Origin of the sequence: Kineococcus auxinigenes (assembly GCF_050871525.1) — a bacterium.
Lineage (GTDB): Bacteria > Actinomycetota > Actinomycetes > Actinomycetales > Kineococcaceae > Kineococcus.
Window position 1 is genome coordinate 1 of sequence record NZ_JBKBCT010000031.1, and the last position, 42,208, is coordinate 42,208.

The 42,208-nt window shown below is 75.7% G+C and carries 46 protein-coding genes; 22 read left to right on the plus strand and 24 right to left on the minus strand.

Annotated elements, in window-relative coordinates:
• Positions 1-128: 128 nt before the first annotated feature.
• Positions 129-476 (minus strand): primosomal protein, encoded by a 348-nt coding sequence (locus ACRYR9_RS10400; RefSeq protein WP_432494464.1) that lies wholly within the window; start codon positions 474-476, stop codon positions 129-131.
• Positions 477-566: 90 nt separating this feature from the next.
• On the opposite strand from ACRYR9_RS10400, the gene ACRYR9_RS10405 reads away from it, so the two are divergent.
• The 3 genes from ACRYR9_RS10405 (at position 567) to ACRYR9_RS10415 (ending at position 2,555) form a co-directional block, all read left to right on the plus strand.
• Positions 567-791: a DUF5703 family protein gene (locus ACRYR9_RS10405; RefSeq protein ID WP_432494466.1), complete on the plus strand. Its 225-nt coding sequence runs from the start codon at positions 567-569 to the stop codon at positions 789-791.
• A gap of 161 nt (positions 792-952) precedes the next feature.
• Positions 953-2,092 carry an LLM class flavin-dependent oxidoreductase gene (locus ACRYR9_RS10410; protein ID WP_432494560.1) on the plus strand — a complete coding sequence of 380 codons (1,140 nt, stop codon included), beginning with the start codon at positions 953-955 and terminating at the stop codon, positions 2,090-2,092.
• Entirely contained in the window at positions 2,085-2,555 is a 471-nt protein-coding gene (locus tag ACRYR9_RS10415; protein WP_432494468.1) for a MarR family winged helix-turn-helix transcriptional regulator, read from the plus strand. Before ACRYR9_RS10410 ends, ACRYR9_RS10415 begins: the two co-directional genes overlap by 8 nt.
• A 9-nt stretch (positions 2,556-2,564) precedes the next feature.
• Here the strand turns inward: ACRYR9_RS10415 and cynS are convergent, their stop codons facing one another.
• The 5 genes from cynS to ACRYR9_RS10440 form a co-directional block, all read right to left on the minus strand.
• Positions 2,565-3,017, minus strand: coding sequence for a cyanase (gene cynS, locus ACRYR9_RS10420; protein ID WP_432509203.1), 453 nt, complete (start codon positions 3,015-3,017; stop codon positions 2,565-2,567).
• A gap of 44 nt (positions 3,018-3,061) precedes the next feature.
• The gene (locus tag ACRYR9_RS10425) at positions 3,062-3,916 is read right to left on the minus strand and encodes a formate/nitrite transporter family protein (RefSeq protein WP_432494470.1); all 855 of its coding nucleotides are present in this window, start codon (positions 3,914-3,916) and stop codon (positions 3,062-3,064) included.
• Between the two features lie 151 nt (positions 3,917-4,067).
• On the minus strand, positions 4,068-4,487 hold the full coding sequence (locus ACRYR9_RS10430; protein ID WP_432494472.1) for a hypothetical protein: 420 nt from the start codon (positions 4,485-4,487) through the stop codon (positions 4,068-4,070).
• Between the two features lie 10 nt (positions 4,488-4,497).
• Positions 4,498-6,357: an ABC transporter ATP-binding protein gene (locus tag ACRYR9_RS10435; RefSeq protein WP_432494474.1), complete on the minus strand. Its 1,860-nt coding sequence runs from the start codon at positions 6,355-6,357 to the stop codon at positions 4,498-4,500.
• An 88-nt stretch (positions 6,358-6,445) separates the two neighbouring features.
• Positions 6,446-7,294: an aldo/keto reductase gene (locus tag ACRYR9_RS10440; RefSeq protein ID WP_432494476.1), complete on the minus strand. Its 849-nt coding sequence runs from the start codon at positions 7,292-7,294 to the stop codon at positions 6,446-6,448.
• A gap of 115 nt (positions 7,295-7,409) precedes the next feature.
• On the opposite strand from ACRYR9_RS10440, the gene ACRYR9_RS10445 reads away from it, so the two are divergent.
• Positions 7,410-7,874, plus strand: a complete 465-nt coding sequence (locus ACRYR9_RS10445; protein WP_432494478.1) for a PPOX class F420-dependent oxidoreductase — start codon at positions 7,410-7,412, stop codon at positions 7,872-7,874.
• A 45-nt stretch (positions 7,875-7,919) separates the two neighbouring features.
• Here ACRYR9_RS10445 and ACRYR9_RS10450 read toward each other — a convergent pair whose 3' ends face one another.
• Both ACRYR9_RS10450 and ACRYR9_RS10455 read right to left on the minus strand, forming a co-directional pair.
• The gene (locus tag ACRYR9_RS10450) at positions 7,920-8,090 is read right to left on the minus strand and encodes a DUF1059 domain-containing protein (RefSeq protein ID WP_432494480.1); all 171 of its coding nucleotides are present in this window, start codon (positions 8,088-8,090) and stop codon (positions 7,920-7,922) included.
• Positions 8,087-9,292, minus strand: coding sequence for an EAL domain-containing protein (locus ACRYR9_RS10455; RefSeq protein ID WP_432494482.1), 1,206 nt, complete (start codon positions 9,290-9,292; stop codon positions 8,087-8,089). Before ACRYR9_RS10455 ends, ACRYR9_RS10450 begins: the two co-directional genes overlap by 4 nt.
• Positions 9,293-9,446: 154 nt before the next feature.
• On the opposite strand from ACRYR9_RS10455, the gene ACRYR9_RS10460 reads away from it, so the two are divergent.
• Positions 9,447-10,670 carry a lytic transglycosylase domain-containing protein gene (locus ACRYR9_RS10460; protein WP_432494484.1) on the plus strand — a complete coding sequence of 408 codons (1,224 nt, stop codon included), beginning with the start codon at positions 9,447-9,449 and terminating at the stop codon, positions 10,668-10,670.
• A 16-nt stretch (positions 10,671-10,686) separates the two neighbouring features.
• Here the strand turns inward: ACRYR9_RS10460 and ACRYR9_RS10465 are convergent, their stop codons facing one another.
• Both ACRYR9_RS10465 and ACRYR9_RS10470 read right to left on the minus strand, forming a co-directional pair.
• The gene (locus ACRYR9_RS10465; protein ID WP_432494486.1) at positions 10,687-11,439 is read right to left on the minus strand and encodes an anti-sigma factor family protein; all 753 of its coding nucleotides are present in this window, start codon (positions 11,437-11,439) and stop codon (positions 10,687-10,689) included.
• Positions 11,436-11,945 (minus strand): sigma-70 family RNA polymerase sigma factor, encoded by a 510-nt coding sequence (locus ACRYR9_RS10470; RefSeq protein ID WP_432494488.1) that lies wholly within the window; start codon positions 11,943-11,945, stop codon positions 11,436-11,438. Before ACRYR9_RS10470 ends, ACRYR9_RS10465 begins: the two co-directional genes overlap by 4 nt.
• Positions 11,946-12,091: 146 nt before the next feature.
• Here ACRYR9_RS10470 and ACRYR9_RS10475 point away from each other — a divergent pair, with 146 nt between their 5' ends.
• Both ACRYR9_RS10475 and ACRYR9_RS10480 read left to right on the plus strand, forming a co-directional pair.
• Positions 12,092-12,820 carry a phosphotransferase gene (locus tag ACRYR9_RS10475; RefSeq protein ID WP_432494490.1) on the plus strand — a complete coding sequence of 243 codons (729 nt, stop codon included), beginning with the start codon at positions 12,092-12,094 and terminating at the stop codon, positions 12,818-12,820.
• A gap of 21 nt (positions 12,821-12,841) precedes the next feature.
• Entirely contained in the window at positions 12,842-13,600 is a 759-nt protein-coding gene (locus tag ACRYR9_RS10480) for a pyridoxal 5'-phosphate synthase (RefSeq protein ID WP_432494492.1), read from the plus strand.
• A gap of 34 nt (positions 13,601-13,634) precedes the next feature.
• Here ACRYR9_RS10480 and ACRYR9_RS10485 read toward each other — a convergent pair whose 3' ends face one another.
• Positions 13,635-14,453: an ABC transporter ATP-binding protein gene (locus ACRYR9_RS10485; protein ID WP_432494494.1), complete on the minus strand. Its 819-nt coding sequence runs from the start codon at positions 14,451-14,453 to the stop codon at positions 13,635-13,637.
• 69 nt (positions 14,454-14,522) lie between these two features.
• Between ACRYR9_RS10485 and ACRYR9_RS10490 the strand changes: the two genes are divergently transcribed.
• A complete protein-coding gene (locus ACRYR9_RS10490; RefSeq protein WP_432494496.1) occupies positions 14,523-15,323 on the plus strand; it encodes a hypothetical protein in 801 nt (266 codons plus the stop codon).
• Positions 15,324-15,376: 53 nt separating this feature from the next.
• Here the strand turns inward: ACRYR9_RS10490 and ACRYR9_RS10495 are convergent, their stop codons facing one another.
• From ACRYR9_RS10495 to glgA, 3 genes are read right to left on the minus strand one after another with little or no spacing between them, the layout of a single operon-like run.
• On the minus strand, positions 15,377-15,919 hold the full coding sequence (locus ACRYR9_RS10495) for an isoprenylcysteine carboxyl methyltransferase family protein (protein WP_432494498.1): 543 nt from the start codon (positions 15,917-15,919) through the stop codon (positions 15,377-15,379).
• Entirely contained in the window at positions 15,916-17,004 is a 1,089-nt protein-coding gene (locus tag ACRYR9_RS10500) for a type III polyketide synthase (protein WP_432494500.1), read from the minus strand. The genes ACRYR9_RS10495 and ACRYR9_RS10500 overlap by 4 nt, the downstream gene beginning before the upstream one ends.
• Positions 17,005-17,018: 14 nt before the next feature.
• Positions 17,019-18,209, minus strand: a complete 1,191-nt coding sequence (glgA, locus tag ACRYR9_RS10505) for a glycogen synthase (protein ID WP_432494502.1) — start codon at positions 18,207-18,209, stop codon at positions 17,019-17,021.
• Between the two features lie 122 nt (positions 18,210-18,331).
• Between glgA and glgC the strand changes: the two genes are divergently transcribed.
• From glgC to serB, 3 genes are all read left to right on the plus strand, one after another.
• The gene (glgC, locus tag ACRYR9_RS10510; protein ID WP_432494504.1) at positions 18,332-19,570 is read left to right on the plus strand and encodes a glucose-1-phosphate adenylyltransferase; all 1,239 of its coding nucleotides are present in this window, start codon (positions 18,332-18,334) and stop codon (positions 19,568-19,570) included.
• Positions 19,571-19,692: 122 nt separating this feature from the next.
• Positions 19,693-20,520 carry an LLM class F420-dependent oxidoreductase gene (locus ACRYR9_RS10515; protein ID WP_432494506.1) on the plus strand — a complete coding sequence of 276 codons (828 nt, stop codon included), beginning with the start codon at positions 19,693-19,695 and terminating at the stop codon, positions 20,518-20,520.
• A 66-nt stretch (positions 20,521-20,586) separates the two neighbouring features.
• Complete coding sequence (gene serB / locus ACRYR9_RS10520; protein WP_432494508.1) at positions 20,587-21,834, plus strand: phosphoserine phosphatase SerB; 1,248 nt, start codon at positions 20,587-20,589, stop codon at positions 21,832-21,834.
• A gap of 185 nt (positions 21,835-22,019) precedes the next feature.
• On the opposite strand, the gene fabI is transcribed toward serB, so the two are convergent.
• The gene (gene fabI / locus ACRYR9_RS10525) at positions 22,020-22,787 is read right to left on the minus strand and encodes an enoyl-ACP reductase FabI (protein ID WP_432498103.1); all 768 of its coding nucleotides are present in this window, start codon (positions 22,785-22,787) and stop codon (positions 22,020-22,022) included.
• A 70-nt stretch (positions 22,788-22,857) separates the two neighbouring features.
• On the minus strand, positions 22,858-23,613 hold the full coding sequence (fabG, locus tag ACRYR9_RS10530) for a 3-oxoacyl-ACP reductase FabG (protein ID WP_432498105.1): 756 nt from the start codon (positions 23,611-23,613) through the stop codon (positions 22,858-22,860).
• 102 nt (positions 23,614-23,715) lie between these two features.
• On the opposite strand from fabG, the gene ACRYR9_RS10535 reads away from it, so the two are divergent.
• The 4 genes from ACRYR9_RS10535 to ACRYR9_RS10550 all read left to right on the plus strand — a co-directional run bounded on the left by ACRYR9_RS10535 (position 23,716) and on the right by ACRYR9_RS10550 (position 26,339).
• A complete protein-coding gene (locus ACRYR9_RS10535) occupies positions 23,716-24,108 on the plus strand; it encodes a DUF3099 domain-containing protein (protein ID WP_432498108.1) in 393 nt (130 codons plus the stop codon).
• Positions 24,109-24,194: 86 nt separating this feature from the next.
• Positions 24,195-24,464 carry a hypothetical protein gene (locus ACRYR9_RS10540; protein WP_432498110.1) on the plus strand — a complete coding sequence of 90 codons (270 nt, stop codon included), beginning with the start codon at positions 24,195-24,197 and terminating at the stop codon, positions 24,462-24,464.
• Positions 24,461-25,507 carry an SURF1 family cytochrome oxidase biogenesis protein gene (locus ACRYR9_RS10545; protein ID WP_432498112.1) on the plus strand — a complete coding sequence of 349 codons (1,047 nt, stop codon included), beginning with the start codon at positions 24,461-24,463 and terminating at the stop codon, positions 25,505-25,507. The genes ACRYR9_RS10540 and ACRYR9_RS10545 overlap by 4 nt, the downstream gene beginning before the upstream one ends.
• Before the next feature lie 79 nt (positions 25,508-25,586).
• Positions 25,587-26,339 carry an SDR family oxidoreductase gene (locus ACRYR9_RS10550; RefSeq protein ID WP_432498114.1) on the plus strand — a complete coding sequence of 251 codons (753 nt, stop codon included), beginning with the start codon at positions 25,587-25,589 and terminating at the stop codon, positions 26,337-26,339.
• A 30-nt stretch (positions 26,340-26,369) separates the two neighbouring features.
• Here ACRYR9_RS10550 and ACRYR9_RS10555 read toward each other — a convergent pair whose 3' ends face one another.
• Both ACRYR9_RS10555 and ACRYR9_RS10560 read right to left on the minus strand, forming a co-directional pair.
• Positions 26,370-26,648, minus strand: a complete 279-nt coding sequence (locus ACRYR9_RS10555) for a helix-turn-helix domain-containing protein (protein ID WP_432498138.1) — start codon at positions 26,646-26,648, stop codon at positions 26,370-26,372.
• Positions 26,649-26,731: 83 nt separating this feature from the next.
• Positions 26,732-28,330, minus strand: coding sequence for an ABC-F family ATP-binding cassette domain-containing protein (locus ACRYR9_RS10560; RefSeq protein ID WP_432498116.1), 1,599 nt, complete (start codon positions 28,328-28,330; stop codon positions 26,732-26,734).
• A 143-nt stretch (positions 28,331-28,473) separates the two neighbouring features.
• Between ACRYR9_RS10560 and ACRYR9_RS10565 the strand changes: the two genes are divergently transcribed.
• Genes ACRYR9_RS10565 through ACRYR9_RS10575 form a run of 3 tightly spaced genes read left to right on the plus strand, consistent with a single transcriptional unit; the run spans position 28,474 to position 30,590 of the window.
• Positions 28,474-29,103, plus strand: coding sequence for a biotin transporter BioY (locus tag ACRYR9_RS10565; RefSeq protein WP_432498119.1), 630 nt, complete (start codon positions 28,474-28,476; stop codon positions 29,101-29,103).
• 54 nt (positions 29,104-29,157) lie between these two features.
• Positions 29,158-29,829: an energy-coupling factor ABC transporter ATP-binding protein gene (locus ACRYR9_RS10570; protein ID WP_432498121.1), complete on the plus strand. Its 672-nt coding sequence runs from the start codon at positions 29,158-29,160 to the stop codon at positions 29,827-29,829.
• Complete coding sequence (locus tag ACRYR9_RS10575; protein ID WP_432498123.1) at positions 29,826-30,590, plus strand: CbiQ family ECF transporter T component; 765 nt, start codon at positions 29,826-29,828, stop codon at positions 30,588-30,590. The genes ACRYR9_RS10570 and ACRYR9_RS10575 overlap by 4 nt, the downstream gene beginning before the upstream one ends.
• Positions 30,591-30,613: 23 nt before the next feature.
• Here ACRYR9_RS10575 and ACRYR9_RS10580 read toward each other — a convergent pair whose 3' ends face one another.
• Genes ACRYR9_RS10580 through ACRYR9_RS10600 form a run of 5 tightly spaced genes read right to left on the minus strand, consistent with a single transcriptional unit; the run spans position 30,614 to position 35,246 of the window.
• Positions 30,614-31,000 carry a metal-sulfur cluster assembly factor gene (locus ACRYR9_RS10580; RefSeq protein WP_432498126.1) on the minus strand — a complete coding sequence of 129 codons (387 nt, stop codon included), beginning with the start codon at positions 30,998-31,000 and terminating at the stop codon, positions 30,614-30,616.
• 16 nt (positions 31,001-31,016) lie between these two features.
• Positions 31,017-31,775 (minus strand): Fe-S cluster assembly ATPase SufC, encoded by a 759-nt coding sequence (sufC, locus tag ACRYR9_RS10585; RefSeq protein ID WP_432498128.1) that lies wholly within the window; start codon positions 31,773-31,775, stop codon positions 31,017-31,019.
• Positions 31,775-33,001 (minus strand): Fe-S cluster assembly protein SufD, encoded by a 1,227-nt coding sequence (gene sufD / locus ACRYR9_RS10590; protein ID WP_432498130.1) that lies wholly within the window; start codon positions 32,999-33,001, stop codon positions 31,775-31,777. The genes sufC and sufD overlap by 1 nt, the downstream gene beginning before the upstream one ends.
• The gene (gene sufB, locus ACRYR9_RS10595; RefSeq protein WP_432498141.1) at positions 33,001-34,380 is read right to left on the minus strand and encodes a Fe-S cluster assembly protein SufB; all 1,380 of its coding nucleotides are present in this window, start codon (positions 34,378-34,380) and stop codon (positions 33,001-33,003) included. Before sufB ends, sufD begins: the two co-directional genes overlap by 1 nt.
• 59 nt (positions 34,381-34,439) lie before the next feature.
• Positions 34,440-35,246 (minus strand): helix-turn-helix transcriptional regulator, encoded by an 807-nt coding sequence (locus tag ACRYR9_RS10600; RefSeq protein ID WP_432498144.1) that lies wholly within the window; start codon positions 35,244-35,246, stop codon positions 34,440-34,442.
• A 116-nt stretch (positions 35,247-35,362) separates the two neighbouring features.
• On the opposite strand from ACRYR9_RS10600, the gene ACRYR9_RS10605 reads away from it, so the two are divergent.
• From ACRYR9_RS10605 to ACRYR9_RS10615, 3 genes are all read left to right on the plus strand, one after another.
• Positions 35,363-36,319 carry an ABC transporter ATP-binding protein gene (locus ACRYR9_RS10605; RefSeq protein WP_432498133.1) on the plus strand — a complete coding sequence of 319 codons (957 nt, stop codon included), beginning with the start codon at positions 35,363-35,365 and terminating at the stop codon, positions 36,317-36,319.
• An 11-nt stretch (positions 36,320-36,330) separates the two neighbouring features.
• A complete protein-coding gene (locus ACRYR9_RS10610; RefSeq protein ID WP_432498135.1) occupies positions 36,331-37,131 on the plus strand; it encodes an ABC transporter permease in 801 nt (266 codons plus the stop codon).
• Positions 37,132-37,219: 88 nt separating this feature from the next.
• The gene (locus tag ACRYR9_RS10615; protein WP_432498146.1) at positions 37,220-38,107 is read left to right on the plus strand and encodes a COX15/CtaA family protein; all 888 of its coding nucleotides are present in this window, start codon (positions 37,220-37,222) and stop codon (positions 38,105-38,107) included.
• Positions 38,108-38,596: 489 nt separating this feature from the next.
• Here the strand turns inward: ACRYR9_RS10615 and ACRYR9_RS10620 are convergent, their stop codons facing one another.
• A complete protein-coding gene (locus ACRYR9_RS10620) occupies positions 38,597-39,619 on the minus strand; it encodes a heme o synthase (protein WP_432499079.1) in 1,023 nt (340 codons plus the stop codon).
• 383 nt (positions 39,620-40,002) lie between these two features.
• On the opposite strand from ACRYR9_RS10620, the gene tkt reads away from it, so the two are divergent.
• Entirely contained in the window at positions 40,003-42,096 is a 2,094-nt protein-coding gene (tkt, locus tag ACRYR9_RS10625) for a transketolase (protein WP_432499076.1), read from the plus strand.
• Positions 42,097-42,208 lie beyond the last annotated feature (112 nt).

Sequence of the window (42,208 nt, forward strand, 5' to 3'; positions counted from 1 at the left end):
CCCCCCCCCCCGCCCCCCCCCCCCCCCCCCCCCCCCCCCCCCCCCCCCCCCCCCCCCCCCCCCCCCCCCCCCCCCCCCCCCCCCCCCCCCCCCCCCCCCCCCCCCCCCCCCCCCCCCCCCGCGCGGGCTCAGCGGCCGGTGCCGGACGCCCCGTCGTCCTCGTCGTCGTCCTGCTCGTCGTCGTCCTCGTCCTCGTCGTCCTCGTCGTCCTCGAGGTCGTCGTCGTCCTCGTCGTCGTCCTCGTCCTCGTCACCGTCCTCGCGCTCGTCCTCGACGTCGTCGTAGAGGACGAAGGGCGTGACCTCGTCGTAGGCGTCGTAGATCGTCTCCTCGTACACCTCGAAGGCGTCGGCGACGCGCTGGTAGGCGTGGGCCACCGCGGGGTCGGCCTCCCCGCGCCGGTCGGCGGCGGCGGCGAGGTGGTTCTCCAGGGCTTCGACGAGACGCGCGAGGGCGGCGCGCGGATCGGGCGTCATGTGCCGACCGTAGCGGAGAGGACCGGCGCGTGACGCGGGTGCGGCGGGAAGATCGCGCGCACCGGTCGGCGGGGGTGGACAATGGGGGCGATGGCCGCTGACACCAGGACCGCCGGGCGCCGCCCGGGCGGCGAGCAGTACGAGTACCGGGTCCTCACCCTGCCCCGGGAGACCAGCAGCGCCCAGGCGCGCCAGCTGCTGACCGAGCAGGCCGAGTACGGGCACTGGGAGCTGGCCCGGGTGCGCCTGTACCTCGGGGGCGCCCGGCGCGTGTGGTTGCGCCGGAAGATCATCCGCGTCGCCCGCACCGGCTGAGACCCACCCCTCCCCTCCCCCGCCCCTCCCTTCGGTGATCATGCACTGTTGAACGCTCCACCGCGCACGAGCACCACGAAGCCGGGCAGGGAACACGGCGCAGGCCGCGTGCGTTCGAGCAGGTACATGCAGATGCATGAACCAGGCGAGGAGCGGTGACCATGCAGTTCGGGATCTTCAGCGTCGGCGACGTCACGCCCGACCCCACCACGGGCCGGACCCCCACCGAGGCCGAGCGCATCCGCGCGATGACGACCATCGCCGAGCACGCCGAGCAGGCGGGTCTGGACGTCTTCGCCACCGGCGAGCACCACAACCGCCCCTTCGTGCCCTCCTCCCCCACGACGCTGCTGGGCTACGTCGCCGGGCGCACCAGCCGCATCACCCTGTCGACGTCCACGACGCTCATCACCACGAACGACCCGGTGAAGATCGCCGAGGACTACGCGATGCTGCAGCACCTGTCCGGCGGGCGCACCGACCTCATGCTCGGCCGCGGCAACACCGCTCCGGTCTACCCCTGGTTCGGGCAGGACATCGGCAAGAGCGTGGAGCTGACGGTGGAGAACTACCAGCTGCTGCGCAGGCTGTGGGACGAGGACGTCGTGACGTGGGAGGGGCGCTTCCGCACCCCGCTGCAGTCCTTCACCTCCACCCCGCGCCCCCTGGACGGCGTGGCGCCCTTCGTGTGGCACGGCTCCATCCGCACCCCCGAGGTCGCCGAGATCGCCGCGTACTTCGGCGACGGCTACTTCGCCAACAACATCTTCTGGCCCAAGGAGCACTACGTCCGGCTGATCCAGCTCTACCGGGAGCGCTACGCCCACTACGGGCACGGCGCGCCCGAGCAGGCGATCGTCGGCCTGGGTGGGCAGGTCTACATGGCGCGCAACAGCCAGGACGCGGTGCGCGAGTTCCGCCCCTACTTCGACAACGCCCCCGTCTACGGGCACGGGCCCTCCCTGGAGGACTTCACCGCCCAGACCCCGCTGACCGTGGGCACCCCCGAGCAGGTGGTGGAGAAGACCCTGACGTTCCAGGAGTTCTTCGGCGACTACCAGCGCCAGCTGTTCCTCATCGACCACGCCGGCCTGCCCCTGGCGACGGTCCTGCGGCAGATCGACCTGCTCGGCGAGCAGGTCGTGCCGGTGCTGCGCCGCGAGTTCGAGGCGCGCCGGCCCGCGCACGTGCCCAGCGACCCGCCCACCCACGCGAGCCGGGTCGCCGCGCGCGACGCCGCCCTGGCCGCAGCCGCCGCCGAGGTCCCGAGCGGGGTCACGAGCGGGGCCGCGGGTGCCTGACGACCCCGCCGGCACCGCCGACCGCGGCCCGGGGCGCACCCGGGCCGCGGTCGAGGCGTGGGAGGCGGTGTTCCGACTGCAGGCCACCCTGCTGCGCCGCTTCACCGCCGACGACGTGTGGGGCGGGCTGAGCGTGCGCGAGTACGACGTGCTGCACACGCTGACGCGCTGCCCCGGCCACCGCGCCCGCCTGGGCGAGCTCAGCGAGCAGGTCTACCTGCCGCAGCCGTCGCTGAGCCGCCTGGTGGACCGCCTCGAGCACCAGGGACTGCTGGCCCGCGAGGCCGACCCCGCCGACCGGCGCGGCGTCGTGGTCGCCCTCACCGAGACCGGTGCGCAGCGGCAGCGGGAGGTCGGCGGCCGGCACGCCGCGTCCATCGCCCGCCACCTGGGCCACGTGGACACCGGAGAGCTGGGCGAGCTGGCCCGCCTGGCGGCACGGGCCCTGCCCCCGGACGCCTGAGCGTGCAGCTCACCAGCGGTAGTCGAGGAACTTCCCGTCGAAGGTGACCACGACGCGGTCGCCGTCCGGGTCGGCCCGACGGGCGATGTCGACCTTGAAGTTGATGGCACTCATGATGCCGTCGCCGAACTCCTCGTGGATCAGCTCCTTCAGCGCCGGGCCGTACACCGACAGCGCCTCGTGGAAGCGGTAGATCGTCGGGTCCGACACCAGCGCGGGGTCGCTGCCGCGGTACGGCTGGTCCTGGAGCGCGGTGACGACCGCTTCGTCCAGGTCCAGCAGCTTCCCGACGAGTCCCGCCTGCTCGGCGGTCACCGGGTGCTGGCCGAGCAGCGCGGCGGTCGTCCACACCAGCGGGGCGCCGAGCTGCTCTGCGATCTGCGCCCAGGTCAGGCCGGCGCGCACCCGGGCGGCGCGCACGGCCGCTGCCGCCTCGGCCTTCGTCGTCACAGGGATCGTCACAGGGATCACGGGGTCCTCCGTCGTCTCGGGTCGTCGCCGCGGCGTCAGCGGGTGGGGGCCGGGACCTCGTCGCGCACGCCGACCTGGGCCGGCACGGTGCGCGTGCGCCCGGTGCGCGCGTGCGTGGTGTACAGGGCCAGGCCCACGAACGTCAGGCCGCCGACGAGGTTGCCGAGGACGGTGGGGATCTCGTTCCACACCAGGTAGTCGCCCAGGGAGAACTCCCCGCCCAGCAGCAGGCCGGTGGGGAACAGGAACATGTTGACGACCGAGTGCTCGAAGCCCATGTAGAAGAACACGATGATGGGCATCCACATGGCGATGACCTTGCCGGAGACGCTGGTGGACATCATCGCGCCGACCACACCGGTGGAGACCATCCAGTTGCACAGCAGACCCCGCACGAACAGCGTGAGCATCCCGGCGGCACCGTGCTCGGCGTAGCCGAGGGTGCGGGCCTCGCCGATCTCCCCCAAGCGGTGGCCGACCTCGCTCGGTTCCACGGAGAAGCCGAACGTCACCACGATCGACATCATCAGCGCGACCGTCAGCGCACCGGCCAGGTTGCCGGTGAACACCAGGCCCCAGTTGCGCAGCATCGAGCCCCAGGTGACACCGGGGCGCTTGTCGATCAGGGCCAGCGGCACGAGCGTGAACACGCCCGTCAGCAGGTCGAAGCCGAGCAGGTAGAGGATGCAGAAACCGACCGGGAACAGCAGCGCGCCGACCAGGGCGTCGCCGGTCTGCACGGTGACGGTGACGGCGAACGCGGCCGCCAGGGCGAGGATCGCGCCGGCCATGTAGGCGCGCACGAGGGTGTCGCGCGTCGACATCAGGACCTTGGACTGCCCGGCGTCGATCATCTTCGTGACGAAGTCGGGGGGGCTCACGTAGGACACGGCGCTCGCTCCGGAGGGTCGGCGGGCCGCGGACGGGCGGTCCGCGGGTGGGCTCGGGCGCCAGCGTGGACGGCTCGTGTTTCCCCGCGGTCAGCCCCGCGTGTCGGGCGCGTCACATCTCGCGCACGGCGTCCGGGCGGGCTGTGAGGGGTCAGGCGGGAACCGCACCGGCGGCGCCCGCCAGCCCCAGCAGCGCACCGGCCAGGCGCACCCCGTCGGCGCGCCGCAGCCGCCGCAGCAGGGCGGGGCGCGGGCCCTCTCGACCCAGGCGCGCGTGGACGGGGGCGGCCACCAGGGCCGTGCTCAGCCCGGCCAGGGCGCTGCCGGCGGCGGCGAGCACGAGCCAGCCGGTCAGCGGCCGCACCAGCAGCACCCACGCCCAGGTCGCCAGGACGCTCGCGTAGACCACCGCCACCACGGGTGCGATCCGCCGCGAGTGGGCGGCGTGCACGCGCGCCCACCCCGGTGCGGCGGCAGCCGCCGCGAGCGCCGGGTAGACCACGGCGGTCACGACCGCCTGGAAGCCGGCGTGCAGCGCGGCACCGGCCAGCAGGGCGCTCAGCGGGTCCACGGGGCGGTGCTCACGCCCCCGCGAACTGGGTGTCGTACAGGTGGGCGTAGCGCCCGCGCAGGGCGATCAGCTCGGCGTGGGTGCCGCGCTCGACGACCCGCCCGGCCTCCAGCACGAGGATCTGGTCGGCGCCGCGCACCGTGGACAGGCGGTGGGCGATGACCAGTGCGGTGCGCCCGGCGAGCGCCTCGTCCAGCGCGGCCTGCACCGCGGCCTCGGAGGCGGAGTCCAGGGAGGCGGTGGCCTCGTCCAGGACGACCACGCGCGGCTGGGCCAGCAGCAGCCGGGCGATGGTCAGGCGCTGGCGCTCGCCGCCGGAGAAGCGGTAGCCGCGCTCGCCGACCACGGTGTCCAGGCCCTCCGGCAGCGAGGCGACGAGCTCGCCGAGGCGGGCGCGCTCCAGCGCGGCCAGCAGCTCGGCGTCGCCGGCGCCGGGGCGGGCCAGTTGCAGGTTGGCCCGCAGCGACTCGTGGAAGAGGTGCCCGTCCTGGGTGACCACGCCCACGGCCTGGCGGATCGAGGCCGCGCTCGTCTCGCGCACGTCGACGCCGCCCAGGCGCACCGCCCCGCCGGTGACGTCGTACAGGCGCGCCAGCAGTTGCGCGAGGGTGGACTTGCCCGCGCCGGAGGAGCCGACCAGGGCCAGGACCTGGCCGGGCTCGATGCGGAAGGAGGTGTCGTGCACCACGGGCACGCCGCCGCGCGCGTCGAGGACGGCCACGTCCTCCAGGGAGGCCAGGGAGACCTCGGAAGCGGCCGGGTAGGCGAAGTCGACGTGGTCGAACTCCACGGTCAGCGGCCCGGTCGGCAGCGGGCGCGGGTGCTCGGGGTCGCGCACCAGCGGCACCAGGTCCAGGACCTCGAAGACGCGCTCGAAGCTGACCAGGGCGCTCATGACGTCCACCCGGGCACCGGCCAGGGCCGTCAGCGGGGCGTACAGCCGGGTCAGCAGCAGCGCCAGGGTGACGATGCTGCCGGCGTCCAGGGCCCCGCCGATGGCGATGAGCCCGCCGACGCCGTAGACCAGCGCCAGGGCCAGCGCGGAGGCCAGCGTCAGGGCGGTGACGAACACCGCGTTGAGCACCGCGGTGCGCACCCCGATGTCGCGCACGCGCCGGGCGGCCAGCGCGAAGGCGCGCGACTCCTGCTCGGGGCGGCCGAACAGCTTCACCAGGGTGGCGCCGGGGGCGGAGAAGCGTTCGGTGGACTGGTTCGTCATGGCCGCGTTCAGCTGGGCGGCGTCGCGCGAGAGGGCGGCCAGGCGCCGGCCCATGCGCCGCGCGGGCACGAGGAACACCGGCAGCAGCAGCAGGGCCAGCACCGTCACGCGCCAGGAGGTGCTCATCATCACCGCGGCGGTCAGCACCACCGCCACCGCGTTGCCCACGACACCGGACAGGGTGCCGGAGAACGCCCGCTGCGCGCCGAGCACGTCGCTGTTCAGGCGGCTGACCAGGGCGCCGGTGCGGGTGCGGTTGAAGAAGGCCACGGGCATGCGCTGCACGTGGTCGAACACGCGGGTGCGCAGGTCCAGGATGAGGTCCTCGCCCAGCGTGGCCGACAGCCAGCGCACCCACAGACCCAGGCCTGCCTCGGCCAGGGCGACCAGCGCGATGAGCAGCGCCAGCACCACCACGGTGCGGCGCTCGCCCGCGGTGACGGCCTCCACCGCACGCCCGGCCAGCACCGGGGACGCCACCGCCAGCACCGCCGTGAGCACGCTGCCGACGACGAACACCGCCAGGCGCGCACGCCGCTCGCGGGCGAGGTCCAGGACCCGGCGCACCGTGGCGCGCGAGACGGGGCGCTGCTGCTGCTCCGCGCTGGTGGCCCGCCACAGCGAGTGCCACGCGGCCGACTCCATCGACACCCCGGCAGGCTAGGCGACGGGGCCGACACGGGCCCGCCGCGCGCGGCGCCCCGGGGCACCGGTGCGCCGCGCGCGGCGGGGCGGACCCTCAGGCGGGGGCGCCGACGTTCATCTGGTCCGGGTGGGAGCCGACGCGGCCGTCGGGGCGGTCCAGGCCGGCGATCTGGGCGACGTCGGCGTCGGAGAGCTCGAAGTCGAAGACGTCGATGTTCTCGCGGATGCGCTGCGGCGTGACCGACTTGGGGATCACCAGGTTGCCCAGCTGCACGTGCCAGCGCAGCACCACCTGGGCGGGGGTCTTGCCGTGGGCGCGCGCCAGCGCGGTGATGGCCGGGTCGTCGATGACGCCCTTGCCGGAGGACAGCGGGCTGTACGCCTCGGTGACGACGCCGTGCTGCGCGTCGGCGGCGCGCAGCTCGGCCTGCTGCAGGAACGGGTGCAGCTCGACCTGGTTGACGGCCGGGACCACGCTCGTCTCGTCCAGCAGCCGGCGCAGGTGGTGCGGCTCGAAGTTGGAGACGCCGATCGCGCGGGCACGGCCGTCGGCGTAGATCTTCTCGAACGCCTTCCAGGTGTCGACGTAGGCGTCGGCCCGCGGCACCGGCCAGTGGATGAGGTAGAGGTCGACCGTCTCCAGGCCGAGGCGTTCGAGGCTGGCGTCGAAGGCGCGCAGGGTCGAGTCGTAGCCCTGCTCGGCGTTCCACAGCTTGGTGGTGACGAACAGCTCGTCGCGGGCGATCCCGGAGCCCGCCAGGGCGCGGCCGACGCCCGTCTCGTTGCCGTAGATCGCGGCGGTGTCGATGTGGCGGTAGCCCGCCTCCAGCGCGGTCTCGACCGCCGGGACGACCTCGTCGTCACCGACCTGCCACACGCCGAAGCCGAGCTGCGGGGCGCTCACGCCGTTGTTGAAGGTGATCGTGGGAACAGCAGGTGCCATGCCGGCCACCCTAGGGCGTGGCCCGCGCACCGGCGCGGGCTCGCGCCCCGGACCCCCCGGGGTACCCACGGCGCGGTCGGTCCGCCCCGCGGCGGGCGGCGGTAGCGTGGCGCCCGTGAGCCCCACCGTCGCCACCACCACCCGCGTCGACCGCGAGGGCCTGCTGGACTTCGTCCGCGGGCGCCACCACGTCGTCCTGCTGACCCACCGCGCCGACGGTTCAGCGCAGATGTCCCCGGTCACCGCCGGGGTGGACGCGGCCGGGCGCATCGTGGTCTCCACGTACCCCGAGCGCGCCAAGGTCGTCAACGCCCGCCGCGACCCGCGCGCCGCGGTGCTGGTGCTCTCCGACGACTTCGGCGGCGCGTGGGTGCAGGTGGACGGCAACGTGGAGGTGCTGGACCTGCCCGAGGCGCTGGAGCCGCTCGTGGAGTACTTCCGCAGCATCTCCGGCGAGCACCCCGACTGGGACGAGTACCGCGCGGCGATGCAGCGGCAGGGCAAGTGCCTGCTGCGCATCACGCCGCAGCGCTGGGGCCCGATCGCCACCGGCGGGTTCCCCGCGCGCCTGGGCGGCTGACCGCCCGGGCCACCGGCGGCCGCGCGCGCTGCGGGCGCGGGCGGCTCACGCGTCGCGCAGCCGCTCCTCCACCGCTCGCACGAGGTCCTCGTCGGGTTGCAGGCCGTGGTCCCGGCGGGCGTGCTCACCGACCTGCGCGAGCACCGCCTCGCGGTCCTGGCCGACGAACTCGTGCAGGCACCCGGGCACCACGTCCCCGCACCGGAACGTCTTCACGCGACCACCCCCCGCTGAAGGGCGGAGTCCTCCACCCCGCCGTCCACTCCCCCGCCGGCGGCACCGGCCAGGTCCAGCACCACGTCCTCCACGCCCACGACACCGACGTAGCGGCCGGTGGCGTCGGTGCACACCATGGGGTCGAAGCGCACCGGCGCCGGCCGGGAGACGGCGCGCGCGGCGGCCTCGGGCACGGCGGTCTCCGGAGCCAGGGTCGTGCACGCCTGCCGCACCCGCGGCTCCTCGCCGGGGTGGGCCCCGGGCAGCACCAGCACTCGCGGCACGTCGCGCTCGTCGACCACGACGACGGGTGCGGGGTCCTCGGCGACCGCGCGCACCGCCTCGGCCACCGTCCGGGAGGTCTTGGTGCGCCGGGCCAGCTGACCGCTGAGCCGGGTGCCCTCGTCGCCGGGCGGGACGGCCGGGCCGGTGCTCAGCACCCGCCGGGCCTGCGGCGACAGCGGCGCGAAGCCCTCCGCCGGCCGGGCCAGCAGGAAGCCCTGCACCAGCGGCACCCCCATGGAGCGCAGCACGTCCAGCTCACCGGGCGTCTCCACGCCCTCGGCGACCACCCAGGCGTCCAGGCGGTCGGCGCACTCGCCGAGGAACTTCACCAGGGAACGCTTGACCGGGTCGCCGTCGAGGCCGCGCACCAGCTGCAGGTCGACCTTGAGGACCTCGGGGCGCACCACGGCCATGCGCAGCAGCCCGGAGTGCCCGGTACCGACGTCGTCCAGCGCGACGCGGGCGCCGCGCTCGCGCAGCGCGGCCAGCGGTGCGCTCAGGGCGCCGGCGTCGTAGTCGGTGTGCTCGGTGACCTCCACGACCACCGACGTCAGGTCGTGCGCGCGCAGCAGGTCCAGCACCCGCCGGTCGCCCAGCGAGGCGGGGGCGGCGTTGACGGTCAGGAAGGTGCCGTGCGGCAGGTGCTCGCGCAGCGGCAGGGCCCGCTGCAGCACCAGCAGGTCCAGATCGGCGCTGCGGCCGAGCGCCCGGGCGGCGGAGAACCACTCCTCGGGCCCGTGCGCGCGACCGCGCACGGGCGCGAAGCGGGACAGGACCTCGTAGCCGGCCACGCGACCGGCGGCCACGTCGACGACCGGGTGCAGCACCGGGTGCAGCAGCTCGGGGCGGGACGCGAGGTCGTCCAGCCGCCCGCGCCAGCGGCCGTGGGCGAACGGCAGTGCCCGAGGTGCTCCCACGTCCGCCCCCTCCCGCTCCTGCGCCGCGCTGCGCCCACCGCAGGCGGCTGCGTCCGGCGTTCCGCGCGAGCATAGTGCTGTGACTGCATGGTCACAGCTCGTGGCGATGCGGCTGCGGGCTCAAGCTCGGCCCCGCACCGGCCGACCAGGGCACGTGACCCCCGCGCGGCCCGGACCCGCCCCACGGCGAACCGGTGCGCTCCGGGCCGGGGCCCGCACCGGGCCGCGCGCCGCCGGCACCGCCCTGGCGCGGGCCGCCCTGGCCGTCCTGGCCATCACCGGCACGGTCGCCGCACCGCTCGCCGGTCCCGCGGCGGCGAGCGCCGCGAGCACCCCCGCGAGCAGCTCCGCCGGCGAGGCCCGTGCCGCCGCCGAGGCCGCCCGCACCGCCGCGCAGCGGGCGGCCCAGCGCGTGCAGGAGGTCCAGGACGCCGTGCAGCGGCAGCAGGACGGCACCCGGAGCGCCGCCTCCGCCGCCGTGGCCGCGCAGGTGCAGGCCCAGCGCGCACGCTCCACCGCCGAGACCACCCGCGCCGACGGCACCCGGCGGGTGCGTGCGCTCTACATGGCCCCGGCCGGCGCCCTGACCGGCAGCGGGACCTACGCGCTGGTGCGCTCCCTGCTGACCGGCACCGACCCCGCCGCGACCCTGCGCGCGCACGAGCTGACCAGCGGGCGGGCCCTGGACGCCGGTGCCCGCGCCGACCAGAGCGCCACCGGTGCGGCCGCCGCCGGTGCCCGCACGGCCGAGGCCGCCGCCGCCGACGCCGACCGCGCCGCCGGGGAGCAGGTGGCCGCGCTGCGCGACCTGGCGGCCCGGTCGGGACAGCTGGAGGAGGCGCTGCAGCAGGCGCAGGACCGGCTGGACGCGCTGGACGCCGGCGCGGCCCGGCTGGAGGCGGCCGAGCAGGCCGCGCGCGAGCTCGCGGCGGCCACCGCCGCCGCCCGCACCGTCCAGGCCTCGGCGGCCGGTGCCGGCGCGGGCGTGCGCGCCGGCGGGGCGCCCGCCGACTACGCGGACCTGTACGCGCGCGCGGCCACGACGTGCCCGGGGATGCGCCCGGCGCTGCTGCGGGCCGTCGGCCAGGTCGAGAGCGGTCACGGCCGGAACGTGGGCCCGTCCTCGGCCGGGGCGATCGGGCCGATGCAGTTCATGCCGGCCACCTTCGCCGCCTACGGGGTCGACGGCGACGGCGACGGGGACACCGACGCGCGGGACCCCGCCGACGCCGTCTTCTCGGCCGCGCGCTACCTGTGCGCCAACGGTGCCGGGGCGGGGCGCGCGGGCGAGTCCGGAGCGCTGTTCCGCTACAACCACGCCGACTGGTACGTGGTGATGGTGCAGCGCATCGCCGACGAGATCGACGCCGGCGCTTGAGCCCGGGGGCGGCGGGTCAGGTGCCGCTCGCGGCGCCGTCCAGGCGCAGCACGGCGGTGCCCTGCAGCGTCTGCACCTCCACCGCGGCGATCTGCTCGCGCGTCAGCGCGGTGGCGCCGCTCAGCCGCGCGTCGTGGCCGGGCCGCGCCTGCCAGGTGCCGATGCGCTGCGGGTTGCCGTCGGTGTCGGTGACGACCAGGGCGTAGGGGTAGGCGCTGCCGGCCTCGTCGTCCGCGTAGGCGCACACCAGGTCCACCTGGGTGCCCCACTCCTCCTCGGTCAGCCGCGCGGTCGCCTGCAGCGGCACCGGCATGAGGGCTTCCATGCGCTGCACCGCAGCCCCGCCGGGCACCTGCTCCCCGGGTTCGGCGGACGCGGACGGGGACGCCGGCGGCAGGGCCGCGGGCGGGGCGGTGGGCAGCAGGGCCACCGCACCGCCGGCCGTGGCCGCGCACGCGGCGGCCACGCCCCCGGCCAGGGCGAGGCGCCGGCGCCGGCGGCGGGAGCGCGCCGCGCGCAGCAGACGCGGCAGCAGCGTGTCCGGCGCGGGCGGCGGCGGGGCCGGCTCGTCCCCGCCCAGGGCCGCGACCACGTCGGCCGGCACGCGCGAGAGCAGCCCCGGCAGCCCCGCCAGGTCCTCCACGGCCGCCCGGCAGGAGGCGCACCCGGCCAGGTGCTCCTCGAAGCCGTCGCGCTCGGCGGGTGCCAGCGCCCCCAGCACGTACGGGCCGGCGTCGACGGCGAACGGATCGCCCGCGGTGTCGTTCACCGGCGGCTCACCCCCATCTCCTGCAGCGCCAGTCTGAGGTTCATCAGCGCGTAGTGGGTGCGCGACTTCACCGTGCCCGCCGGGACGCCCAGCACCCGGGAGGCCTCCGCCACCGAGCGGCCCCGGAAGTAGCACTCGCGCAGCACGGCGCGGTGCTCCGGCGACAGCCGCGCCAGCGCCTGCTGCACCACCCACTGCTGCAGCACCTGCTCGGACTCGTCCAGCACGGCCGTCTCGGGCACGTCCGCGCGCACGCTCTCGCGCCGGGCGCGCGCCGAGCGGCGCTGGTCGATGACCAGGCGGCGCGCCACGGTGAACAGCCAGGCGCGGTTGGAGCCGGTGGCCGGGTCCATCGCACCGGGGTTGCGCCAGGCCCGCAGGAGCGTCTCCTGCACGACGTCCTGCGCCTCGGCGCGGTCGCCGGTCAGCGAGAGCACGAAGCCGAACAGGGCGTCGGCGTGCTCGGAGTGCAGCGCGCGCACCAGCTCCTCGTCGGCGTCGGCCACCGCGTCCCCCCCGCTCCCGGGGCACCGCCCCGCGCGGTGCTGCCCGCACGGGCAACGACGCGGCGGTCCGTCCGGTTCACCCGTGCGCACCTGGTGCCCGCCCGGCGCCCGCCCGGGGCGGGTGCGGCGGCCCTACGGTGGCGCCCGTGAGCATCCCCGAGACGCCGGTGCCGGTGCCCGCGGCGGTGCGCCTCCTGGCCGACGGCGAGGACGTGCACGCCGTGCGGGTCAACCAGCTCGGCGGGGTGACGTTCCGCCTCCGCGGCACCGGCGGGCGGGTCCGCTTCTGCAAGTGGGCGCCGGCCGGGGCGGCGCTGCCGCTGGCCGAGGAGGTGCAGCGGCTGGCGTGGGCGGCGCCGTTCACGCCGGTGCCGCGGGTGCTGGGCTCGGGCGCCGACGCGGACGGGTCCTGGCTGCTGACCGAGGGGCTGCCCGGGGAGTCGGCGGTCGCCCGGCGCTGGCTGGCCGCGCCGGCCGTGGCGGTGCCGGCCCTGGCGCGCGGGCTGCGCGCGCTGCACGAGCGGCTGCCGGTGCGCGAGTGCCCCTTCGACTGGTCGGTGCCGCACCGGCTGGCGCGCGCCGTCGGCGACGTGAGCCGCCTGGGGCCGGCGCCGCCGGTGGAGCGGGCGGTGGTGTGCCACGGCGACGCGTGCGCCCCCAACACGCTGCTGGGCGAGGACGGTGCGGCGGTGGCGCACGTGGACCTCGGCGGCCTCGGCGTGGCCGACCGGTGGGCGGACCTGGCGGTGGCCACGATGAGCTTGGGCTGGAACTACGGCCCCGGCTGGGAGGGGGTGTTCCTCGACGCCTACGGCGTGGCGCCGGACGCGCGGCGCACGGCGTACTACCGGGCCCTCTGGGACGCCGGGCCCTGAGGACGCGGGTACCTTCGGGGTGTGACGCGCACGGCCCGGTCCTGGTCCCCGCGCCCGGCGGACGCGCCGGTGCAGGACGACTCCCCCCACCCCCCGCCCGCGCCCCGGGCCGAGCAGGACGCGGGCGGGTCGCCGTTGCGCGAGTGGCTGCGCGACCTGCCGCTGCTGAGGGCGCAGCCGCCGCCCTTCGCGCCCGCCGACGCTCCCGCCGAGCCGCTGGAGCTGCTGGTGGCGTGGCTGCGCGAGGCGGTGGCCGCCGGGGTGCCCGAACCGCACGCGCTGACCCTGGCCACCGTGGACGCCGCGGGGCGCCCCGACGCACGGGTGCTCGTGCTCAAGGACGTCGCGGACTCGGCGCTGTGGGTCGCCTCCGGCGCCGGCAGCCCCAAGGGGCGCCAGCTGGCCTCGGTGCCGGTGGCGGCGCTGGTGTTCTACTGGCCGCAGCAGGGCCGGCAGGTGCGGGTGCGCGGGCGGGTGCGCGCGGGCGGCGAGCGCGAGTCGGCGCGCGACTTCCTGGAGCGGCCCGCGCACGGGCGCGCGGAGTCCCTGCTGGAGCGGCAGAGCCGCCCGCTGGACGAGGCGCACCTGTCCGACGAGTTCGCCGACGTCGACGACCTGCTGGCCCTGGAGCCGGCGACGGTCTCGTCCACCTGGCGGCTGTGGGGCGTGGACGCCTCGCGGGTGGAGTTCTGGCAGTCCTCCCCCGACGGCCAGCACCTGCGGCTGCGCTACTCGCGCGCCGAGCACGGCGGTTACGACCGGCAGCTGCTGCGCCCCTGAGGCAGCCGCGCCCCGACCCCGCGCGCGGGTCGGGTCAGACCGCGAGCGCCGTCAGCCGCCCGCCGCGCCGCTCGACCGCCAGCGCCAGCCCGAAGGTGCGCGTGAGCAGCTCGCCGGTGAGGACGTCGTCGACCGGGCCGGACGCGACCGCGCGCCCGTCGCGCAGCAGCAGCGCGTGCGTGGTGCCCACCGGGACCTCCTCGACGTGGTGCGTCACGGTGACGGTGGTGGGGGCGGCGGGGTCGGCGGCCAGGGCGGTCAGGCGACGCAGCAGGTCCTCGCGCCCGCCCAGGTCCAGCCCGCCGGCCGGCTCGTCGAGCAGCAGCAGCTCCGGGTCGGTCATCAGGGCGCGCGCGATCTGGGTGCGCTTGCGCTCGCCGTCGCTGAGGGTGGCGAAGGGCCGCTCGGCCAGGTGGGCCACGCCGAGCAGGTCCAGCAGCTGCAGGGCCCGCTGCTCGTCGTCGGGGTCGTAGGCCTCCTGCCAGCGGCCGGTGACGCCGTAGGCGGCGGTGAGCACGACGTCGCGGACCTTCTCCTGCCCGGGGACGGCGCGGGCCAGGGCGGTGCTGGCCAGGCCGATGCGCGGGCGCAGCTCGAAGACGTCCACGCGGCCGAGCTGCTCGCCGAGCACCCGCACGGCGCCGGTGGTGGGGAACAGCCGCGCGGCGGCCACGGACAGCAGGGTGGACTTGCCGGCGCCGTTGGGGCCGAGGACCACCCAGCGCTCGCCCTCGTGCACGCGCAGGTCCACCGCGTCCAGCAGCAGGTTCGTCCCGCGGCGCACGGTGACGGCGTCGAGGCCCAGGACCTCGTCGGCGGCGGGGGCGGTCTGCGCGGCGGGGGGAACGGGCACGGGGGAACCCTAGCCAGCGCGGGCCCCGGGCGCCGCCGGGGGTGGCGGTGCCGTCGTAGGCTGCGGCGCGTGCTGGACCTGCCCCGTTCCGCCCGGCTGGCGGCCTGGGGCACCGGTGTGCTGACCGGTGCCGCGGACCTGGACGTCGCGGTGCGCGCGGTCGTGCGCGACGACGAGCCCCACGCGGTGCGCTGGGGCGAGGGCGCGCCCGCCGCCCCCGGTGCCGACCCGGCCGACGTGCGCGGTCTGCTCGGCGCCCTGCGGGCGGCCGGGTGCGGGCCGCTGCTGCTGGCCCTGCCGGTGCCGGGCGACCCGCGGGACCTGCCGGGACCCGCGGCGGTCAACGTCGCGGCCCTGGAGGCCGGCGAGTGCGTGGTCGCCGAGCCGGCCGGTGCGCTGGGCCGCTGGGCGCTGGTGCCGGAGGTCACGGAGTTCGGCTCGGTGTGGGAGCCGGGGGCGATGGTGACCTGGGCGGTGCTGGGGGCGGCGCCGCGGCGGGCGCCGAGCAGCTCCAGCGTCGCCGACTCCGAGCGGGAGCTGCGCCTGGCGCTGGCCACGGCCACGCAGGCGCTGGCGGGCCTGGACGTGGCGCGCTGGCGCGAGGACGCCGCCGACCGCATCGCCGCGGTGCGCGACGGCGGCCTGGCGCGCGACGCGCTGCCGCCGGGCGTGGCCCCGCGGGCGGCGCGGGTGCTGCAGACCGCGGCGCGGGTGCTGGCCATCGTGGAGCTGGCCACCGAGGACGACGGGGCGGCCGTCACCGGGTTCGAGGCGGCCTCGCGCGCCCGGGCTCTGCGCGAGGTGGCGCAGGTGGCGCGCCGGGCGGTGGTCGCAGCGGTCAACGCGCACGCCGAGCCCGTGCGGCCCTGACGCCGGCCCGACACGGTCCGGCACCCGCGGGCGGGCCGCGGGTGCCGGGCGGGTCAGCCCGCGGTGCGCGCCGCGGCCGGCAGGGACGCCAGGGCCCGGTTCTCCGCCGGCAGTCGGAAGCCCAGCAGCAGCACGGCGTTCAGGACCGTGAAGGCGAGGGCGGTCACCCAGCACGAGTGCACCAGCGGCAGGGCGAACCCCTCGATCACCACGACGACGTAGTTGGGGTGCTTCAGGAACCGGTACGGCCCGCGCACGACCGGCGGCATGCCCGGTACGACGATCACCCGGGTGTTCCAGCGCCGCCCCAGCGAGGCGATGCACCACCAGCGCAGCACCTGGCTGAGCAGCGCCAGCGCCAGCATCGGCCAGCCCAGCGCCGGCAGGAACGGGCGCTCGGCCAGCGCCACCTCGGCCAGGCACGCCAGGAGCAGGCCGGTGTGCAGCACGACCATGGGCCCGAAGTGGCCGCGGCCGGTCTCCACCCCGCCGCGCTCGAAGGACCAGCGGGCGTTGCGGGTGGAGACCACGAGCTCGGCCAGCCGTTCGAGGCCGGTGGCCAGCACCAGGGCGGTGAACAGGGCGGCGGAGCTCACGCGGCGGCCCGCAGCAGGACCTGCTCGGTGCCCACGCCGGGCCCCACGGCCAGCACGAGGGCGTGCTCGCCGGGGCGCCGCTCGGTGGCGGCCAGCACGTGCAGCACCGAGGAGCTGGACAGGTTGCCGACCTGGCGCAGCGACTCCCAGCTGGTGGCCAGCGCCCCCTCGGGCAGGTGGAGGGCACCGCTGACGGCGTCCAGCACCTTCGGCCCGCCGGCGTGCACGACCCAGCGCTCCACCGCGGCCGGGCTCAGGCCCCGCTCGCCCAGCAGGGCACCGACCTCCTCGCCCAGCTCGGCGGCCAGCAGGTCCGGCAGGTCGGGGGCCAGCACGATGCTGAAGCCGGAGCTGCCCACGTCCCACCCGAGGGAGCCGGCGGTGCCGGCGAACAGGCGGCTGCGCGAGGCCAGCACGTCCCAGCCGGGCGTGCCGGCGGCCCGCTCGGCACCGGCCAGCACGACCGCGGCCGCGCCGTCGCCGAACAGGCCGCTGGCGACGAGGTTGGCGGTGGAGGCGTCGTCGTGCTGCAGGGTCAGCGAGCACAGCTCCACCGAGACCAGCACCCCCACCTGGTCGGGGTGCCCGGCCAGGTAGTCGTCCACCCGCGCCAGCCCCGCCGCCCCGCCGGCGCAGCCCAGGCCGAAGGACGGCAGCCGCTTGACGGTGGACCGCAGCCCGCTGCGCACCGCGAGCGCCGCGTCCAGGGAGGGGGCTGCCACGCCGGTGACGGTGGTGAACAGCAGGAAGTCCACCTCCTCCGGTGCCACGCCGGCCGTGGCGAGGGCCCCCTTCAGGGCCCGCTCGGCCAGGTCCAGGCCCACCTCGCCGAAGGCGGCGTTGGCCGCGGTGAACGAGGTGAGCTCCCCGTAGCGCTCCAGCGGCAGGGCCAGGTGGCGCCGCTGCACGCCGCTGGCGCGGTGCAGGCGGTGCAGCAGCTGGCGGCGCGGGCCCGCCGGTGCCAGCAGCGGCACGAGCTGGGCGGAGATCTCCTCCTGCTCGTAGCGGTGCGGGGGCAGGGCGGGCTCCACCGCGACGACCCGGGAGGGGGCGGGTCGGCTTCGGGTCGGCGCGGTGGGCGGCATGGGCCGATGCTGTCTCAGAGGAGCGACTCGTACACCTCGAGGGTGCGCCGGGCGATGGCCGACCAGCTGAAGTCCTGCACGGCGCGGCGGCGGCCCGCGGCCCCGCGCTCGCGGGCGCGGTCGGGGTCGGAGACGGCGTCGGTGAGCGCGGCGGCCAGGTCGGCGACGAACCGGTCGGGGTCGACGGGGGCGCCGGTGCCGTCGGTGACCTGCTCGATGGGCACCAGCCAGCCGGTGACGCCGTCCTGGACCACCTCGGGGATGCCGCCGGTGGCGGTGCCGACGACGGCGGCGCCGCAGGCCATGGCCTCCAGGTTGACGATGCCGAGCGGCTCGTACACCGACGGGCACACGAACACGGTGGCCTGGGACAGGTGCTGCAGCAGCTCCTCGCGCGTCAGGTGCCGGTCCAGCCACACCACGCCGGAGCGCTGCTGCTGCAGGTCGGCGACCAGGCCGGAGACCTCCGCGGCGATCTCGGGGGTGTCGGGAGCCCCGGCGCACAGCACCAGCTGCACTTCCGGGGGCAGCTGCGCGGCCGCGCGCAGCAGGTGCGGCAGGCCCTTCTGGCGGGTGATGCGCCCGACGAACACGACGCTGGGCCGGTCGGGGTCCACGCCGTTGGCGCGCACCAGGTCGCGCCCGTCCACGGGGACCCACTCGGTGGCGTCGATGCCGTTGTGCACCACGTGCACCTTCGCCGGGTCCAGGGCCGGGTAGCTGCGCAGGATGTCGGCGCGCATGCCGGCGCTGACGGCGATGACGCCGGCGGCGGCCTCGAAGGCGGTGCGCTCGGCCCAGCTGGACAGGGCGTACCCGCCGCCGAGCTGCTCGGCCTTCCAGGGCCGCAGCGGCTCCAGGCTGTGCGCGGTCACGACGTGCGGGACCCCGTGCAGCAGGGAGGCCAGGTGCCCGGCGGTGTTGGCGTACCAGGTGTGCGAGTGCACCAGGTCCGCCCCGGCGGTGCCGGCGGCCATGGGCAGGTCCACGCCCAGGGTGCGCAGGGCCGCGTTGGCGCCGGCCAGCTCGGCCGGCTCGCCGTAGGCGGTGACGCCCTCCTCCTGCCGCGGGGCGCCGAAGCAGCGCACGAGCACCTCGGGGCCGCCCTCGGCGGCGCGCAGCGCCCGCACCAGCTCGGCCACGTGCACGCCGGCTCCGCCGTACACCTCCGGCGGGTACTCCCTGGTCAGCAGGTCCACGCGCATGTCCGCTCCTCGTCCTCGCAGCTCGTCCACCGCGCCGCCACGGGGCCCCGCGGCGGCGACGCGCAGGATCTTTCCCCGCGTCGCCCGGGCATCGTGGCGGTCGCGGGCCTATCGTGCCCCTCGTGGCAGCACCCAACGTCCTCGCGATCGTCCTCGCCGGCGGGGAGGGCAAGCGGCTCATGCCCCTCACGGCCGACCGGGCCAAGCCCGCCGTGCCCTTCGGCGGCACCTACCGGCTCATCGACTTCGCCCTGTCCAACCTCGTCAACGCGGGCTACCGCAAGATCGTGGTCCTGACGCAGTACAAGTCCCACAGCCTGGACCGGCACATCTCCCAGTCGTGGCGCATGTCGAACCTCTTCGGCAGCTACATCGCCTCGGTGCCGGCGCAGCAGCGCGTGGGCAAGCGCTGGTACCTGGGCAGCGCCGACGCGATCTACCAGTCCATGAACCTCATCTCCGACGAGCGCCCCGACATCGTCGTCGTGGTCGGCGCCGACCACGTGTACCGGATGGACTTCTCCCAGATGGTCGACGCGCACGTCGCCTCCGGCGCGCCGTGCTCGGTGGCCGCGATCCGCCAGCCCATCTCGCTGGCCGACCAGTTCGGCGTCATCCAGACCGAGCCCGGCTCGTCCCGGATCGCGCAGTTCCTGGAGAAGCCGAAGAACCCGCAGGGCCTGGCCGACTCCCCGCACGAGGTCCTGGCCTCGATGGGCAACTACGTCTTCGACGCCGACGCGCTGGTGGACGCGGTGACCCGCGACTCCGAGGAGGAGGACTCCAAGCACGACATGGGCGGGGACATCGTCCCCGACTTCGTCGAGCGCGGGCTGGCGAACGTCTACGACTTCAAGGACAACGAGGTCCCCGGGGCCACCGACCGCGACCGCGCCTACTGGCGCGACGTGGGCACGCTGGACTCCTACTTCGAGGCCCAGATGGACCTCATCTCCGTGCTGCCGGTGTTCAACCTCTACAACTACGAGTGGCCCATCATCGCCGCGCAGGACTTCTACCCGCCGGCGAAGTTCGTGCACGGCTGGCAGGGCACCTACGGGCACGCGGTGAACTCCATCATCTCCGCCGGCACGGTCGTCTCCGGCGCGCTGGTGGAGAAGTCGGTGGTCTCCCCCAAGGTGCGGCTGGACTCCTGGGCGCACGTCAGCGAGTCGGTGCTCATGGACAACGTGCAGGTCGGCCGGCACGCCGTGGTGCAGCGCGCCATCCTCGACAAGAACGTCGTGGTGCCCGACGACGCCCGCGTCGGGGTGGACCCCGAGGAGGACCGCGCGCGCGGCTTCACCGTCACCGACTCCGGCATCACGGTCGTCGGCAAGGGGCAGACCATCCCCTCCTGACCCGGCAGCGGCCCGCACCGCGCCCGGCAGCCCGCACCGCGCCCGGCAGCCCGCACCGCGCCCGGCAGCCCGCACCGCGCCGCCCCTGTCGCCGGGCGGCGCGGTGCGGCAGCATCCGGGGCATGACTTCCCCCGCACCCGCCGGCGACCGTCCGGTGCGCATCGGCGTCCAGATCCAGCCCCAGCACGCCACCTACCCCGCGATCCGCGCCGCGGCCGCGCGCGCGGAGGAGATGGGCCTGGACATCGCCTTCAACTGGGACCACTTCTACCCGCTGTACGGCGACCCGGACGGTCTGCACTTCGAGTGCTGGACGATGCTGGCGGCCTGGGCCGAGGCGACCAGCCGCATCGAGATCGGTGCGCTGGTGACCTGCAACAGCTACCGCAACCCCGAGCTGCTGGCCGACATGGCCCGCACCGTGGACCACGTCTCCGCCCACGACACCGGCACCGGCCGGCTGGTCCTGGGCATCGGCTCGGGCTGGTTCGAGAAGGACTACGCCGAGTACGGCTACGAGTTCGGCACCGCCGGCGCCCGCCTGGACAAGCTCGCCGAGGACCTGCCGCGCATCACCTCGCGCCTGGGCCGGCTCAACCCGGCCCCCACCCGCCACGTGCCCGTCCTGATCGGCGGCGGCGGGGAGAAGAAGACCCTGCGGATCGTGGCGCAGCACGCCGACGTCTGGCACGGGTTCGGCGACGTGGAGACCATCGCCCGCAAGCACGAGGTCCTCGACGCGCACTGCGCCGCCCTGGGCCGCGACCCCGGTGAGATCGAGCGCTCCGCCGGGGTGGACGTGGCGGACGACCCCGCGGACAAGGGCGAGGCCCTGCACGCCGTCGGCACGCGCCTGTTCACCCTCGGCGTCGGCGGCCCGGACTACGACCTGGAGCCGCTGCGGCGCTGGGTCGCCTGGCGCGACGAGAAGAACGCCGCGCGGGGCTGAGCTACCCCGGTGCGCGGGCCCGTGCAGGGCACCGGGGCCGCGCACCGGGCCGGTAGCCTTCGCGACGTGCCCGGAACCCGCGACGACACGTCCCCGGGCGCTGCGCCCACCTGCGCGCCCACCCTGCTGGTCACCGTCACCGGGGGCGACCGCCCGGGGGTGACCTCCGCGCTGTTCACCGTCCTGGCCGGCACCGACGCGGAGGTCCTGGACGTCGAGCAGGTCGTCGTCGGTGGCGTGCTGACCCTGGCGGTGCTCGTGGGCAGCGCCGAGCCCGCCGCCGTGACCGCGGCGCTGTCCGGCTGGGGCGGGGACGGGCTGGACGTCACCTGCACCGTGCGCGAGCCGGGGGCGCCGGCCGTGCGCCCGCGGCGGCTGCACGTCACGCTGCTGGGCGCCCCGCTGCGCCCGGCGGCGATCGCCCGCACCACCGCGGTGCTCGCCGAGCGCGGGGCCAACGTGGACCGGGTGCGGCGGATGGCCTCGGCCCCGGTGACCAGCGTGGAGTTCGACGTGTCGGTCGACGCCAGCGCCGAGGAGGTCCTGGACCTGCGCCGCACCCTGGCGGCCGAGGCGGCCCGGCACGGCCTGGACGCCGCCGTCTCCCCCGGCGGTCTGGCCCGGATGGGCCGGCGCCTGGTCGTCATGGACGTGGACTCCACCCTCATCCGCCAGGAGGTCATCGAACTGCTGGCCGCGCACGCCGGCCGCGAGGCCGAGGTGGCCGCCGTCACCGAGCGCGCCATGCGCGGGGAGATCGACTTCGGCGCCTCGCTGCGCGAGCGGGTGGCCTGCCTGGAGGGACTGGACGTGGCCGTGGTGCAGCGGGTGCGCGAGGCGGTCGTGCTCACCCCGGGCGCGCGCACGCTGTGCCGCACCCTGCACCGGCTCGGCTTCACGCTGGCGCTGGTCTCCGGCGGCTTCCTGGAGGTGGTGGGGCCGCTGGCCGCGGAGCTGGGCATCGCGCACGTGCGGGCGAACCGGCTGCAGGTAGTGCACGGGCGCTTCACCGGCCGGCTGCTGGGCCCGGTGGTGGACCGCGCGGCCAAGGCCGCCGCGCTGCGGGAGTTCGCCGCCGCCGAGGGCCTGCCGCTGCACCGCACGGTCGCGATCGGCGACGGTGCCAACGACCTGGACATGATCGGCGCGGCGGGTCTGGGCATCGCCTTCAACGCCAAGCCCGTGGTGCGCGAGCAGGCCGACGCCGCGGTCAACGTGCCCTACCTGGACGCGGTGCTGCCGCTGCTGGGCATCACCCGCGAGGACGTGGAGGACGCCGACCTGGCCGACGAGGCCCTGGCCCCGGTGCGCTGAGGTCCCCGCCGCGCGCTGCGGCGCGCGGCGGGGACCACCCCGGCGAGGGGTCGGCGGCGGGCGTCAGCCGGTGACGCTGGCCCAGGTGGCCAGGGCCACCAGCACCGCGACGACGAGGACCATCGAGCCGGCCAGCACCGCCAGGCGCCGGCCGCCCGAGGGCGGGGGCTGCTCGGCCACGGGTCTCAGGAACCCATGGCGTGGAAACCGCCGTCGACGTGGATCATCTCGCCGGTGGTGGCGGGGAACCAGTCGGACATCAGCGCCAGCGCGGCGCGCGCGGGCGGCTCGGTGTCGGTGACGTCCCAGCCCAGCGGGGAACGCTCGCCCCAGGTGCCCTCCAGGGTCTCGAAGCCCGGGATGGAGGTGGCGGCGGTCGTGCGCAGCGGCCCGGCCGAGACGACGTTGACGCGCACGCCCTTCGGGCCGAGGTCGCGGGCCAGGTAGCGGGCGGTGGACTCGAACGCGGCCTTGGCCACGCCCATCCAGTCGTAGACCGGCCACGCCACGCGGGCGTCGAAGGTCAGGCCCACGACCGAGCCGCCGTTCGCCATCAGCGGCAGCGCGGCCACCGCGATGGACTTCAGCGAGTACGCCGAGACCTGCAGCGCGGTCGCCACGCTGGACCACTCGGTGTTCAGGAAGTTGCCGCCCATGGCGTCCTTGGGGGCGAAGCCGATGGAGTGCAGCACCCCGTCCAGGCCGTCGACGTGCTCGCGCACGCGGGACTCCAGCGCGGCGAGGTCCTCCTCGCTGGTGGCGTCCAGCTCCACCACGGGCGCGGGCTTCGGCAGCCGCTTGGCGATCGTGGAGGTGATCTTCATCTGGCGCCCGAAGGAGGACAGCACGACCTCCGCGCCCTCCTGCTGCGCCACGCGCGCGACCGCGAAGGCGATCGAGCGGTCGGTGAGCACTCCGGTCACGAGCAGGCGCTTGCCGTCCAGCAGACCCATCAGGTTCCCTCTCGTCCTTCGTCCGTTGTCAGTCGCTCGGTGCCGGTCGACCGGTGCCGGTCGCTCGGTGTCAGTGGCCCATGCCGAGGCCGCCGTCGACGGGCAGCACCGCGCCGTTGACGTAGCCGGCGTCGGCGAGGAACAGCACGGCCTGCGCGACCTCGTCGACGGCGCCGAAGCGGCCGGCGGGGATGCGCCCCCTGTAGTCGGCCGCGGTGGCCTCGGGCAGCGCGCGGGTCATGTCGGTGTCGATGAAGCCGGGGGCGACCACGTTGGCGGTGATGCCGCGCCCGCCGAGCTCGCGGGCGATGGAGCGCGCCAGGCCCACCATGCCGGACTTGCTGGCCGCGTAGTTCGTCTGCCCGGGCGAGCCGTACAGGCCCACGACGCTGGAGACGAACACGATGCGCCCGCGCTTGGCGCGCACCATCCCGCGCACGGCCCGGCGCGCGCAGCGCCAGGCGCCGGCGAGGTTGGTGTCCACCACGGCGTCGAAGTCGTCGTCGCCCATGCGCATCAGCAGCTGGTCGCGGGTGACGCCGGCGTTGGCGACGAGCACCTCCACGGGCCCGTGCGCCTGCTCCACGGCGGCGAACGCGGCGTCCAGGGAGGCGCCGTCCGTGACGTCGGCGCGCACCCCGAGCAGCCCCTCGGGCACCTCGCCGGAGCGGTGGGTGACCGCGACGCGGTCGCCCCGGGCGGCGAAGGCCCGCGCCACCGCCAGGCCGATGCCGCGGTTGCCCCCGGTGACGAGGACGCTGCGGGGCGCGGAGCCGGTCGCGGGGACCTGGGGGGCGGGCGTGGCGTCGGGCGTGGCGTCGGGCACGGGGAGGAAAGCTAACGCATCGCCCGCCCGCGGCGGTCGGCGCCCGCGGCCGGCGGCTCTGCGCGGGGGCACGTGTCGGACCCAGCGCTTACCGTGGGCCCCGTGCCTTCGCACCCCACCCCCACCGGCGGGCACACCGCTGACGCGGCCCCGCCCGGCGTGTACCGGATCACCGCCGCCCCCACCGCGCACACCGACGACCTCGGCGTGCGCTACCGCAAGTACGTCGTCTCGATGCTCGTGCGCACGGCCTGCTTCGTGCTGTTCGTCGTCGTCGAGCACTGGACCCGCTGGCTGTTCGTGGCCGGCGCGCTGTTCCTGCCCTACGTCGCCGTCGTGCTGGCCAACGCCGGGCGGGAGTCCAAGGGTCCGCCGCCGCAGTCCTTCACCGTGACCGAGGCGCCCGTGCGCGACCTGCCGGCCCTGGAGGCGCGCGTGACCGCGGTGCGCTCGCCCGGCGAGGACTCCCCCGCGGGCCGTCCCGGGGCCGCCTGAGCACCGCCCCGAGGGGCACGCCCCACCGGCGCGGCCGGGGCGGGGCGCACGTCGACCCCGCGCCGCGGCGGTGCGAGACTGGCACCGTGGACACTCCAGCCGTCCCCGCGGCGCCGCGCACGCGCAGCGCCGCCGGGGAACCGGGGCACGAACCGCCGTCCGACCTCGTCTGCAGCGCCCGCGGCTGCACCCGCCCGGCCGACTTCGGCCTGCTGTGGAACAACCCCAGCCTGCACACCCCCGAGCGGCGCAAGACGTGGCTGGCCTGCGGTCAGCACCGCGAGCACCTCGCGCAGTTCCTCGGTGCTCGCGGCTTCCTGCGGGAGGTCGTCGGGGTGGAGACCCTGTCGTCGTGAGCACCGGCACCGCCCCCGCCCCCGCCACCGGTGCGGCGACGCCCTCCGGCACGGGCGCGCGCGGGGTCCTCGGCCTGCTGCGCGAGCCCGGCTGGCGCCGCGGCCTGGCCCTGGCGCTGGCCGTGGCCGCCGTGTGCCTGGTGCTGGGCCAGTGGCAGTGGCACCGCCGCCAGGACCGCCTGGACGCCAACGCACCGCTGGTGAGCAACTACGACGCGGCGCCCGTGGCGCTGGGCACCGTGCTGCCCGCCGACGGCTCGCCGCCGGCCGAGGAGGACCTGTGGACGCCGGTGAGCGTCAGCGGCACCTACGCCCCGGAGGGCACCGTCCTGGTGCGCAACCGCCAGCACGGCCAGGCGGTGGGCTACGACGTCCTCGTGCCGCTGGTGCTGGCCGACGGCACCGCGCTGCTCGTGGACCGCGGGTGGGTGCCCGCCGGCAGCACCAGCAGCGCGCCGGACGCGGTCCCGGCCCCCCCGCGGGGCACCGTGAGCGTCACTGCGCGGGTGCGCGCGTGGGAACCCGCCCGCGACAGCACCGTGCCGCAGGGCCAGGTCGCCTCCATCGCCCCCGGTCCGGTGGCCGAGGTGACCGGCGCCGCCGGCGTGCCGCCGCTGCGCGGTGGCTACGCGGTGCTCGCCTCGGAGGAGCCGACCGCGCTGCCGGCTCCCGCCACCGCCGAGCGCCCCGAGGTCGACGAGGGACCCCACCTGGCGTACACGGTGCAGTGGTACGGGTTCGCGCTGACGGCGCTGGTGGTCTGGGTCGTGGCGGGCCGGCGCGAGCTGCAGGCCCGCGCGCTTCCGGCGGTCACCGGTGCGGACGGCGCCCCGGGAGGTGCCCCGGGAGGTGACGGGGCCGTGCCCGCCGGCTTCCGGTCCCCCGGCGGGCCGCAGCCGGGCAGCGCGCCCGGCGGTGCGGCGCGGCGGCCGGGGGCCGCGACGACCCGGCGCCCCGCGCGGCGAGCGCGGCCCGCGCGCCCGGGCAGCGACGAGGAGGCCGAGGACCTCGAGGTGGAAGCCGGTTCACGCGCACCGCGCTGACGCGGGCGGTTCGGTGGTCAGCGACCCCCCAGCGGTGATGCTGCGTGGAGCACAAGCGACTCTGCGCAACAATGTGGTCATGGACCTCGGCCTCAGCGATCGCGTCTACATCGTCTCCGGTGCCTCCACCGGCCTGGGGCGCTCGTGCGCGCAGGTCCTGGCCGACGAGGGCGCGCTGCTGGTGCTGTCCGCCGGCGACCCGGAGGAGCTGGCCGCCGCGGCCGGCGGCATCGGCGCGCCGGAGCGGATGCTGCTGGTCCCCGGTGACATCACCGAGCCCGGCACGGAGACGCGCCTGGTGGCGGCCGCCAACGCGCGCTTCGGGCGCCTGGACGGCGCGGTGGTCTCCTGCGGCACGCCCCCCACCTCCTCGGTGCTGGAGGCCAGCGACGCCTCCTGGCGCGAGGCCTTCGAGGCGAGCGTGCTGGGCCCGTTGCGGCTGGCGCGGTCCGTGGCCAAGGCGGCCACCGGCGAGGGCGCCTCGCTGGTGATGCTGCTGTCCAGCACGGTGCGCAGCCCCGCGCAGGACGCCGGGGTCGCCAACGGTCTGCGCCCCGGCCTGGCGATGGCCGCCAAGGCGCTGGCCGACGAGCTGGGACCGCGCGGCATCCGGATCAACAACGTCCTGGTGGGGCGGGTGGACGCCGACTCGCCCCTGGAGTTCGAGGAGCCCACCGCCGTGGACGGCGACGGGTTCGAGGCGGTGCCGCTGCGCCGCGCCGGGTTGCCCGACGAGTTCGCGCGCGCCGCGGTCTTCCTGCTGTCGCCGGCGGCGTCCTACATCACCGGCGCGTCCCTGACCGTGGACGGGGGCGCCGACCGCTCGCTGTGAGCGGCCGGCGGCCCCGTCCACGGGCGGGGTTCAGCTCGCCTGCTGCTCCGGCTCGGGGTGCTGCTTGGCGCGCCCCCGGGTGGCGCCTCCCCTGCTGCGCAGCGAGACCTCGCTCTCGCTGAGCAGCCGGTGGACGAAGCCGTAGGAACGCCCGGCCTCCTCCGCGAGCGCACGGATGCTCTTGCCCTCCGCGTAGCCCTTCGACAGCTCCTCGGCGAGCTGCGCACGTTCGGTCCCGCTCAACCGGGATCCCCGCTTGACCGCCTCGGTCACACCGACCTCCTCCACGTCGTCGCCGACCTGCACCATGGTCACCACCCGCGGCGGGATCGGCCACTCGAACGCCGCGCCGGCGCCCGGACGGGCTGCTCGGGGGCGTTCGGCGGGGGCCCTCAGGCCAGGGAGACCAGCTCCGCGTAGGAGGCGTTCCAGAGGTCCTCCACACCGTCGGGCAGCAGCACGACGCGCTCGGGGTCCAGCGCCTCGACCGCTCCCTCGTCGTGGGTGACGAGCACGACGGCGCCCTCGTAGTGCCGCAGCGCGTCGAGGATCTCGGCGCGGCTGGCCGGGTCGAGGTTGTTCGTCGGCTCGTCCAGCAGGAGCACGTTCGCGCTGGAGACCACGAGGGTGGCCAGCGCCAGGCGGGTCTTCTCCCCGCCGGAGAGCACCCCGGCGGGCTTGTCGACGTCGTCGCCGGAGAAGAGGAAGGACCCCAGGACGGTGCGCACCCGGGTGTCGTCGAGGTCCGGGGACGCCGAGCGCATGTTCTCCAGCACGGTGCGGTTCACGTCCAGCGTCTCGTGCTCCTGGGCGTAGTAGCCGATCTTCACGCCGTGGCCGCCGACGATGCGGCCGGTGTCCGGCTCCTCCACCCCGCCCAGCATCCGCAGCAGCGTCGTCTTGCCGGCACCGTTCAGGCCCAGGATCACCACGCGGCTGCCGCGGTCGATGGCCAGGTCCACGCCGGTGAAGATCTCCAGGGAGCCGTACGACTTCGACAGGCCCTGCGCGGTCAGCGGCGTCTTGCCGCAGGGGGCGGGCTTGGGGAAGCGCAGCTTGGCGACCTTGTCCTGGACGCGGACGTCCTCCAGACCGCTGACCAGCCGCTCGGCGCGCTTGGCCATGTTCTGCGCGGCGACGGCCTTGGTGGCCTTGGCGCGCATCTTGTCGGCCTGCGCCATCAGCGCGCCGGCCTTCTTCTCGGCGTTGGCGCGCTCGCGCTGGCGGCGCTTCTCGTCGGTCTCGCGCTGCTTGAGGTAGTTCTTCCAGCCCACGTTGTAGACGTCGATCGTGGCGCGGTTGGCGTCCAGGTGGAACACCCGGTTGACGACGACCTCGAGCAGCTCGACGTCGTGGCTGATGACGATGAGACCGCCGGAGTAGCTCTTGAGGTGATCGCGCAACCAGGCGATGGAGTCGGCGTCCAGGTGGTTGGTGGGCTCGTCCAGCAGCAGGGTCTCGCTGGCGGAGAAGAGGATGCGGGCCAGCTCCACGCGCCGGCGCTGACCGCCCGAGAGGGTCTTCAGCGGCTGGTCGAGGATGCGCTCGGGCAGGTTGAGGTTGGCGCAGATGCGCGCGGCCTCGCTCTCGGCGGTGTAGCCGCCCATGGCCACGAAGCGGGCGTCGAGCTTGGTGTACCTGTCCATGGCGCGGTCGCGGACCCTGGGGTCGTCGCTGGCCATCTCCTGCTCGGCGCGCCGCAGGCGGGTGATCACGTCGTCCAGGCCGCGGGCGGCGAGGATGCGGTCGCGGGCCAGCATCTCCGGGTCGCCGGCGCGCGGGTCCTGGGGCAGGTAGCCGATCTCCCCGGAGCGGGTCACGGTGCCCGAGGCGGGCTGGGCCTCGCCGGCCAGCACCTTCGTCAGGGTGGTCTTGCCGGCGCCGTTGCGCCCGACCAGGCCGATGCGGTCGCCGGCGGCGACGCGGAAGTCCACGCCCTCCATCAGGAGCCGGGCTCCCGCACGCAGTTCGATGTCGGTGGCGACGATCACGGGGGCAGCTCTCAGCGGACGGGGACGTTCGGGGGACGGCACCATCCTAGGGCGTGCCCGCACCCCGCCCGCGCGCCTCGAGCCGCGCGCACGCTCGGGGCCGGACGGAGCCGGTCGCGGTCCGGGTCCGCTACCGTCGCGCCATGCCCTCCCCCCTGCGCCGCTCCCCGGCGCGCGCCGCCGCGCAGGCCCCGTCCGGCGGCGACGTGCGGCGCCCCGCCGGCCGAACCCGCGACCTGGCGCTGGTGGCCGTCTTCGCCGCCCTGGTGGCCGCGCTGGCGCTGACGCCGGCGCTGCCCACGGGCCCGGTGGGCGTGCCCGTCACGCTGCAGACGCTGGGCCTGATGCTGTGCGGGGCGGTGCTGGGGCCGTGGCGCGGTGCGCTGGCCGCGCTGGTGTACCTGCTGATGGGCTTGGCGGGGCTGCCGGTGTTCGCCGGTGGTGCGGCGGGCCCGGCGGTGCTGGCGGGCCCCAGCGCCGGGTTCCTGCTGGCCTACCCCGCCGGGGCGCTGGTCACCGGCGCCCTGGCCAGGGCCGGCGCCCGGCGGCGCGCGCCCGTGGCCGGCCTGGTCGCCGGCTGCCTGCTCGGCGGCGTCGCCGCGGTGTACGCCGGCGGGATCCCCGGCATGGCCCTGGCCGGCGGCCTGAACCTGCACGAGGCGGCGTGGGCGTCGCTGCGCTACCTGCCCGGCGACCTGGTCAAGGTCGTGGTGGCCGTCGTGGTGGCCTCGGCGGTGCACCGCGCGTCCCCGCGCCTGCTGCTGGGCCGCTGACCGGCGCGCGCGGTCGAAGCGTGCCGAGCCGGGCGCCGCGGTGAGCACCGCGCCGTGATCCGCCTGTCGGAGGTGGTGGTGCGCGCCGGGGAGAAGGTGGTGCTGCACCCGCTGAGCGTTGAGCTCACCGAGCCGTCGGTGGCGCTGGTCGGGCCCAACGGGTCCGGCAAGTCCACCCTGCTGCGCCTGCTCAACGGCCTGGTGCTGCCCTCGGCGGGCACCGTGGAGGTGGGCGGCCTGCAGCCCGAGCACGCCCTGGCGGCCGTGCGCCGGCGGGTCGGGTTCGTCTTCCCCGACCCCGACGCGCAGGTCGTCATGCCCACCCCCGTCCAGGACGTGGCCCTGTCGCTGCGGCGGGCCGGCGTGCCGCGCGGCGAGCGGGAGGCGCGGGCGCGGGCGCTGCTGGCCGAGCAGGGCCTGGCGGAGGGCGCCGACGGCGAGGTGCGCCGGCTCTCGTCCGGGCAGCGTCAGCTGCTGGCGCTGACGGCGGTGCTGGCCACCGGCCCGGCGGTGCTGGCGTGCGACGAGCCGACGACGCTGCTGGACCTGCGCAACGCCCGGCGGGTGGCGGACGTGCTGCTCGCCTCGCCGGCGCAGCTGGTGGTGGCCACCCACGACCTGGACCTGGCCGCCCGCACCCGGCGCGCGCTGTGGCTGCACGAGGGGCGCGTGGTCGCCGACGGGCCGGCCGCGCAGGTGGTGGCGGCCTACCGGGCCGGCGCGTGAGGTGGCGGGGGCGGCGGCGCCGCGGGCTGGCGACGGCCGCGCCGCTGCTGGGGCACCTGCAGCCGGGCTCGTCCCGGCTGCACCGCACCGGTGCGGGCGCGAAGCTGGTGGGGGTGGTCGCCGTGGGAGCGGTGACGGGGCTGGCGCGCTGGCTGCTGGCGCCGGCACCGGCCGCGCTGGTGCTGGTGGCGCTGGCGGTCCTGGTCGCAGCCCTCGCCCTCGGCGCCGGGTTGCGCCCGCGCTACCTCGCCGGGCAGGTGCGCTCGCTGGCGTGGGTGCTGCTGGCGCTGGGGGTCTTCCAGGTCTGGTCGAACGGGGCGGCGAGCGCCGTGGCGGTGCTGGCCGGGCTCGTGGGCTGCCTGTGGGCGGCGGCGGTGCTCACCGCCACCACCCCGGTGCCGGTGCTGCTGGACGCCCTGGCCCGCGCGGCTCGGCCGCTGCGCCGGGTGGGCGTGGACCCCGAGCACGTCGCGCTGACGTTCAGCGTCGCGGTGGCCGGTGTTCCGGTGGTGGCGCGGCTGCTGGCCCAGGCCCGCGAGGCCGCCGCCGCCCGCGGCCTGCGGGGCGACCCGCGGGTGGTGCTGGTGCCGGCGGTGGTGCGCACCGTCGCTCACGCCGAGGCGGTCGCCGAGGCGCTGGCGGCGCGCGGGCTGGAGCACGGCGAGGACGAGGCGCTCGAACGCGAGGGACCGCGACGCGAGCCGGGGCCGTCCGCGACGGCGGACGGCCCCGGCTCGGGGGTGGTGCGGCCCAGGCGCTGAGGCGACTCAGGCGTCGAGGTGCTTCAGACGTTGAAGCCCAGGGCCCGCAGCTGCTCGCGCCCGTCGTCCGTGATCTTCTCCGGGCCCCACGGCGGCATCCACACCCAGTTGATGCGGTGCCCGGCGACCACGTCCACGAGCGCCTGCTGCGTCTGGTCCTCGATGACGTCGGTCAGCGGGCAGGCGGCGCTGGTGAGCGTCATGTCGATGGTGGCCACGTTGTCCTCGGAGACGGACAGGCCGTAGATCAGGCCGAGGTCGACGACGTTGATCCCCAGCTCGGGGTCCACGACGTCGCGCAGGGCCTCCTCCACCTCCTCCACGGGGGCGGGGGTCGGGCCCGCCGCGGCGGGGGTGCCCGCCCCGGTGCTCTCGACGCTCTCGGTGCTCTGGGTGGTGGTGTCGCTCACGACGACCTCCGGGGTCTCAGGCGCGGGTGAGGAAACGGTCGTAACCGGTCTCCTCGAGGGAATCGGCGAGCTCCGGGCCGCCCTGCTCGGCGACGCGGCCCTCGACGAAGACGTGCACGAACTGCGGCTCGATGTAGCGCAGGATCCGCGTGTAGTGCGTGATCAGCAGCACGCCGGGGCCGGTGCTCGCCAGGGCCCGGTTGACGCCCTCGGAGACGACCTTGAGCGCGTCGACGTCCAGGCCGGAGTCGGTCTCGTCCAGGACCGCGAACTTCGGCTTGAGCAGCTCCATCTGCAGGATCTCGTGGCGCTTCTTCTCACCGCCGGAGAAGTGCTCGTTGACGTTGCGCTCGGCGAAGGTGGGGTCCATCTTCAGGTCGTCCATCGCCTGCTTGACGTCCTTGACCCAGGTGCGCAGCTTCGGCGCCTCGCCGTCGATGGCGGTCTTGGCGGTGCGCAGGAAGTTCGACACCGTCACGCCGGGGACCTCGACGGGGTACTGCATGGCCAGGAACAGGCCGGCGCGGGCGCGCTCGTCGACGCTCATGGCCAGCACGTCCTCGCCGTCCAGCGTCACCGAGCCGCCGGTGACGGTGTACTTGGGGTGGCCGGCGATGGAGTAGGCCAGGGTGGACTTCCCGGACCCGTTCGGGCCCATGACGGCGTGAACCTCACCGGAGTTGATGGTGAGGTCGACACCGCGGAGGATCTCCTTGGTGCCGCCGTCGGCCTCGTCGACCGTGACGTGCAGGTCGCGGATCTCCAGCGTGGGCATCAGTTCTCCTCGGTGCTGCTCGCGCCGGCCAGTGCGGTGGCGGCGAGCTCGGTCTCGATCGTGGTCATGAGGCGCTCGGAGATCTCCGGCACGCCGATGCGCTCGACGATGCCGGCGAAGAAGCCGCGCACCACCAGGCGGCGGGCCTCCGCCTCGGGGATGCCGCGCGCCTGCAGGTAGAACAGCTGCTCGTCGTCGAAGCGGCCGGTCGCCGAGGCGTGGCCCGCCCCGACGATCTCGCCGGTCTCGATCTCCAGGTTCGGCACCGAGTCGGCGCGTGCGCCGTCGGTGAGGACCAGGTTGCGGTTGAGCTCGTAGGTCTCGGTGCCCTCGGCGGCGGCGCGGATGAGGACGTCGCCGATCCACACCGCGTGCGCGTCGTCGCCCTGCAGGGCGCCCTTGTACTCCACGTAGCTCTTGCAGTTCGTGGCCTCGTGGTCCACGAACAGGCGGTGCTCCAGGTGCTGGCCGGCGCCGGCGAAGTAGACGCCCAGGGCCTGCGCGTCGCCGCCGGGGGCGGCGTAGCGCACGTTGGTGGACACCCGCACCGCCCCGCCGCCGAGGCTGACGGCGATGTGCCGCACGCGGGCGTCGCGCCCGACGAGGACGTCGTGCTGGCCGACGTGCACGGCGTCGGCGTCCCACTCCTGCAGGGTGACGACGGTCAGGTCGGCGCCGTCGCCGGCGCGCACCTCCACGCCGCCGCGGTGGGCGCCGGAGCCGGTGTGCGCCAGGACGACGAGCGCCTTGGCGTGGCGGCCGGCCTCCACGACCAGGTGCCCGGAGGTGGTGGCGCCGGCGGTGCCGCGCACCGTCACCAGCACGGGGGCGTCCAGCTCGGCCTCGGCCGGGACGGAGATCAGGTGCGCGTCGGTGGTGGTGGCCCACCCGGCGGCCGCGGCCCGGTCACCGGGGGTGAACGCCGTGCCGGCGCCCACCTCCTGCAGCGTGCCGGTGCGGTGCACGACCGCGTCCGGCGCCGTGACCTCCACCTGGGCGGAACCGGCCGGGCCGGCCTCGAAGAGGGGGGCGAACTCGCGCAGCGGCGAGAACTTCCACTCCTCCTCGCGGCCGGTGGGCACCTCGAAGTCCGCGACGTCGAAGGACGTCACGCGCTCGGCGCGGCTGGCGTCGGGCACGACGCCGGCGCCGTGGCTGTGCGCCCGGGCGGCGTTGGGGGGCGTGGTGGCCACGGCCTCGGTCTTCGTCTCGTCGACGGCGGTCATCAGCCGACGGCCCCTTCCATCTGCAGCTCGATCAGGCGGTTCAGTTCCAGCGCGTACTCCATGGGCAGCTCGCGCGCCACGGGCTCGATGAAACCACGGACGATCATGGCCATGGCCTCGTCCTCGGCCATGCCGCGGCTCATGAGGTAGAAGAGCTGGTCGTCGCTCACCTTGGAGACGGTCGCCTCGTGCCCCATGACGACGTCGTCCTCGCGGATGTCGTTGTAGGGGTAGGTGTCCGAGCGGGAGATGGTGTCCACCAGCAGGGCGTCGCAGCGCACCGTGGAGGCCGAGTGGTGCGCGCCCTCCAGGACCTGGATCAGGCCGCGGTAGGAGGTGCGCCCGCCACCGCGGGCGATCGACTTGGAGACGATCGAGCTGGCGGTGTGCGGCGCGGCGTGCACCATCTTGGCGCCGGCGTCCTGGTGCTGGCCCTCGCCGGCCATCGCGATGGACAGCGTCTCGCCCTTGGCGTGCTCGCCCATGAGGTAGACCGCCGGGTACTTCATCGTCACCTTGGAGCCGATGTTGCCGTCGATCCACTCCATGGTGGCGCCCTCGGCGGCCGTGGCGCGCTTGGTCACCAGGTTGTAGACGTTGTTCGACCAGTTCTGGATGGTCGTGTACCGAACGCGGGCGTTCTTCTTCACGACGATCTCCACGACTGCGGAGTGCAGCGAGTCGGACTGGTAGATCGGCGCGGTGCAGCCCTCGACGTAGTGCACGTAGGAGCCCTCGTCCGCGATGATCAGCGTCCGCTCGAACTGGCCCATGTTCTCGGTGTTGATCCGGAAGTAGGCCTGCAGCGGGATGTCGACGTGGACGCCCTTGGGCACGTAGATGAACGAGCCGCCCGACCACACGGCGGTGTTCAGGGACGCGAACTTGTTGTCGCCGACGGGGATGACGGAGCCGAAGTACTCCTTGAAGAGCTCCTCGTGCTCGCGCAGGCCGGTGTCGGTGTCGACGAAGATGACGCCCTTCTCCTCCAGGTCCTCGCGGATCTGGTGGTAGACGACCTCCGACTCGTACTGCGCCGCGACGCCCGCGATGAGGCGCTGCTTCTCCGCCTCGGGGATGCCCAGGCGGTCGTAGGTGTTCTTGATGTCGGCCGGCAGCTCGTCCCAGCTGGTGGCCTGCTTCTCCGTGGAGCGCACGAAGTACTTGATGTTGTCGAAGTCGATGCCGGTCAGGTCCGAGCCCCAGTTGGGCATGGGCTTGCGGTAGAAGAGCTTCAGCGCCTTCAGGCGCAGCTGCAGCATCCACTCCGGCTCGGACTTCTTCGCCGAGATGTCGCGGACGACCTCCTCGGACAGCCCGCGGCGCGCGGTGGAGCCGGCGCTGTCGGAGTCGGCCCACCCGTAGCGGTACTTGCCCATGTCCTCGAGCTCGGGCGGTCCCGCCAGGTCGGTGGTCTGGGTGTCAGACACGGTGTCGGTCACAGTCGTCGTCCTTCCGTCGGCGTCTGGTTCCCCGCGGTGGTGACGGCGAGGGGAGTCTGGTGCGGGCCCCGCTGGGGGGCCTGGTCCTGAGGGGCCCGCTGCGGCGGGCCGTGCGGGACGTGCGTGGTGCACACGTGGTCGCCGTGGGCGAGCGTGGCCAGGCGCTGCACGCGCGTGCCCAGGACGCGCTCGAAGGCGCGCCGCTCGGCCTCGCACAGCTCGGGGAAGGCCTCGGCGACGCGGCGCACGGGGCAGTGCCCCTGGCACAACTGCGTCCCCTCGGCCCCTGTTCCGCTGCCCACCGGCCGTGCGGAGGCCGAGAAGCCCTGCGCGGCGAGCGCCGCGGCCAGGGCCTCGACGCGCTCGGCGGTGGAGGCGCCGGCAGGGACCGCGTCCGACAGGCGCGCCTCGAGCGCCGCGAAGCGCTGCTCGGCGAAGGCGGCCACGGCCTGGGGGCCCTGCACCTGGGCCAGGTAGGTCAGCGCGGCCAGGGCGAGGTCGTCGTAGCCGGCCGCCAGGGAGTCGTGCCCGGCGGAGGAGACGACGAACTCGCGGGCGGGCCGACCGCGGCCGCGGCGCTGGGCGGCCCGCGGCTCGCGCGCCTCGAGCACGCCCTCGGCGACCATCGCGTCCAGGTGCCGGCGCACCGCGGGGCCGCTCAGGCCCAGCAGGGCGGCGATGCGGGTCGCCGGGACGGGGCCCAGCTCGGCCACGGCGGCGTGCACGCGGGTGCGCGTGCGCAGGTCCGCGTCGCTCCGCTCCCCCCCGGTGCGCGCGGCCCCGGGTGAGGTCACCCTCACCATTTCCACAACACCCATGTTATCTAAATGGGGGCTCGGCCGGAACCGGGGGCCGGGTGACGCGGGACACCACGGCGCCGTGCCGGGGACTACTACCTCGGCTCGTAGAATCGTGCCCCGTGGCCGCCCCCTCCTCCCCCGCCCCCGCGCCGGGCGACGCCGCGGACCTCGCGGTCGAGGCGCGCGGGCTGCGCAAGGACTACGGCGGCACCGCCGTCCTGGACGGGCTGAGCTTCACCGCGCGCCGCGGGCGCGTCACCGCGCTGCTGGGCCCCAACGGCGCCGGCAAGACCACGACCGTGGCCTGCTGCGAGGGCCTGCGCCGCGTCGACTCCGGCACGCTGCGGGTCCTCGGCCGGGACCCCGCGACCGACGGCGCCGCCCTGCGCCCCCGGGTGGGCGTGGTCCTGCAGGACGGCGGGCTGCCCACCGGGGTGGGCGCGCTGGAGGCGCTGCGGCACCTGGCCGGCCTGCACAGCGACCCGCTGCCGGTGGGGCCGCTCGCCGAGCGGCTGGGCCTGACGTCCTTCGCCCGCACCCGCGTGCGGCGCCTGTCCGGGGGGCAGCGCCAGCGGCTCGCGCTGGCCTGCGCCCTCGTGGGCCGCCCCGAGCTGCTCTTCCTGGACGAGCCGAGCACCGGGCTGGACCCGCAGGCGCGCCTGGCCGTGTGGGACGTGGTGCGCCAGGCGCGCGACGCCGGGGTCGCCGTGCTGCTCACCACGCACCTGATGGAGGAGGCCGAACGGCTGGCCGACGACGTCGTCGTGCTCGACCACGGCCGCCTCGTGGCCGCCGGCTCCCCCGCCGAGCTCACCCGGTCGGTCGCGGCGCTGACCTTCACCGCCCCCTCCGGCCTGCCCACCGCCTCCCTGGAGGCGGCGCTGCCCGCCGGGGCCGTCGTGTCCGAGCCCGAACCGGGCCGCTACGTCGTCAGCGGCGTGCCCGCCGACCCGCGCACCGCCGCCACGGTGACGTCCTGGTGCGCCACCCACGACGTGCTCGCCCAGGGGCTGGGCACGTCCCGCCGTACCCTCGAGGACGTGTTCCTCGACCTCACCGGCCGGACGCTGCGGTGAGCGGCGCCGGCGTGACCGCCTCCCCCGGGCGCAGCGGACCGGCCGGCACCGGCGCGCCCGGGCCCGCCCTGGACCTGACCCCCCGCGGCACCGCCGCCCCCCTGTGGCGCCGCACGCTGCGCCAGGCCGGGCTCGAGGCGCGCATCGCGCTGCGCAACGGCGAGCAGCTGCTGCTGACCCTCGTGCTGCCCGTGATCGTCCTGGTGGCCGCGGTGCGCACCACCGCCGTGGACCTCGGAGACGGCGACCGGCCCTCCCTGGCGCTGGCCGGGGTGCTGGCCGTGGCCGTGGTCTCCACCGCGTTCACCGGCCAGGCGATCGCCACCGGCTTCGACCGCCGCAACGGCGTGCTGCGCCTGCTGGCGACCAGCCCCCTGGGCCGCGGCGGCCTGCTGGCCGGCAAGGCCGGGGCGGTGGCCCTGCTGGTGGCGGTGCAGCTCGTCGTCCTGTGCGCCGTGGCCGCGGCCTGCGGGTGGCGGCCCGACCCCATGGGCCTGCTGGCCGCCCTGCCCGCCCTCGTCCTGGGGTGCACGGCCTTCACGGCCCTGGCGCTGCTGCTGGCCGGCACCGTGCGCGCCGAGGCGACCCTGGCGGCCGCCAACTTCGTCTGGGTGCTGCTGCTGGCCGGGGGCGGGCTCGTGCTGACCTCACCCGTGCCGGCCCTGACCTCCGCGCTGCCCTCCGGGGCCCTGGGGACCGCGCTGCGCAGCGCCCTGACCGAGCACGCCGTGGCCGCCGGCCCGCTGCTCGTCCTCCTCGCGTGGACGGCCGCCGCCGTCGCCGCGTCCGCCCGATGGTTCTCCTGGGAGTAGTGAGCACGTGGGACTGACCTCCGCCCCCGCAGGCGTGGACACCCGGCCCGGCGCACCCGCGCGCGCGCTCGGCACGTGGGGCGGCTTCGTGCTGCTGCTGAACGTGCTCGGCGAGTGCCTCATCGTCGTCACCGGCGGCGTGGTGCGCCTGACCGGTTCCGGGCTGGGGTGCCCCACCTGGCCCGAGTGCGTCCCCGGCTCCTACACCCCCGTGGTGGTGCAGGAGGAGGGCTTCCACAAGTGGATCGAGTTCGGGAACCGCACCCTCACCGGGCTGGTGGGCCTGCTCGCCCTGGCCTGCCTGGTGGTCGTGTGGCGCAACCGGCGCCGCGACCTGCTGCCGTACGTGGGGCTGCTGATCTTCGGGATCCTCGCGCAGGCCGTCATCGGCGGCATCACCGTGCACACGGACCTGCACCCCGGCGTCGTGATGACGCACTTCCTGGTCTCCACGCTCCTGGTGACGGCCTCCACCGTCCTGTGGCGCCGCGGCCTGCAGCCGCCCGGCCCCCGGGCGCCCGTGGTGCGCCGCGAGGTGCGCGGCGCCGCGTGGCTCGCCGCGCTCGTCCTGTACGCCGTCGTGGTCGTCGGCACCGTCGTCACCGGCTCGGGTCCGCACTCCGGCGACGCCGACGAGCCCGCCCGCTTCGGCCTGGACCCGCAGTCGGTCAGCTGGCTGCACGCCGACCTCGTCATGGCCTACACGGGCCTCCTGGTCGGCGTCCTGGTGGCGCTGCGTGCCACGTCCGCCCCCCGCCCCGCCGTCCGCGCCGCCTGGCAGCTGCTGCTCGTGACGCTCGCCCAGGCCGTCGTGGGGTACGTGCAGTACTTCACCGACCTGCCGTGGGTCCTCGTGGCCGTGCACATGGCCGGCGCCTGCGCCCTGGTCGTCTTCCACGTCCGCCTGCTGTGCGCGCTCACCGCACCCCGCGACGCGCTCTCCCCGACCACGGTCCCGGCTGGATCCCCCGCCTGATCCCTCGCGACGGGGGCGCGCCGTGGTTGCGCCCGCGCCCGGGTGCTGGGATGTGCTGGTCGCCGGGCTCTCCGCCCGCGCCGGCACATCCCAGCACCTCTCGCGTCCGCGCAGCGCGGGCTCCGGACGCCCGGCGACCAGCACATCCCAGCACCCTCCGACCTCACCTTCGTGCGCGTAGCGGGTGCGCAGAGCCCCCCGTATCCGTCCCCTGCACCACGCCGGCGCCATCGGCCAGCGCTCGAAGGGGTGGGTCGCCTCGGCACCGGCACGTGCGCAGGGTGGCGGCGGGTGCGGAGGTCGGCGTCCGGAGCCCGCCCGCCCCACGCGGGTGAGGCGGTGCACCCGGCAGCGGGCGGAGAGCCGGCCGCAGCACCCGCCGCCGCCCCGCCAGCCCGACCACGCCGATGCACCACGGGAACGCGATGCACCCCGGAAACGCGACGAGCCCCCGCCGACCGGTCGACGGGGGCTCGTGCGCGGGAGGTGTCAGAAGGGCCAGGCGACCCGCAGGAAGGGGTCCACCGCCACGGCGAGCGAGAGCAGCGTCAGGTACGTGATGGAGCCGTGGAAGACGCCCATGGGGCTGATGCGCTTGAGCTGCTCGGCGGTGCCGGCGTCGCGGCCACCGGTCTCCTGCTCGAAGCGGCGGGCGCGACCGTGCAGGGCGATCGTCTGGGCCAGGAAGCCGGCGCCGAGCAGCAGGGCCGCGACGCCGTAGAGCACGCCGGCACCGCCCACGGGCACCAGCAGCAGCGAGCAGAGCACCATCGCCACGGTGTAGGCGACGATCTGCCGGGAGACGGTGGTGGGACGGGCCACGACGGGCAGCATGGGCACCCCGGCGTTCGCGTAGTCCTCGCGGTAGCGCACCGACAGGGGCCAGTAGTGCGGTGGCGTCCACAGGAAGATGACGCCGAAGAGGACGAACGGCGCCCAGGCCAGGCTGCCGGTCACCGCCGTCCAGCCGATGAGGACCTGCATGCAGCCGGCCACGCCGCCCCAGACGATGTTCTGGGAGGTGCGCCGCTTGAGCAGCAGCGTGTAACCCACGATGTACAGCGCGATGGCCGCCACGGCCAGCACGGCCGACAGGACGTTGACGAAGGCCACGAAGAGCGCGACCGAGGTCAGGCCGAGCGCCGCGGCGAAGACCAGCGCCTGCCGCGGGGTCACCGCCCCGGTGACCAGGGGGCGGTTGGAGGTCCGCTTCATGACCGCGTCGATGTCGCGGTCGAAGTAGCAGTTGAGGGTGTTGGCGCACCCGGCGGCGAAGGCGCCGCCGACGAACGTGGCGAGCACCAGGCCCAGGGGCGGCAGACCGCCTGCCGCGAAGACCATGACGGGGATCGTCGTGATGAGCAGCAGTTCGATGATGCGCGGCTTCGTCAGTGCGAGGTAGGCCGCGGCGCGCGGGAATCGGCTGGGTCCCCGGCGAGCCCCGCGCCGGCGCCCCACCAGGGGCCGCGAGTGCGCGGGGGCGTCGGAGGGACGCGGGTCGACGACAGTCACAGGATCCTCTGGGCGAGGCGGCAGCGGGCACCGGCGATGCTACGCCTCTATTACGTCGTGTCGTTGTCCGGGGCGCGTCGTGGCGCGGAAGGGGCCGCGGACCGGCCGTGAGCTGCGCCACGCCGGGCTGAGAGTAGGCTCGACACGCAGTGATCCGCCGGACCGTCCGTCGCCGCCCCTGGCGGGGGCCTCGGCCGGCACCACTGACGACGACCGCGGGCGGACCGGGTCCCGGCGCAGCCCTGCGGGCCGCGTCGCCGGACCGCGCCGGGGACCGGTGACGGCGCCGGGGACGAAGACGCAGACAGAGAGCGGACCACGGCCGGTTCCCCCACCGCCCCGGCGGCGCTGGACGGTCAGCTGGTTCGCACGGGAGGAGACACGTGAGCCAGCAGAGCCTCGAGTGGAGCGATCTCGATCGCAAGGCGGTCGACACCGTCCGCGTCCTGGCGATGGACGCCGTGCAACGCGCGGGCAACGGGCACCCCGGCACGGCGATGAGCCTGGCCCCCGTCGCCTACACGCTGTTCCAGAAGCTGATGCAGCACGACCCGGCGACGCCGGACTGGACGGGGCGCGACCGCTTCGTCCTGTCCTGCGGCCACTCCAGCCTCACCCTCTACATCCAGCTGTACCTGGCCGGCTACGGCCTGGAGCTGGACGACCTGAAGGCGCTGCGCAAGTGGGGCAGCAAGACGCCGGGTCACCCCGAGCACGGCCACACCGCGGGCGTGGAGATGACCACCGGCCCGCTGGGCCAGGGCATCTCCTCGGCGGTCGGCATGGCGATGGCCGCGCGCCGCGAGCGGGGCCTGTTCGACCCCGAGGCCCCGGCGGGCACCAGCCCGTTCGACCACTTCGTCTACGTGCTGGCCTCCGACGGCGACATCCAGGAGGGCGTCTCCGCGGAGGCCTCGGCCATCGCGGGCGTCCAGGAGCTGGGCAACCTCATCGCGGTCTACGACGCGAACCACATCTCGATCGAGGACGACACCGCGATCTCGCTGGCCGAGGACACGGGCAAGCGCTACGAGGCCTACGGCTGGCACGTCCAGACCCTGGACTGGACCAACGGCGGCGAGGGCCCCTACACCGAGGACGTGCAGGGCCTGTGGGACGCGCTGCAGGCGGCGAAGGCGGAGACCACCAGGCCGTCGATGATCGTGCTGCGCACCACGATCGCCTACCCGGCGCCGAACCTGCAGAACACCGGCAAGTCGCACGGCTCCGCCCTCGGCGAGGACGAGGTCCGCGCCACCAAGGAGGTCCTGGGCTTCGACCCCGAGCAGACCTTCGAGGTCCCCGAGGACGTCATCGCCCACACCCGCGCCGCCCGCGAGCGCGGCAAGGCGCTGCGCGAGCAGTGGCAGGGCTCCATGGACGCCTGGCGCAAGGGCGCCGGTGAGCGCGCCGAGCTGTTCGACCGGGTGAGCACCCGCACCCTGCCCGCCGGCTGGGAGCAGGCGCTGCCGGTCTTCGAGCCCGGCAAGGCCATCGCCTCGCGCAAGGCCTCCGGCGAGGTGCTCAACGCCCTGGCCCCGGTGCTGCCGGAGCTGTGGGGCGGCTCGGCCGACCTGGCTGAGTCCAACCTGACGAGCATGAAGGGCGAGCCGTCCTTCCTGCCGGCCAGCCGCACGACGAAGACGTGGGACGGCAACCCGTACGGGCGCACCCTGCACTTCGGCATCCGCGAGCACGCGATGGGCGCGATCCTCAACGGCATCGCCCTGCACGGGGGCACCCGCCCCTACGGCGGCACCTTCCTGGTCTTCAGCGACTACATGCGCCCGTCGGTGCGCCTGGCCGCGATCATGAAGCTGCCGGTGACGTACGTGTGGACGCACGACTCCATCGGCCTGGGCGAGGACGGCCCGACGCACCAGCCGATCGAGCACCTCGCCTCGCTGCGCGCCATCCCGGGCCTGGACGTCGTCCGCCCGGCCGACGCCAACGAGACCGCGTGGGCGTGGCGCACGATCCTGCAGAACACCGACCGCCCGGCGGGCCTGGCCCTCTCGCGCCAGAACCTGCCGACGTTCGACCGCTCCCAGCCCGGCTGGGGCGCGGCCGAGGGCGTCGCCAAGGGCGGGTACGTCCTGGTGGAGGCCTCCGCGGCGACGCCGCAGGTGATCCTCATGGGCACCGGCTCGGAGGTGCAGATCGCCGTGGCCGCCCGCGAGAAGCTCGAGGAGGCCGGCATCCCCACCCGCGTGGTGTCGATGCCGTGCCGCGAGTGGTTCGACGCGCAGCCGCAGTCGTACCGCGACACCGTCCTGCTCCCGCAGGTCAAGGCGCGCGTGTCGGTCGAGGCCGCCATCGCGCAGGGCTGGCACGACCTGGTCGGCGACGCCGGCCGCGTGGTCAGCATCGAGCACTTCGGCGCCTCGGCGGACTACCAGGACCTGTACCGGGAGTTCGGACTGACGGACGAGGTCGTCGTGACCGCCGCCAAGGAGAGCCTGGCCGGTCTGCAGTGACCCACCCCCCGCGGGGCCGCCCCCCCCCCCCCCCCCCGGCGCCCCGGACCCGCTGCTGCTGGGCGCGTGCGCGCTGGTCGGCGCGTTCTGCGGCGACAACCTCACCTACGCG

Bases quoted from the DNA above. Each gene is read 5' to 3' on its own strand.
- ACRYR9_RS10400 (WP_432494464.1), bottom strand. From the start codon at position 476: ATGACGCCCGATCCGCGCGCCGCCCTCGCGCGTCTCGTCGAAGCCCTG.
- ACRYR9_RS10405 (WP_432494466.1), top strand. From the start codon at position 567: ATGGCCGCTGACACCAGGACCGCCGGGCGCCGCCCGGGCGGCGAGCAG.
- ACRYR9_RS10410 (WP_432494560.1), top strand. From the start codon at position 953: ATGCAGTTCGGGATCTTCAGCGTCGGCGACGTCACGCCCGACCCCACC.
- ACRYR9_RS10440 (WP_432494476.1), bottom strand. From the start codon at position 7,294: ATGGCACCTGCTGTTCCCACGATCACCTTCAACAACGGCGTGAGCGCC.
- ACRYR9_RS10500 (WP_432494500.1), bottom strand. From the start codon at position 17,004: ATGCCGCCCACCGCGCCGACCCGAAGCCGACCCGCCCCCTCCCGGGTC.
- glgA (WP_432494502.1), bottom strand. From the start codon at position 18,209: ATGCGCGTGGACCTGCTGACCAGGGAGTACCCGCCGGAGGTGTACGGC.
- ACRYR9_RS10515 (WP_432494506.1), top strand. From the start codon at position 19,693: ATGACTTCCCCCGCACCCGCCGGCGACCGTCCGGTGCGCATCGGCGTC.
- fabI (WP_432498103.1), bottom strand. From the start codon at position 22,787: ATGGGTCTGCTGGACGGCAAGCGCCTGCTCGTGACCGGAGTGCTCACC.
- ACRYR9_RS10550 (WP_432498114.1), top strand. From the start codon at position 25,587: ATGGACCTCGGCCTCAGCGATCGCGTCTACATCGTCTCCGGTGCCTCC.
- ACRYR9_RS10555 (WP_432498138.1), bottom strand. From the start codon at position 26,648: ATGGTGCAGGTCGGCGACGACGTGGAGGAGGTCGGTGTGACCGAGGCG.
- ACRYR9_RS10565 (WP_432498119.1), top strand. From the start codon at position 28,474: ATGCCCTCCCCCCTGCGCCGCTCCCCGGCGCGCGCCGCCGCGCAGGCC.
- sufC (WP_432498128.1), bottom strand. From the start codon at position 31,775: ATGCCCACGCTGGAGATCCGCGACCTGCACGTCACGGTCGACGAGGCC.
- sufD (WP_432498130.1), bottom strand. From the start codon at position 33,001: ATGACCGCCGTCGACGAGACGAAGACCGAGGCCGTGGCCACCACGCCC.
- sufB (WP_432498141.1), bottom strand. From the start codon at position 34,380: ATGGGCAAGTACCGCTACGGGTGGGCCGACTCCGACAGCGCCGGCTCC.
- ACRYR9_RS10600 (WP_432498144.1), bottom strand. From the start codon at position 35,246: ATGGTGAGGGTGACCTCACCCGGGGCCGCGCGCACCGGGGGGGAGCGG.